This window comes from Nonomuraea sp. B208, from assembly GCF_057536035.1.
On sequence record NZ_BAAJOU010000021.1, the window covers coordinates 1,173,091 to 1,229,103 of the forward strand.

A 56,013-nucleotide genomic window follows, 5' to 3' on the forward strand; every position below is an offset into this window, starting at 1 on the left:
TGTCGGCGTCCTCGAAGCTCTCATGGGCCATCACGTGGCACCAGTGGCAGGCCGAGTAGCCGACGCTGATGAGCAGCGGCACGTCCCGCCGCCGGGCCTCCGCGAACGCCTCCTCGCCCCACGGCCACCAGTCGACCGGGTTGTCGGCGTGCTGGAGCAGATAGGGGCTGGTGGAGCCTGCCAAGTGGTTCATCACGACCTCCTCGGCCCACCCTAAACCGCGGGCCCGCCGACTCCGGTGACCGCCAGCGCCGTGGCCCCGGGCGGCGTAGGTTACGGAGGGTGGATGTGGATTTCGTCTGCGCGTTCGCCGACCGGCCGCCGGGCCGTCTGACGCGCAGGGACGTGGCCAGGGCGCTGCTCGCCGTGCCCTCGGGCGTGGCGCTGGTGGCGCTGCCCGACCTGCGGCGGGCGCTGCTCGCGGCCGGCAACCCGCTGTCACGGGCGTTCTGGGACTCCGCCAAGGCGACGCTCGGCTCGATCGAGGCGGGCGTCGCCACGGTCGGTGACGTCCAGCGCTGGCTGGAGTCCACGGGCACCGAGCCGATCCTGATGACGCCCGGCTACTTCGTCTGGCCCGAGGAGGACGAACGCGGGCCGGTGGCCGCCGAGATGCACCGGCGGCTGGTCGCCCACCTGGAGGAGCGGGTGGCGGCGGGCGCGATCGACCCCGACGCGCTGGCCGGTGGCGATCCCGAGGCACGGGCGGCGTACGAGGAACTGCAGGAGCGCTGGCTGGCCACGCCGCTGCCCGACGGCCGGACGCCCGAGCAGGCGGTCAACGACGAGCAGGACGAGGAGCTGTTCGCCGCCTGGGACGAGGAGGAGGCGTTCGCGCTGGCGGAGCTGCGCCGCATACTCGGCGACCTGCCGCGCCGGCCCGAGCCGCCCGCCGCCGAGCTGGACGCGGCCGGGGCGCGCCTGCGCGAGCTGCTGGCCGAGCCCGGCTATCCGGCGAACGTGCTGCGCGCCTGCGCGGGGCTCGACGACCGGCCGATGCCCCGCGACGACCGCGAGCTGTGGCTGACGGTGGCGGCGGGCGTCGCGGGCCCGATCGCGGACCTGCCGGAGAGCGGGGACGAGCTGGTGGAGTTCGCCGACCTCGAGCGGCGGCTCAGCGAGGAGGACCTCACCCTCGCCAACCTGTGCGCCATCCAGCACGCCGACTGGCTGGCGGCCGTGACGGCGCTGGCCAGGCTGGGGCCGGGGGTGCTCGCCTCGCCGGAGCGGATCGCCCGCCTCATCGCCGAGTCGGAGGACATCGAGAGCGAGGAGCAGGACGAGGAGGAGCTGGAGGCGACCGAGGGCTTCTTCGCGTCCGTGGTGCCGCTGTGGGCGTGCCTCGGCATCGTGGACGCCGGCGGCGTGCTCACGCCGCTCGGCTGGTGGGGGCTGCCGGAGGCCCTGGAACGGGCCTGGACGCCCGCCGAGTGATCGGCTCAGTCCTTGGCGTCCACGAGGCTCGCGAACTCCGGGTGGCGCTCGATGTACTTGGCGACGTAGGGGCACAGCGGCACGACCCGCAGCCCGGTGTCGGCGCTGACGCGCAGGGCGTGGTCGACCAGCCGGCCGGCCAGGCCCTGGCCTTCGTACAACGGGGAGACCTCGGTGTGCGTGAAGACGACCTTGGTGGGCAGCAGGCGGTAGTCGGCGAACCCGGCGACCTTGCCGTCCACCAGGATCTCGAAACGGCTCTCCGACGAGTTGTCGACGATCTCGATCGGCATCTACTCGGCCTTCTTGTCGTCCGTGTCGCGCACGTCGCCCGCCCGCGGCACCTCGATCTTCGCCATCTGCCTGTTCATGGACTTGATCAGGAAGTAGAGGGCGAAGCCGATGAGGGCCACGACGACGAAGCCGAGCAGACCCGGACTCACATCACCTGCTGCTAGATAGGTCACACTTCCAGTATGCCGCCGCGACCTCGTGGTCCGGCCCCCGGCAGCCCCAGCGGCAGACTCAGTGGCAGGCGGGCGAGACGTCGTCGGCGTGGATGCCGGCGAACAGGTCGTCCTCCGGCAGCTCGGTGTCGACCAGCGAGCGCGCCAGGTGGTAGTCCTCGGTCGGCCAGATCTCCTGCTGCAGCTCGCGCGGGCAGCCGAACCAGAAGCCCTCGGGGTCGACCTGCGTGGCGTGGGCCAGCAGCGCCTCGTCGCGGATGTCGAAGTAGTCGCCGCACGGCACCCGGGTGGTGACCGGCCACTTGGCGGGGCGGTCCTCCCAGCGGGAGATCCAGTCGGAGTAGGGGGAGCCGAGCCCGCGCGAGGTCATGGCCTCGTGCAGCGCCTCGAAGCGCTCCTTGGTGAAGCCCATCTGGTAGTAGAGCTTGAGCGGCTGCCACGGGTCGCCGGTGCCCGGGTAGCGGTCGGGGTCGCCGGCCGCCTCGAACGCCTCGACCGACACGCGGTTGGTCATGATGTGGTCGGGGTGCGGGTAGCCGCCGTCGTCGTCGTACGTGAGGATCACGTGCGGCCGGAAGTCGCGCACCGCGGCCACCAGCGGGCGGGAGGCGTCCTCCAGCTTCTGCACGGCGAAGCAGCCGTCGGGCAGCTGCTCCTCCTCGCTCTCCGGCAGGCCGGAGTCGACGAAGCCCATGAAGCGCTGCTGCACGCCCAGGATCTCGCGGGCGCGCTCCATCTCGGCCCTGCGCACCTCGGCGATGTTGGCCACGATCTCGGGGCGGTCCATCTTGGGGTTGAGCACGGACCCGCGTTCACCGCCCGTCAGGGTGCACACCAGGACTTCCACACCTTCGCGCACATAGCGCGCCATCGTCGCGGCGCCCTTGCTCGACTCGTCATCGGGGTGGGCGTGGACGGCCATCAGCCTCAGCGGTGCACTCACGGGCTCGATGTCTCCTCAGTCGGACCGGTCACTTAGTTTGTCTGCAGGCGGTCGTGAGGGTCAGGTCGTGTACCGGGACCCCCGCGGGCGACAATTGTCTCGGATAACGCTCAGGGAGTGCAGGGAGATTCCACCATGGTCACCAGAGATGTCGGGAACGGACCCGTTCTCGGCACCCCCGACGAGCTGCCCGACGGCCCGAGGCGCCGGGGCAGGCTGGTCGTCCACGTCGTCATCGGCGTCCTGGTGGCCATCATCGCGGGCGGGTGGGGCTACGTGATGTGGTCCATGACCGCGGGCGGGTCGGAGGCGCCGGCGCAGGTGATCATGTTCGACGTGGTCGGCCCGACGCAGGCCGAGATCACCTTCCAGGTGTACAAACCGGATGACAGGGCGGCCGTCTGCCGGATCAGGGCGCTGGACGTCAACCACGGGGAAGTCGGCAGCAAGGAAGTAAGAATCCCGGCTGGTGAGGGTAGTAAGCAGCTCAAGGAAAGCCTGGACACCAGTGCCCGGGCGACTTCCGTCCACGTCCAGTACTGCAATCTCGTATAGTGAGACATTTGGGGAAGCGAACCGACGGTTGACTTGTTAGCCTTTCGCAATTCAACCGTTGGAAACCTCAAGTGATCTCAGGGCCCCCTAGGCAAGCAAGGAGAACCCGTGGCCGACTCTCGCGATGAGAACGTCACATGGCTGACGCAGGAGGCGTACGACCGCCTGAAGGCGGAGTACGAATATCTCTCCGGCCCCGGGCGCGTCGACATCGCCAAGAAGATCGAGGCCGCCCGTGAGGAGGGCGACCTGCGCGAGAACGGCGGCTACCACGCCGCCAAGGACGAGCAGGGCAAGATGGAGGCCCGGATCTTCCACCTCCGTCAGATCCTCGACAACGCCCAGGTGGGCGAGGCCCCCAAGGCCGAAGGCGTGGTCGGGCCCGGCATGACGGTGACCATCCGGTTCGTCGGTGACGACGACGAGGTCACCTTCCTGCTCGCCTCGCGCGAGGAGAGCGGTGCGCCGATCGACGTCTATTCGCCGAAGTCCCCCCTCGGAGCGGCGATCAACGGCAAGAAGATCGGTGAGAAGGCGACGTACTCCATGCCCAACGGGCGCCAGAACACCGTCGAGATCCTGGAGGCAGTGCCGTACGTCGGCAACTGACGCCGGAGGAGACGAACCGCCGGGCCCCCGCTGGTCCGGCGGCTTTCGTGCATGGACCCGTCATGCACCCCCACGCCCCGCAAGGGCATCCCATGTACGGCCATCCCGGGCAGGGGCCAGGGCATCCCGGGCAGGGGCCGGGGGGGATCCGGCAGGATCTCACCTTTCTCGTCCAGTCCCGTAAGCGCCGCGATCCGGTCAAGCTGGTGCCGTTCATCGTGGTGGCGCTGGTCGCGGTGCTGACGGCCGACGTGCTGCTGCTGGCCCAGCCGCCGCAGGGCGAGCCGGACGGCCCCGTGGCCGCCCACCCCACTCCCCGGCAGACGCTGCTGGCCGAGCGCCGGCCGCAGAAGCAGACGCCGGTCCGCACCGTCCGGCCGGTGGCGCCGCTGCGCAAGCTGCACAAGCCCAACCTGTTCGTGCTGACCCGCAAGCCGTTCACCGAGGCGCAGTTACGCAAGGTGAGCCGGCTGCGCGGGGTGCGGGCGCTGGAGCTGGCCGACGCCGCCTCGATCACGCTCGACGGCAAGCGGGTGCAGACCCTCGCGGTCGATCCGTCCACGTTCCGGGCCTACACCCCCAAGGTGACCGCCTCCTCCGACGCGCTCTGGCAGAACGTCGCGGCGGGCGACGTCGCGGTGTCGTTCGTGCTCGGCAACGACGGCGGGCTCTCGCTGCACCGGCAGGTGCGCGGGCCGGCCGGGACGATGCGCATCGGCGCGTACGCGACCACCGGCTTCGGCGCGGTCGACGCGGTGGTCTCCAAGGAGGTCGGCCGGACGCTCGGCCTGCCGCGCGACAACGCGCTCATCGTCAGCGCGCCCGCCGCCGACACCGCCGCCCTGCGGAGCAGGATCCTCAAGGCGCTGCCCAAGGGCACCCAGGTCGCCAGCGTCAACCCGGTGCTGTCGCAGCCGCAGCAGCAGACCGCGCGCAACTGGCCGGCGGGCTCGTTCATGACGGGCGAGCAGGTTCAGGTGGCGCTCAGGGCCGCGGCGTCCAAGCTGGGGCGGCCGTACGTGTGGGGCGCGGAGGGCCCGAACACCTTCGACTGCTCGGGGCTGGTGCAGTGGGCCTTCGCCCAGGCGGGCGTGCGGATGCCGCGCGTGACGCACCAGCAGTGGGTGACCGGGCCGCAGGTGCCGCTGTCGCAGGCGCAGCCGGGCGACCTCATCTTCTGGCGGTCCGACCCGACGAACCCCGACTACATCTCCCATGTGGCGATTTATTGGGGCAACGGGCAGATGATCCAGGCGCCGCGCACCGGCGACGTGGTCAAGATCTCGAAGGTCTACACCAGGAACCTCGCCGGCGTCGTACGGGTCAGCCCGGTCGCCGCCGCCCGCGTCCGCTGACCCCTCCCGAAGGGAACACCCTCCTTCCCCTGCGTGCCTGCGGCTTGTAAATGTGTAATGGTGATTACATGACTGCAGAAGACATGACGGCGGAGGTCCGGGGCTGGTTCACCGGGCGGCTCCCCGAAGGCTGGTTCACCGGCGCCCCCCAGATCGTCAGGGACCGCGAGGAGATCGCGGTCGTCGGCACGCTCCCCGACCCGTCCGAGGACACCCCCGAGGCCGAACGCGCGGCCCTGGTCGAGGGCCTGGCCCGCAGGTTCAGGGAGGAGACCAGGGAGCGGCGCATCGAGATCGCCCGCGAGGCCGAGCTGAGGTTCCGCCAGAAGGTCTCCTGGGGAGTCTCCTGCGGCGGGTTCACCGTGATGTTCACCACACTGTCCGTGCCGGTCATGACCCGGCTGCGCCAGTCGGAGCGACAGGTCCTCGACACGCTGGTGGCCGCCGGCGTGGCCCGCAGCCGCAGCGACGCGCTCGCCTGGTGCGTACGCCTGGTCGGCAGGAACGCCGACACCTGGCTCACCGATCTTCGCGACGCCCTTCAGCACGTCGACCGCGTTCGCGCCGCGGGCCCGGACGTCGATTCATGAAGCAGTCCAGGGGAAACGGCGCGACGAATGGACTAAACCACTGCGGAAATTGGTTTAGACCATCGCGATTGGACTGGACCACTCAATGTTAATTCTCTTTTAAATCCGCTGCGGTTGGGTAGGCTCCCCCAATCGCCAGGGCCTCTGCCTGCGACGACGGCCCCGCCAAACAGGTCTACGCCAATTGGCCTTCCGGCCGTTCCGTCGTTAATGATGACTGGGCCCTGAGAGAGTGGAGGAGCGCAGTCGTGTCCGTGACCGTGGAAGTGCCCACGCCGACGAGCAATCGCGAATTGGCCGCGTGGGTGAAAGAGATAGCAGTCCTTACCGAGCCCGATCGGATCGAGTGGTGCGACGGCTCCGAGGAGGAGTGGACCCGTCTCACCAACCTGCTCGTGGAGCAGGGCACGCTCGTCCGGCTCGCCGCCCGTCCCAACAGCTTCTACGCCAAGTCCGACCCCAGCGACGTCGCCAGGGTCGAGGACCGTACCTTCATCTGCTCGGAGCGCCCCGAGGACGCCGGGCCGACGAACAACTGGATCCCGCCCGCGGAGATGCGGCAGACCTTCGGCAAGCTCTTCAAGGGCTGCATGCGCGGCCGGACGATGTACGTCGTCCCGTTCTGCATGGGCCCGCTCGGCGGCGAGATCTCTCAGGTCGGCGTCGAGATCACGGACTCGCCGTATGTCGCCGTCTCCATGCGGATCATGACCCGCATGGGCGAGCGCGCGCTGCGCCTCATCGAGGAGCGCGGCGACTTCGTCAAGTGCGTCCACTCCGTGGGCGCGCCGCTGGAGCCCGGCCAGGCCGACGTGCCGTGGCCGTGCAGCTCCACCAAGTACATCAGCCACTTCCCCGAGACCCGCGAGATCTGGTCGTACGGCTCCGGCTACGGCGGCAACGCGCTGCTCGGCAAGAAGTGCTACGCGCTGCGCATCGCCAGCGTCATGGCCCGCGACGAGGGCTGGCTGGCCGAGCACATGCTCATACTCAAGCTCACTCCGCCCTCCGGCGAGACCCGCTACATCGCCGCCGCCTTCCCGAGCGCGTGCGGCAAGACCAACCTCGCCATGCTCCAGCCCACCATTCCCGGCTGGAAGGTCGAGACCGTCGGCGACGACATCGCCTGGATGCGCTTCGGCGAGGACGGCCGCCTGTACGCCATCAACCCGGAGGCCGGCTTCTTCGGCGTCGCCCCCGGCACCGGCCAGGTCACCAACGCCAACGCGGTCAAGACGCTCTGGGGCAACAGCATCTTCACCAACGTCGCCCTCACCGACGACGGCGACGTGTGGTGGGAGGGCCTGACCGACGAGCCGCCCGCGCACCTCACCGACTGGAAGGGCCGCGACTGGACGCCCGACAGCGACGAGCCGGCCGCCCACCCGAACGCCCGCTTCACCACGCCCGCCGCCCAGTGCCCGACCATCGCACCCGAGTGGCAGGACCCGAAGGGCGTGCCCATCTCCGCGATCCTGTTCGGCGGTCGCCGCGCCACCGCCGTGCCCCTGGTCACGGAGTCGCTGAGCTGGGAGCACGGCGTCTTCCTCGGAGCCAACGTCGCCTCCGAGAAGACCGCCGCGGCCGAGGGCAAGGTCGGCGAGCTGCGTCACGACCCGTTCGCCATGCTGCCGTTCTGCGGCTACAACATGGGCGACTACTTCGCCCACTGGCTGAGCATCGGCCGGCGCGAGGGCGCCGTGCTCCCGCGCATCTACTACGTCAACTGGTTCCGCAAGGACGCCGACGGCAACTTCATCTGGCCCGGCTACGGCGAGAACAGCCGCGTGCTCAAGTGGATCGTCGACCGCCTCAACGACGAGGCCGACGCCGTCTCCACGCCGATCGGCCTGCTGCCCGCCGAGCTCGACACCGAGGGACTCGACCTCTCCGAGGACGACCTGCGCACGCTGCTCAGCGTGGACCGCGAGATCTGGCGCGAGGAGGCGGCGCTCATCCCCGCGCACTTCGAGAAGTTCGGCGACCACCTGCCGAAGGAGCTGTGGAAGGAGTACAACGCCCTGCTCGACCGGCTCGGGTAGCGCCCTTGTCCGGTGCGGCGGCGCCGTCGTACGTTGATGGCGCCGCCGCACCGATCACAGGGGGGCAACGTGGGCTACGTCCTGCTCGTCGCCGCTGTCGGCATGCTGATCACGGTCCGGGCGCTCGGCGCCTGGGTCGAGGCCGAGATCCGGCGGGTCGCCGGGGCCGAGCCCGGCGGCCGCGGGCATCCTCTGGAGCCGTACGAGCTGGCCTACCTGACGGGCGGGCCACGCAGAGCCGTGAACACGGCGCTGGCCGTCCTCGCGACGGCCGGCGCCGTCCGCGTGTCCAGAGGCTCACAGGTCACCGCCGTGGCCGGCGCCGCGCCCTCGCCGGTGCCGATCGAGCAGGCCGTGCTCGACGCGCTCGCGTACAGGCCGGGCGGTCACCACGCCGCCGAGCTGCGGTGGGAGCTGGCGGCGCATCCCGCGCTGGCCGCGCTCGCCGCCGGGCTGGAGGCGCGCGGGCTCCTCGTGCCGCCGGAGGCGTTCAAGGAGGCGCGGCGGCGCAGGAAGCGGCTGGTGGCCGTCACCTGGGCGGCGGCGGTCTTCGTGGTGGCGTTGGGCGTGCTGGACGCCACGGACGCGCTCGGCCCCGACGCCGTCTTCCTCCCCACGTTCCTCGTGGGACTGGCCGCTCCCGTGATCGGGCTCGTGGACTGCGTCAGGCACGGCAGGCGGCTCAGGAACGTCGTCACCCGTGAAGGGCGCGAGGTGCTGCTCTCGGCGCGGGAGCACCATCCGAGGGGCGTACGCGACCAGGGGCCGGCGGCGGCGGCCGTGGGGGTGCTGGTGGCGCTCTACGGGCTGGGGGAGGCGGGGGATCCGGCGTTGTCCAAGGAGCTGATGGCCGGCCATCCCGGCGGTGACGTGGCCGGGTCCTGCGGGGCGTACGGCGGCGGGGACGGCGTGACGTACGGCGATTCAGGCGGCGATTCCGGCGGCGCGTTCGGCGGCTCCGAGTTCGGCTCCTCCGGTGGTGGCGACGGGGGCGGGTCGAGCTGCGGCGGCGGTGGATGCGGCGGCGGTGGAGGGTGCGGCGGTGGCGGCGGCTGAGCTGGGCGTGGGGATCGGCTGGCGGGCCGAGCTGGATCTCACCATCGAGCGCATGGAGGGCGTCGGCTTCGTCGAGGCGATCGCCGAGAACATCCGGCCGGGCGCGCTGCCGGAGTCGCTGCGCCTGCTCCGGGCCAGGGGAGTGCCGGTGATCCCGCACGGCGTGTCGCTCGGCGTCGGCGGGGCCGAGCCGCCCTCCGCCGGGCGGCTCGCGCACCTGGCCGCGTGCGCCGAGGCGCTGGACGCGCCGCTGGTCAGCGAGCATCTGGCGTTCGTACGCGGCGACGGCGTGGAGGCGGGGCACCTGCTGCCGATCCCGCGCACCCGGGAGTCGCTGCGCGTCGTCACCGACAACGTACGACGGGCGCAGGACGCCCTGCCCGTCCCGCTGGCGCTGGAGAACGTGGCCGCGATCTTCGGCTGGCCTGAGGACGAGCTGACCGAGGGGCAGTTCCTCGCCGAGCTGGTGGAGCGGACCGGGGTGCGGCTGCTCGTCGACGTGGCCAACCTCCACACCAACCAGGTCAACCTGGGCCTGCCGGCGGTGGCCGCGCTCGACGCCCTGCCGCTGGAGCACCTGGCGTACGTGCACGTCGCCGGCGGCCACGAGCACCAGGGCGTCTGGCACGACACCCACACCACGGCCGCGCCGGAGCAGGTGCTGGACCTGCTCACCGAGCTATGCGCCCGTACCCGCCCGCCCGGGGTGCTGCTGGAGTGGGACGACCACTTCCCGAGCGACACCGTGCTGGCCGGCGAGCTGGACAGGATCCGGGCCGCGATGGCCGCAGGGGAGTCCGGGTGACGGACCAGGCCGCGCCCGAGGACGAGGACCTGGCGGCGGCGCGGGGACGGCTGGCGGAGGCGCAGGGGCGGGTGGTGCGGGCGCTGGTCGCGGGCGGCGAGGCTCCCGACGGCTTCGACCCGGCCCGCCTGCGCGCCCAGGCCGAGAGCCTGCTCGCCAAGCGGCGCTCCGTCGTGGCGCGCCTGCGCCCCGACGCGGCCGTGGCCATAGGGCCCGGCCTCGCCGCCGAGTTCGCCGCGTACGCGCGGGCCCGCGAGGAGCCGCCCCCGAACTACCGCGCCGACGCCGACGACTTCGCCGCCTGGCTGCGCGAGCGCGGCCGGCTGCCGGACCCGCCCCGCCGCCGGGCCCCTTGGTGGCGGCGGCTGTTGCCGTAGCATGCGCTTGGGAGGCGGCATGCGCGTGGTCAACATGGGCCAGTGGCCCCTGGACGAGCGGGACGAGCGGCTCCACGAGCCCGGCGGCGAGCAGCTGTGGAACGAGTCCTACTACTTCGACTTCGTGGCGGACGACGGCGAGCTGGGCGGCTACGTGCGGCTCGGCCTCTACCCCAACTGGAAGCGCGCCTGGTACTGGGCCTGCCTGGTCACCCCCGACGGCCTGGCCGCATCCGTGATCGATCACGACGCGCCGCTGCCCGAGGACCCGGGCCTGACCGTGCGCGGCGCGGGCTACGAGGCGTCCCAGCGGATCACCGACCCGTTCCGCGCGGCTGCGGTCCGGCTGGCCTCCGACGCGCTCTCGCTGGACCTGGAGTGGCGCACGGAGGGCGGCGCGTACGGCTACGCCATCACCCCGCGCTACGAGGTCCCCTGCGAGGTGACCGGCACGATCGACGGCCGGCCCTTCCACGGCCACGGCGAACGCGACCACAGCTGGGGCGTGCGCGACTGGTGGACGATCTCCTGGATGTGGAGCAGCGGCCGGCTGACGGACGGCACGTACGTGCACGGCATGCGCGCCAACGTGGGCCTCGACCTGCCCTGGCCGGCGTTCACCGTGCCGCCGGGCGGCGAGCCCGCGCACGCGGCGGGCTTCACGGCGGCGACCTCCTTCGACGGCGACCGCCCCGCCGAGACGGTGCTGCGGCTGCCGGGGCTGGCGGTGACCGCGCGGCCGGTCGCGTTCGCGCCAGTGACGCTGACCTCGCCCGAGGGGGAGACGGCGGTGTTCCCCCGCGCGATGTGCCGCTTCGAGGCCGAGGACGGGCGCGTCGGCCACGGCTGGACGGAGTGGCACCAGCCGCCGCTGTGGCGCTCGCACCTCTGGGTTTAGTGGTCACCCGCCGGGAAACGCAGGGGTGCATGGGGGGACTGCGCTGTGTCGACGGATCTTATTTGCGGGTCACGCCCGTGGCGTGCCGTGACAGCGTCGGCACCCCGTACGAGGTCACCCTTGAGCTGCACCGCGACGGCGCCCCGTATGGCAGCGTGGGCGAGCGCTGCGGCTGGCTGCTGAGCCGGCTGGCGCACGGCGTGGACGAGGCCCGCAGGGGCCGCGACGCGGACCGGCGGTGGGCCGATCCCGACGACAGGTTCCCCGGCGGCGAGCCGGACGGCGAGCTGTTCTCCTTCCGCTACCGCAGCAGGTCAGGACCGGCGGGCGGCGAGCTGAGCTGCCGTCTGCGCACGATCCCGCTGTGGGAGGGCAGCCGCTGGCGGGTGACGCGGCGGGCGTACGTCGAGGCGTGGGGCGCCGCCGGAGTCGGCATGCGGGCGGTGCTGACGTCGGCGGAGCTGTCGTCGTTCGTCCGGGGTCTCCTGGAGGAGGCCGAGGGATGTCTGGAAGGCAGAGATATGGCAAGGAATGCCGGAGAAGGAGCGGGCACAGATGATTCGCGGTGATAATTGCCTGTTGGGTCATTGACCGAGGGCAACCGCTGGGGAGGACACTCCGTGGGCCTGCGCGACCTGGTCTACCGGCTGTACGAACGCCGGCTGGAGGCCAAGCTGTCCAAGGACGGCATCCCCCGGCACGTCGGGGTCATCATCGACGGCAACCGCCGCTGGGCGCGCTCCATGGGGATCAGTGACGTCTCCACGGGTCACCGCAAGGGCGCCGACAAGATCTCCGAGCTGCTCTGCTGGTGCCGCGAGACCGGCGTCGAGGTCGTCACCGTCTGGATGCTCTCCAACGACAACCTCAACCGGCCGAGGGAGGAGCTGGAGCCGCTTCTCCGCATCATCGAGGACGTGACGCGGGAGCTGGTGGACCAGGGCTGGCGGATCATCCCCGTCGGCGCGCTGGACCTGCTGCCGGACCGAACGGCGAATGTCCTCAAAAACGCGAAAGAAGCGTCATCACACCGTCCGGGCCTGATTGTGAACGTTGCAGTTGGGTATGGAGGAAGACGTGAGATTGCCGATGCGGTGCGCTCACTGCTCCAGGAGCAAGCGAGCAAGGGAGCGAGCATCGAGGACCTCGTCGAGGTGCTCGATGTGGAGCACATCGCGGAGCATCTCTACACTCGCGGCCAACCCGATCCGGATCTCCTCATCCGGACCTCGGGCGAGCAGCGCCTGTCGGGCTTCATGCTCTGGCAGAGCGCTCACTCCGAGTTCTACTTCCACGAGGCCTACTGGCCCGACTTCCGCAGGGTTGACTTCCTGCGGGCGCTGCGCGATTACGCTGCGAGACATCGACGTTACGGTTCTTGACACGACATTCGGGTATCGAGGACGTAACGTTGAAAGTGTCCGACCACAGGTCGAACACTCCGGAGAGGTCCCGCCTTTGCACCACGATCCGCCGAGGGGGGCCGGAACCCGGCGCCGACGGCGTCTCGCGGTCGGGGAACGCGGGTCCGGTCCGATTCCCGCCTCGTCTGCAGGGCGCCCGCACGTGGGGCGCCCGGGGGAGAACGTGTGGCAGTGTCCTCGAGCAACCCTACGACCCAGCCGGCCAAGCGCACCTATGTGCTCGACACCTCGGTGCTGCTGGCCGACCCGGCGGCCCTGACCCGCTTCGCCGAGCACGACGTGGTCCTGCCGATCGTCGTGATCACCGAGCTGGAAGGCAAGCGGCATCACCCAGAGCTCGGCTATTTCGCGAGGCAGGCCCTGCGCTACCTCGACGATCTGCGGATCAGGCACGGCAGGCTCGACGAGCCCATGCCGACGCCGACTGGGGACGGCACACTCAGGGTTGAGCTCAATCACAGCGACCCGTCCATCTTGCCGGTCGGATTCCGCCTCGGCGACAACGACACGCGCATCCTCACGGTGGCCCGTCACCTGGCCGCCGAGGGCTGCGACGTCGTGCTGGTCTCCAAGGACCTGCCCATGCGGGTCAAGGCGGCCTCGATCGGCCTGACCGCGGAGGAATACCGCGCCGAGCTGGTGCACGAGTCGGGCTGGACCGGGATGGCCGAGATCCAGGTCACCGCCGAGGACGTCGAGACGCTCTTCGAGCACGGCACGGCCGAGGTGGAGGAGGCCAGGGAGCTGCCGACCCACACCGGGCTGCGGCTGCTGTCGGCCAAGGGCTCGGCGCTCGGCCGGGTGCTGCCCGACAAGTCCGTACGCCTGGTGCGCGGCGACCGCGAGGTGTTCGGCCTGCACGGCCGCTCCGCCGAGCAGCGCATCGCGCTCGACCTGCTGATGGACCCGGAGATCGGCATCATCTCGCTGGGCGGCCGGGCCGGCACAGGAAAGTCGGCGCTGGCGCTGTGCGCGGGCCTGGAGGCCGTGCTGGAGCGCCGCCAGCACCGCAAGGTGGTCGTCTTCCGTCCGCTCTACGCGGTCGGCGGCCAGGAGCTCGGCTACCTGCCGGGCACCGAGGGCGAGAAGATGGGCCCGTGGGCGCAGGCGGTCTACGACACGCTGGGCGCGGTCACCACGCCCGAGGTGATCGACGAGGTGCTGGACCGGGGCATGCTGGAGGTGCTTCCGCTCACGCACATCCGCGGCCGGTCGCTGCACGACGCGTTCGTCATCGTGGACGAGGCCCAGTCGCTGGAGCGCGGGGTGCTGCTCACGGTGCTGAGCCGGATCGGCGCCAACTCCCGCGTGGTGCTCACCCACGACATCGCCCAGCGCGACAATCTGCGGGTCGGGCGGCACGACGGCGTGGTGGCGGTGGTGGAGAAGCTCAAGGGGCATCCGCTGTTCGCCCACGTCACGCTGACCCGCTCCGAGCGCTCGCCGATCGCCGCGCTGGTCACCGAGATGCTGGAGGACATCACGATGTAGCGCTGCGGAGATCGCCGCAGGTGTACCGCCCCTCGTCCTTCGGGGGGCGGTTCTCGTTGTCACGGACGATCTTGACCTGCTCGTACGCCGCGTCCTGCTGCGCCGTGCAGACGATCTGCGCCTTGCCGAGGTCGCTCAGCGCGCCCGCGCCCCTGATGTAGACGGTCAGCGTCAGCGTGCGCGGGAGCTGCATCTCGTCGCGCTGCACGGGGTTGAGCGAGTCCTTGGTCCGCAGGTACGTGAACCCGCGCAGCGCCGTCTCCCTGTCGCCGAGCGGCTGCCCGGACGCCGCGAACAGCGCGCCGAGCAGGCTCTCCACCGTGTCGTCCCCGACGTCGGCGGGTTCCAGCGTGAGCTTGCCGTCCCTGATGAGGAAGATCGTCTTGGACGGCGGCGGGATGCTGATGGTGGGCGCGTTGCCGCGTTCCTGCACGTCGGTGGGCGAGATGCCGCAGGCGGCCGGCAGGACGCAGGCGAGCAGCGCGAGGACGGCCCTGGCTCTCATGTGTGGGGCAGCCAGACGGTGAAGAGGGTGCCGGGCTCCTGGGCGCGTACCGAGATGGTGCCGCCGTGCAGGTGCACGTTCGCGCGGGCGATGGCGAGGCCGAGGCCGCTGCCCTGGCTGCGCGCCCGGCCCGCGCCGGCCTTGAAGAAGCGGTCGAAGACGTGCGGCAGCGCCTCGCGCGGGATGCCCCTGCCGTGGTCGCGCACCCTGATCTCCAGCCCGTTCTCGGTGCTGCGGGCGCTGACCACCACCGGCGGGCCGCCGTGCTTGAGCGCGTTGCCGACGAGGTTGGCCACGATCACGTCGAACCTCCTCGGGTCGAGGTTGGCGGTCAGCCCCTGGGAGGCGTTCACCTTGACCTGCTCGGTCCAGCCGCGGGTCCCCAGGCAGTCGTCGATGGCGTCGGCCACGTTGACCGGCTCCAGGTTGAGCGTGGCGGTGCCGGCGTCGAAGCGGCTGATCTCGATGAGGTGCTCGACCAGCTCGCGCAGGCGCTCGATCTCCCCGAGCACCAGCCGGACGGCCTCCGCGGGCGCCTCGGGCAGCCGGTTGGCCTCCTCCGACAGCACGTCGGCCACGGCCGTCATGGCGGTCAGCGGCGTACGCAGCTCGTGCGAGACGTCGGCCACGAACCGGCGGGACATGGCCTCCAGCGAGCGCAGCTCGGACACGCTCAGCTCCAGCGCCGCGGCGGCGTCGTTGAACCTGGCGGTCAGCCCGGCCAGCTCGTCCTGGCCGTGGACCGGCAGGCGGGTGTCCAGCCGGCCCTCGCCGAGCGCCTGGGCGGCGGCGCTCAGCCGGCGCACCGGCAGCAGCACCTGGCGGGCCGAGAACAGCGCCACGACCAGGGCGATGAGCACGATCGCGATGCCGCCCTGGAACAGCCTGGCGCGCAGGGTGTCGAGCTGGCTGACGTCGGCCCGCATGGGGAAGAAGACGAACGCGCGCAGGCCGGTGGCCTCGGGCACGCCGTTGGTCGCGCGGTGGACCTCGGTGCCGACGATGAGCCACAGTTCGCCTCTGATCACCCGGCGCTGGGTGACGACGCTCTGCTTGGCGCGGCCGTAGAGCTCGTTGGGGACGTCGCGGAGGCTCATCGGGCCGGTGACGGAGACCAGGTCGCCGTACTCGACGACGACGCTCCTGCCGGGGGCGCTCATGGTCTGGGCCAGGCGATTCAGCTCCCTGCTGGTGGGCTCGGCCTCGCCCGGCCGCGGCCGGCCGACGGGGAAGTCGACCCCGTTCAGCTCCCGTACGACGAGGTCCATGGAGGTCCGCTCGGTCCTGGTCACCAGGGCGGTCTTGGCCAGCTCGAAGCCGATCGTGGCCACGAGCATGGACGCGGTGACGGCGACCAGCGTGAACGTGATGACGAGCCGGGCGCGCAGTCCGGTGGGAAGAGGGATCACTGAGGCATCACTGGGACATCACTGGTCACGGAGGGCTGAAGCGGTAGCCGAAGCCGCGCACGGTGTGGATGAACACCGGCTCGGCGGGCTTCGGCTCGATCTTGGCCCGGATGCGCTGCACGCAGGCGTCCACGAGGCGGGAGTCGGCGATGTGCGTGTGGTCCCAGACCGCCCGCAGCAGGTAGCGGCGGTTGAGCACCTGCCCGGGGTGGCGGACGAGCTCCAGCAGCAGCCGCAGCTCGGTGGGCGTCAGGTGGATCTCCTTGCCGGCCAGCGTGACCTTGAGCGCGCCCCGGTCGATGACGAGGTCGCCGAAGGTGATGCGGTCGGAGGCGGCGGACTCGGCGCGGCGCAGGATGGCCCTGATGCGCGCGTCCAGGACGCGGGGCTCGACCGGCTTGACCACGTAGTCGTCGGCGCCGGCCTCCAGGCCGACCACGATGTCCAGGTCGTCGCCGCGGGCCGTGAGCAGGATGACGGGGAGCTGGTCGAGCTTGCGCACCCGGCGGCAGACCTCGATGCCGTCGATGCCGGGGAGCATGACGTCGAGGATGGCGATCTCGGGGCGGCGGGCCCGGATGTGGTCGAGTGCCTCCTCGCCGGTCGCGTACGACGTCACCGAGTGCCCCTGACGGGTCAGCGCCAGCTCAAGTGCGGTGCGGACCGAGGGGTCGTCTTCGACGAGGAGAATGCCTGCCACGCGCACATTATCGTTCCATGTCCTGTATAGCCGGGTTGTGTCACCAAACTGTGACGTCCTGTTGAAGCCATCGGGAAGAAGGACAGAAACCCTGAAAGCGGCTTCCCTTCGGTCAACGGGGGCACGAAGGGGAGTCACCATAGTGTGACAAATCTCACAGTATCCCGAAATAGCACGCTAACGTGCTGGTTAGCCAAGGGAACATCAAGCGATTACCGCGTTTCGGTTGCGCGGCACCCCCCAGGACAGGGCAAGCTCATGGATCGTGAGCCCCGGTCCGCGTTTGAGTGAGCGCCCCCCGACAACCGATGTCCCCTCGGCACGCCGGTCGTCGCGCCGCGTCAAGCCCAAGGCCATCGTCATCACCGTCGTCTCGCTGGCGGTCGTCGGCGGTGGCGGCACCTTCGTCGCCATGCGCGCGATCGACAACGCGAGCAAGCCGGCCGCCCCCGTGTTCTCGATGGAGGACATGGGCAAGCTGGCCAGCGGCAACCTCTCGGCGCCCGACCCCGAGACCGACGCGCTCAAGGCCGCGGCCGAGCAGGCCTTCCGCGCCGAGCAGCTCAAGAAGAACCGCGACGGCGCCGCCGACCACAAGGAGGAGCTGTCCTGGGTGGTGCCCAAGCAGGCCCCCGGCGGCGACGGCTTCCCCGCCCAGAACTTCCCGCCCGGCACCAACCCCTCGCCCGGCAGCAACAAGGCCGTCGCCAAGGCCATGCTCGCCTCGTTCGGCTTCGGCGCCGACCAGTGGGGCTGCCTGGAGTCGCTCTGGACCAAGGAGAGCGGCTGGAACGAGCGGGCCATGAACCGCTACTCCGGCGCGTACGGCATCCCGCAGTCGCTGCCCGGCAGCAAGATGGCGAGCGCGGGCGCCGACTGGCAGACCAACGCCGCCACCCAGATCAAGTGGGGCCTCGGCTACATCAAGGGCCGTTACGGCACGCCCTGCGGCGCCTGGGGTCACTCGCAGCGCGTCGGTTGGTACTGAACCTCCCAGAGGGACACCCGGCCAGGTCAACTTTCCTTCTGCAATCGGCAAGCCACCGCGCCCTGACGGCGGGGCGGGGCACAGGCTGGCCGCATGGGTGTGAAGGTCAGTGTGATCGTCAATGTCCACAATCCGGGTGACACCGCGGACGCGTGCATCCGCTCCGCCTTGGAGCAGTCGATGCCCGCGGGCGACGTCGAGGTGCTGCTCGTGGACGACGGATCCACGGACGGCACCGCCGAGCGCCTGGACGCCATCGCCGCGACCCGCCCGAACGTCCGGGCGCTCCACCTGCCCTGCACCGGCTCGCCCGCACGGGGCCGCAACGTGGGGCTGGCCGCCGCCCGGGGCGAGTACGTCTTCTTCCTCGACCAGCGCGACCGCCTGGAACGCGACGCCCTCGCCCGCATGCACGAGCGGGCCGTGGACACCGGCGCGGACGTGCTGATCGGCCGCCTGGTGCGCGACTCGGGCCCGCCGATGATCGCCTTCAACCGCAGCACCGGCCGCGCCGACATCCTGCGCGACCGGCTGCTCAGCGTGCTCGGCCCGCAGCAGCTCTACCGCCGGGCCTTCCTGGAGGAGCACGACCTCGGCTTCTCCTTGACCGGCGGGCGGCTGGCCGAGCAGGCGTTCGTCATGCGGGCGTACGTGCGCGCCAAGGTGATCGCGGTGCTCGCCGAGCACGTCTGCTGCCACCTCGGCGAACGGCCCCGGCTGGAGGAGGAGCCGCACGCCATGGCGCAGGAGCTGCGGTCACTGCTCAACGACATCGACGCCTACGTCGGCGAGGGCCGCCAGCGCGACCGCATGTACGCCTACTGGTACCGCTACGCCGTCCTGCGGCCCCTGCTGACCAGCAGGTTCGCCGACTCCTCCGTGGACCGGGGCCGGCACTTCCGCCTCGTGCAGCAGCTCGTGAAGGAGCGCTTCCCCGAGAAGCTGGACCGCCACCTGCCCGTCCAGCTCCGGGCGGTGGCCGCGTTCGTCAGGACGGGCCGCCTGGACCAGATCGTGCTGCTGTCCACCTCGACCCGCCGCGGCGGCCTGCTCTCGGAGCTGACGGAGGTGCGCTGGGACGCCCACGTCCTGGTGCTCGGGCTCACCGTCGAGGTCAAGGACGGCGACGGCCGGCCCGACCGCTACCGCGTGGACGGCCCCCGCCTGCACTGGGTGCCGCCGCGCGCCATCGACCCCAAACTGCTGCACCCCACCGTCACCAACGTGAGCGACGCCGTCGAGCGGGCCCGCATCGAGGTCTACGTACGCCACGCCGAGACCGGCGACATCTACTTCCTGCCGCTCGCCCAGCGCGTCGAGGTGGTCCAGGAGGGCCGCCGCAGGGCCCGCGTGCAGATCAAGGCCGAGGCGAGGATCGACGTGAGCAGCGCCGCGTTCGGCGAGCCGCTGCTGCCCGGCCAGTGGGAGCTGCACGTGCGCATGTACGGCGGCGCCAACCAGGCGAGAAGCCGGGTGCGCAGGGGAGAGGGCCCGCTCAACTGCCTCGGCGTGCTCGCCCAGCGGCCCCGCATGCGCCTCGTCGTGCCCTGCTGGACCGACCAGGGGGAGCTGGGGCTCGCCGTCGAGCCGCGCTCGTTCGCCGAGTCGATCGCGCTGGTGTCACCGGGGGCCGAGGTCAAGCAGCTCGACGGGCACGCCTACGTGGTGCTGCCGGTGCCGTACGTGCCGCCGAGCGGTGGCCCGCCGCTGGAGCTGGTGCTGCACAGCACCGGCCACGGCCGCGAGCGCGAGGTGAGCGCCCCCGCCCTCGCCGAGGCCGGACTGCCCGGCAAGATCGCCGGGCAGCTCGTGGCCAAGCTGCCGGTGCGGCGCATGTGGCCGGCACCCGACCACCTCTGCCGCGGCGACTGGATGGCGTCGCTGCGCTCGGCCGAGGAGGAGATCGGGCTGCGCTTCGCGCTCAGCGTACGGCGGGGACGGGTCCAGGTGCGCCCGGCCGCCGCCGTGGACCCGAGCCGGCCCTCACCGCTCGGCAGGGACACCCCGCTGCACCGGCTCGGCCGGCGCCTGCCCGGCGTCCGGCACGTGGTGCGCCTGGCGCGCGCGGGCCGGCACCGCTATCTCACCTGACCCACCCCTCCAGCTCCTCGAACGCGCTCCTGAAGACGGGCAGCAGCGGCTTGAGCCGGTCGGGGTAGAGATCCACCAGGCTGTCCAGATGGTTGCCGCCCTCGACCCGGTGATAGCGGAACGGCCGGTGCGGCCCGACCATCCGGGCGTAGACGTCGGAGCTGCGGGAGATCGGCAGCAGCGTGTCGAGCGTCCCGTGGACCGTGATGAGCGGCTTGGTGATCCGGCCGGTCAGCGCGATCTTGGCGACGGCCCCGTACGGCTTGCGCGCGTCGTAATCGTAGTCCGCGGGCGCGCCCTGGTAGGACGGGTCCAGCTCCTTCTGGTAGAGCTCCTGGGTGAGCTCCCAGTAGTACTGCCGGTGGAACGGCCACAGGAACTCCGACCCGGCCGCGAACCCGGCCGCCCGCACCCCGGCCTCGTCCGGGTACGCCTTCAGCGCCGGAGGCAGGACGTTCAGCAGGTTGTCGCCCTTGAGCCGCCAGAGCGTGCCCTCCCAGTCCACGCCGCCGTCGTAGAGGTGGCCGCGGTTCTCCAGCTGCCAGCGGACGAGGTAGCCGCCGTTGGAGATGCCGGCCGCGAACGTACGGGCCGGCTGCCGGCCGTACCGCTGGCGGACCACGGCCTTGGCGGCCACCGCGAGCTGGGTGACGCGGTGGTTCCACTCGGCGATGGCGTCGCCGGGGGCGCGCCCGTCCTCGTGGAAGGCCGTGCCGACGTTGCCCTTGTCGGTGGCGGCGAAGGCGTAGCCCTTGGACAGCACCCAGTCGGAGATCGTGTAGTCGTTGGCGTACTGCTCCCGGTTGCCCGGGGTGCCGCTGACGACCAGGCCGCCGTTCCAGCGGTCGGGCAGCCTGATCACGAACTGGGCGTCGTGGTTCCAGCCGTGCGTGGCGTTGCCGGTGGAGGTGTCGGGGAAGTATCCGTCGATCTGCGTGCCCGGCACGCCGGTCGGGTTGACCGTGGCGGCCGAGTGCAGCCCGGCCCAGTCGGCCGGGTCGGTGTGGCCGCTGGCCACGGTGCCGGCGGTGGTGAGGTCGGCCAGGCGGGCGACCACCTGCTTCTCCGCTCCCGGCACCGTGATCTGCTGCGGGTGCTGCTGCTGTACGGGCGTCAGCAGGCTCGCGACGAGGGTGAGGGCGACCAGCATCACGCCTCGCCCAGGTGGGCGGCCAGGAGCCGGCCGAACTCGGCGGGGTGCTCCAGGTGCGGGCTGTGGCCGCACTCGGCGATGACCGCCTCGCGGTAGGGGCCGTAGCGCTCCAGCACCGCCCGCGTCTGCGTCACCATCGGCTGGGCGGGCGTGCCGGGGGAGCCGGGCACGACGCCGAGCGCGCCGAGGTGGGCCAGGTCGAACAGGGACGTGTCGGAGACGATGACGTCGTCGGCGCCCCTGATCCAGAGGATGGGCGGCTTGGGGTCGATCTCCGGCAGGTCGTCCAGCCGGAAGTAGGTCGGGGACATGGTGTTGAGCACGCCGGTCTTGCCGGGGGCCACGTTCGGCCAGGCGTCGGAGGTGACCAGGTCACCCGGGTAGTGGGCCTCGCCCACGCGGGTGGTCAGCATGGCGCGGACGTAGAAGTCCTCGTCGGGGACCGGGTGCTTGACGTAGGAGGAGCGGAAGACGCTGCGCGGCGACGTGGGCGACTCGTCCGACAGGTCGCCGGACTGGAGTCGGGCCACGAAGTCGGGGTTCGCGCCGCCGGCGCCCGCGCCCGCGCCGTCGGGGTGCGTGATCCGGCCGTCCACGCCCTCGGTGCCGCCGAAGCCGTACGGCGAGACCGGGTTGACCAGCGTGACGCTCCGCACCACGCCGGGACGGTCGCGCAGGGCCTGCATCACGACGCCGCCGCCCATGCTCCAGCCGACCAGGTGGACCGGCGCCAGATCCATCGTCTCGACCAGGTCGAGCACGTCGTCGGAGTAGTCGCGCAGGCCGCGGGTGGCGTCCACCGGGGCCGGCTCGGTGTCGCCGAAGCCACGCAGGTCCACGGCGAGCGGGCGGTAGCGGCCGGGCAGCGCCGCCATCTGGTCACGCCAGAACGCGGCCGAGGAGACGTTGCCGTGGACGAACAGCACGGGCTCGCCGCCGTCCCTGCCCTCGACGGTCAGGACGTTCTGGGTGAGCCGGGGAGTGGTGACCTTCATCGTACGTGGGTCCTTTCGGCCAGGTCGCGGCCCTGGGTCTCCCGGGCGGCGTAGACCGCGCCCAGCGTGAGGACCGCGGCCAGCCCGAGGTAGAGAGAGATGGGAAGGCTACTGGAGTACGCGCGCAGCAGGGCCACCGCGATGATGGGCGCGAGCGCGCCCGCCACGATGGCCGAGAGCTGGGCGCCGATCGACACGCCGGTGTAGCGCATCCGGGTGCCGAACAGCTCGGAGAAGAAGGCCGCCTGGGGGCCGTACATCATGCCGTGGAACAGCAGGCCGACGATGACCGCGAGGGTGATCGCCAGGAAGTTGCCGGTGTCCACCAGCGGGAAGAACGCGAAGATCCACAGCCCGATGCCGGCCGCTCCGGCCAGGTAGATCGGGCGGCGGCCGACCCGGTCCGACAGCGCGCCCCACATCGGGATCGTCACGAAGTGCACCGCCGAGGCGACGAGCACCGCGCTCAGCACGGTCGAGTTCTCGACGCCGGCGGTCTTGGCGTAGGTGATGACGAAGACGGTGAGCAGGTAGAAGGAGATGTTCTCGGCCAGGCGGGCGCCGATGGCGACGAGCACGTCCTTCCAGTGGTGGCGCAGCACGCCCACGATGGGCGCCCGTTCCTCCGGCGCCGACTTCTGGAAGACGGGCGACTCGGTGATCGACAGCCGGATCCACAGGCCGATCAGCACGAGCACCCCCGACAGCAGGAACGGCACCCGCCACCCCCACGCCAGGAACGTCTCCTCCGACTGCCAGGCGGCCAGCGCCGCCAGCACGCCGGTGGCCAGCAGGTTGCCGCCCGGCGCGCCGGCCTGCGGCCAGGAGGCCCAGAAGCCGCGGCGGGCGTCGTCGCCGTGCTCGGAGACGATGAGCACCGCGCCGCCCCACTCGCCGCCGAGCGCGAAGCCCTGCACCAGGCGGAGGCCGGTCAGCACCAGCGCGGCGGCCGGGCCGAGGGTCTCGTACGTCGGCAGGCAGCCGATGAGGAACGTCGCCGCCCCCATCATCAGCAGGCTGACGACCAGCAGGGTCTTGCGGCCCACCCGGTCGCCGAAGTGTCCGAAGACCAGGCCGCCGAGCGGCCGGGCGACGAACCCGACGGCGTAGGTGAGGAACGACAGCAGCGTGCCGGTCAGCGGATCGGACTCGGGGAAGAAGAGCTTGTTGAAGACGAGGGCGGCGGCGGAGCCGTAGAGGAAGAAGTCGTACCACTCGATGGTCGTGCCGATCAGGCTGGCGGCGACGATCTTCTTGATGGAAGTGGCCATGCCGGTCACGGTAGGGAGTGACCGGCGTCACTCATATGGAGTCAGGGCCCACACTCTGGCCGGTGGATGTGTGGCCGAGCCGGTGCAGGCGGAGGGCGAGCTGGAGTTCGAGCGCCCGCTCGGGCTCCTGCCAGCCGTCGCCGAGCAGCCGGCCGACCCGGTCGAGCCGCTGTGTCACCGTGTTGACGTGGATGTGCAGGGCCTCGGCCGTACGCGACGGCGAGCAGCCCGTGCCGAAGTAGGCGGCCAGCGTGTCGGCCAGCGCGGTGCCGCGCCGGGCGTCGTAGCCGATCACCGCGCCCAGCACCCGGTCCACGAAGCCGCGCACGTCGCGGCCGTCGCCGACGAGCAGCCCGACGAAGCCCAGCTCGGCCGCGCTCGCGCCGTCACCGGCCCGGCCGAGCGCGATCAGCGCCTCGGCGCACCGCCGCGCCTCCTGGTAGGCGGTCGCGTAGGGGGCGGCCTCCTCCGGCGGCGCGAGAGCCGCGAGGGCCGCGCCGGCCGTCGCGGGCGCGCCCAGGGACGCGCTCAGCTCGGCGGCCACCCGCGTGGCCAGCGCTCCCGGCCGCTCGCCCGGCAGCAGCAGCACGACCTCGTCGCCCCGCCCCGCCGCGAGCCCGTGCCTGATGGCCGCCTGCGAGGACGCCCAGAACGCCGCCCGCTCCCGCTGCCCGCCGTGCTTGACCACCACGACGACGTGCGGCGCCCCCAGGTCCACGCCGAGCCGTCTGGCCCGGTCGGCGAGGCCGGGGGAGTCCGGCCGGGCGATCAGGTCGTCCAGCAGCTCGCCGCGTACCCGGCCCTCCGCCTCGGCCACGCTCCGCCGGAACAGCAGCAGCAGCGCGCACACCAGCGCCGCCCGCTCCAGGATGCGCTCGTCGGCGTCGTCGCTGCGCAGCACGAGCGTGCACAGCGGCTCGCCGCCGACGTCCACGGACGCCACCAGCAGCTCGCCGCGCCGCACCGTGCGGCCGAGCGCCCGCGACGCCTGCGCGGCCTCGAACACCCCCGCGTCCAGCTCGCCCACGTCGCCGGTGAGCGGCCGCCCCAGGTCGTCGAGGACCGCGAGCCTCCCGCCCAGCACCTCCGTGACCACGGCCGCGACGTCCTCGATGCCGCCGCCGCGCAGCACCAGCGAGGTCATCCGGTCGTGGGCCAGCGCCGCCCGCTCCACCGCCTCGCCGCGCGCCCGCGCGGTGCGGTGGGCCCGCGACAGCTCCTCCAGCGCGTTCCTGGTCTCCTGGAGCAGCCGCGCGTTGTCGATCGCCACCGCCGCGTGCGCCGCGAGGCTCGCCAGCAGCGCCACCTCCTCCTGGTGGAACGGCCGCGCGCTGCGGTTGGCCGCCATCAGAACGCCGATCACCCGCTGCCCCAGCCGCAGCGGCACGCCGAGGATCGCGACCAGGCCCTCCTCCTTGACGGCCTCGTCGATGTGGCCCTCGTGGCGGAAGCGCGGGTCGGCGAAGTAGTCGGCGGTCGCGTACGGCGTCGCCGTCTGCGCCACCAGCCCGCCGAGTCCCGCGCCCATCGCCAGGCGCAGCGCACGGAACTTGGCCGAGATCGACCCGTCGGTGACCCGCATGTACGTGTCGCCCCGCTCGGGGTCGTGCAGGGTCATGTACGCGATGTCGGTCGCGAGGAGCTGCCTGGCCCGATGGACGATCGCCTCCAGGACGGCGTCCAGGTCGCGCAGGGCGGCGAGGTCGCCGGCGGTGTCGTACAGGGCCGACAGCTCGGCCTCGCGCCGGGCCCGCCGCCTGAGCAGCGCGCGCACCCGCAGCGCCTCGATCTTGGCCTGCTCCAGCTCCTCGATCTCGGCCGCGTCCGCCCCCCGGGCCCGCGCCTCGACGATCGGCCCCTCGAACTCCACCGCCGACGCCTCGCGGGCCAGCAGCTCCAGATAGCGGCGGGACATCAGTGGGCGGTCCACCCCCCGTCCATGGGAAGGGAGACGCCGGTGATGAAGGAGCCGTTGGGGCCGCACAGGTAGGCGACCAGCTCGGCCACCTCCTCCGGCTCGATCAGGCGCTTGACGGCCGCGGGCGCCAGCATGATCGTCTCCACCACCTCCTCGGGCGCGATCCCGTGCACCCGTGCCTGGTCGGCGATCTGCGCCTCCACCAGCGGCGTGCGCACGTACGCCGGGCACACGCAGGTCGAGGTCACCCCGTGGGCCGCCCCCTCCAGGGCCACGACCTTGGAGAAGCCCTCCATCGCGTGCTTGGCCGTGGTGTACGCCGACTTGTACGGCGAGGCCCGCAGCCCGTGCACGGACGAGATGTTGACGAACCTGCCCCAGCCGCGCTCGTACATGCCGGGCAGCACCCGCCGCGCGATGAGGAACGGCGCCTCCACCATGACCCGCAGCATGGCCGAGAAGACCTCGGGCGGGAACTCCTCGATCGGCGCCACGTGCTGGAACCCGGCGTTGTTCACCACGATGTCGACCGGCTCGTCCGGCAGCGCCGCGACGAACCCGGGATCGGCCAGATCGGCCACCACGGCCACGCCGCCCACCTCGGCGGCCACCTTCTCGGCGGGCTCGGCCCGCAGGTCCGCGACCAGCACCCGGGCGCCGGCGGCGGCCAGCCGCCGGGCGCAGGCCGCCCCGATGCCGCTGCCCGCCCCCGTCACCAGCGCGGTCCGCCCAGTCAGCTCCTTCGCCATACTCCGCACCCTAGGCGCTCCCCGCACCGGCCAGCATGGGGGCTGACGACATAGATGCGCGCTGCGCTATGTGGATCACCCCGTCTGATATGTTGGGCCGCGTGATCGCGTCTGCGCAGCAGTGGTGGCCCGCCTCCTAGGCGGACCTCCGAGCGCACACGCACCGGCCGCCTCGACGAGGCGGCCACCGGCATCATGCACGCGCCCCCGTCGAGCACTTCACGAAAGGGGCGCTTTCCCGTGACCAGCACCGCAGCCAACGTCGCACCCGGCACCACTCCCGCCTCCGCCAAAGAGGTCACGAAGATCTGGGCCGAGCTGCTGTCCCTGCTCCTCGACGGGGTGTCGCTCACCTCGCGCCAGGCCGCCTGGGCGATGGAGCAGATCATGTCGGGCCAGGCCACGGACGCGCAGATCGCCGCGTTCGCGGTCGCGCTGCGGGCCAAGGGCGAGAGCGTCGAAGAGGTCTCCGGGCTGGCCGACGGCATGCTGACCCGGTCGGCGGCGATCCGCGTCTCCGGTGATCCCGTCGATCTCGTCGGCACCGGCGGCGACCGGGCCAACACCGTCAACGTCTCCACCATGGCCGCCATCGTGGCCGCCGCCGCGGGCGTCAAGGTCGTCAAGCACGGCGGCAGGGCCGCGAGCTCCAAGTCCGGCGCCGCCGACGTGCTGGAGGAGCTGGGCGTGGTCATCGACCTGCCGCCCGCCGCCGTCGTGCACGTCGCCGAGGAGCTCGGCATCACCTTCTGCTTCGCGCCCGTGTTCAACCCGGCGCTGAAGCGCACCTCCGGGCCCCGCCGCGAGCTGGGCGTGCCCACGGTGTTCAACTTCCTGGGCCCGCTCACCAACCCCGCGCTGCCGCCGGCGCAGGCGGTCGGGGTCTACCACCAGCGGATGGCGCCCGTCATCGCCGGCGTGCTGGCCGAGCGGGGCGGCTCCGCGCTCGTCTTCCGCGGCCACGACGGGCTCGACGAGCTCACCACCTGCGGTCCCTCGACCATCTGGGTGGTCCGGCTCGGCACGGTCACCCGCACCGCCTTCGACCCCGCCGAGCTCGGCATCGCCCGCGCCCGTCCCGACGACCTGCGGGGCGGCGACGCCCGGCACAACGCCGCCGTCGCCCGCGCCGTCCTCGCGGGCGAGCGCGGCCCGGTGCGCGACATCGTCCTGCTGAACGCCGCCGCCGCCGTGGTGGCCGCCGAGGGCGCGCCGCGCGCGAACGAGCTCGTGCCCGCACTCGCCGGCGCCTACAAGCGGGCCGCCGACGCCGTGGACTCCGGCGCCGCGCTCTCCCTGCTCACCCGCTGGGGCCACGCGACCCGTACGGCCTAATCCGGCCGGGTCATCGACAGCACGTCGAGCGCGGCGTCGAGCTGCTCCTCGGTCAGGGTGCCGTCGGCCACGTGGCCGCGCTCGACGACCACCTCGCGGATGGTCTTGCGCTCCGCGAGGGCCTGCTTGGCGATCTTCGCGGCCTCCTCGTAGCCGACGTACCTGTTGAGCGGGGTGACGATCGACGGGGACGACTCGGCGTACTCGCGCAGGCGCTCTTCGTTCGCCGTGATGCCGGTGACGCAGCGGTCGGCGAGCAGGCGGGAGACGTTCGCCAGCAGCCGGATCGACTCCAGGACGTTGCGGGCGATCACCGGGAGCTGCACGTTCAGCTCGAAGCTCCCGGACGCCCCGGCGAACGTGATCGCCGCGTCGTTGCCGATCACCTGGGCCGCGACCATGGCCGTGGCCTCGGGGATCACCGGGTTGACCTTGCCCGGCATGATGGACGAGCCGGGCTGCAGGTCGGGCAGGTTGATCTCGCCCAGCCCCGCGCGGGGGCCCGAGCCCATCCAGCGCAGATCGTTGGCGATCTTGTTGAGGGACACCGCCACCACCTTGAGCTGCCCGGACAGCTCCACGATGGAGTCCTGCGCGCTCTGCGCCTCGAAGTGGTCCGCCGCCTCGGTGAACGGGATGCCGGTCGCCTCGCGCAGCTTGGCGATGGCCGCCTTCGCGAACCCCGGCGGCGTGTTGATGCCCGTGCCCACGGCGGTGCCGCCCAGGGGCAGCTCCAGCACGCGGTCCATCGCGGCGGTCACCCGTACGACGCCGTGCTCGACCTGGGTGGCGTAACCGCCGAACTCCTGGCCCAGCGTCACCGGCGTGGCGTCCATCAGGTGGGTGCGCCCCGACTTCACCACGCCCGCGAACTCGGCCTCCTTCGCCCGCAGCGCCTCTGCCAGGTGACGCAGCGACGGGATCAGGTGGAAGGTCACCTCGGTGGCCGCCGCCACGTGGATCGAGGTCGGGAAGACGTCGTTGGACGACTGGGAGGCGTTCACATGGTCGTTCGGATGGACCGGGCGGCCCAGCCGCTCCTCGGCCAGGGTGGCGATCACCTCGTTGGCGTTCATGTTGGACGAGGTGCCGGAGCCGGTCTGGAAGACGTCGATCGGGAAGTGGTCGTCGTGCTCGTTGTCGGCCACGTCGGCCGCCGCCTGCGCGATCGCCTCGGCCAGGTCCTCGTCGATCACGCCCAGCTCGCCGTTGACCTCGGCGGCCACCGCCTTGACCAGGCCCAGCGCGGCGATGTGGGACGGCTCAAGAGGCCGCCCCGACACCGGGAAGTTCTCCACCGCCCGCTGGGTCTGCGCACGCCACCTGGCCCCCGACGGCACGCGGACCTCGCCCATGGAGTCATGTTCGATACGGAACTCGCTCATGACTCCCAGTCTTACCCGCGAGGGCCGGGGTCAGCTGCTGAAGAGGGCCACGATGAGGACGGCGATGACGACGGCGGCCGCGGCGGCCACCGCCATGAGCACGAGCATCCCGTTGCGGTTGCCCGTCGGCTTCTGCTCCGCGGGGCCGGCGATGGAGAACAGGTCCGTGCCGAGGCCCTGGCCCTCGAAGGGGACCTGCGGACCGCCCTGCTGGGGGCCGAAGTGCGGGGGCTGCTGCTGCGGGGGAGCCGGGTTGGGGGCGGTGTCGGGCTGCCTGCCCGCCGGGGGGTTGGCCGGGGGATAGACCTGCTGGCCGGGGGAGCCGATCGGCGACTGGATGCGCATCGTGTTGATCGAGCCCTCGTCGGCCGGCTGCTGGGGCGGCGGCGTGGGGAACGGGCCCTTGGGACGGGCCACGCTGACCGTGCGGTCGGGGTCGAAGCCCTCGCCGGCGGAGTCGAAGGCGTTGCCCGGCCCCTGGCCGCCCGCGCCCGGCGGCCGTTGCGGGCCGGTCGGGGGTCCTGTCCGGGGCCCTTGCGGGGGAGCGCCTTGGGGACGGCCCTGCTGGTGGCTCTGTGGACTCTGGGGCGGGCCCTGCGGGTGGCCCTGGGAGGCGTTCTGCGGCACCGTGGGCGCTTTGGGGCCGGGGACCGATCCCGCCGGGCCGCGCGAGCCGGGGGGCGTCGCGGCAGGGCTCTGAGGACCGGAGAACGGCTGCGGCCGCGGCTCCTGGCCTCGCACCCCCGGCTCCTGTCCCCGTGCGGCCGGCGCCTGCGGCCGCGCGCCGGGCGGCCGTGCGCCGGGCGCCTGCGGCTGCCCGGCGGGCCCCGGCGGGGGGTTCTTGGCGAACGGGTCGGGCAACGCGACCTCCTGAGCCATCAGAGCCTCGGCCGTGATCACCGGCATCTCGCTCGTGGGGGTGTCGGCGACCATGCGGAGCAGGGTCTCCGCCTTGGCGGCGTTGAGCCGCTGCCGGTAGTCCTTGTTGAGCAGGCCGTTCAGCACGGGACGCAGCTGCCCCGCCTGCGTGGGCGGGTCGGCGCTCTCGGTGAGCAGCGCCGCCAGCGTCTCGGCGATCGTGGAGCGCTCGTAGGCCGGCCGCCCCTCGACCGCGAAGTAGAGCGTGGCCCCGAGCGACCAGATGTCGGACTCGGGCCCGGTGTACTCGCCCCTGGCACGTTCCGGGGCGGTGTAGCCCGGAGAGCCGATCACCATGCCCGTCTTGGTGAGCCGCGAGTCGCCCTCGGCCTTGGCGATGCCGAAGTCGGTCAGCACCACCCGGCCGTTCTCGGTGATGAGCACGTTGCCCGGCTTGACGTCGCGGTGCGTGATGCCCTGGCTGTGCGCGGCCCGCAGCGCGCCGAGCAGGTCGACGCCGATCTCGGCCACCAGGCGCGGGGGCAGCGGCCCCTCCTCGTCGATGACCTGCTCCAGCGAGCGGCCCTCGACGAGCTCCATGATGATCCAGGGACTGCCGTCGTCGATCAGGACGTCGTGGATCGAGGCCACGGCGGGATGGTTGATGCGCGAGGCGAGACGGCCTTCGCGGACCATGCGTTCGCGCAGCTCGGTCCGCTGTTCTTCGGTGAGCCCCGGGTCATGGCGGATCTCCTTGACCGCCACCTCGCGCCCGAGCGCGCGGTCGCGCGCGCGCCACACCGTGCCCATGGTGCCCCGGCCCAGCGGGGCGATGAGCTCGTAACGCTCCGCGAGCAGGCGTGTCTGCTGTTCCGGCATACGAAGAAGATATCGATTCTCGCTTGGGAAGTGCTTTACCCTCGCTTGCGAAGTTCTCTTGGCCAGAACCGCCGAGGAAGGCACAACTTTATCACCGTGGCTTTCAGACGGGCATAAGCAGAGGGAGTTTCGCCCTGCTCCACACGCTTGCGGTGAACGCCCTCGCCGGGCCGGCGTTCCTGCCTGGGGACGCTCACCGGGGCGGAGTTCGTGACGTCGGCCCGGTGCATCCCCCGGTGGGTGGGCCGGCGGGCGAAGGCGGGCGGCGCGATGCCCTGCCCCGACCGTCCCTGCGCGGACCGTCCCTGGGCGGCGCGCGGCGGCCGGCGCGGGGCCAGCGGCTCCTCGGCCGAGCCGCCGGCCGCGACCCTGGCCAGCATGAGCGAGGCGCGCACCGAGTCGAGCCGGGTGTGTGGATCGATCCTGAGCAGGGCGTCGAGCACCGGCGCGAGCGGGCCCGCCTTGGTCATCGGGATCGGCTCGCCGCTCGTCAGCGCGGCCAGCGCCGCCGCGGCCGTACGGCGACCGTGCAGGCCGCGGCCCTCGACCGCGGTGTAGAGCGTCGCGCCGAGCGACCACAGGTCGGCGGCCGGGCTGGCCTTCGAGCCCAGCACCCGCTCTGGAGCGATGTAACCCGCGGACCCGAGAACGATGCCCGCCTGGGTGATGGAGACGTCACCTTCGAGCGCGGCCAGCCCGAAGTCGGTCAGCACCGCGCGGTCCTCGGTGACGAGCACGTTGCTGGGCTTCACGTCGCGGTGCAGGATGCCCTTGGCGTGCACGGCGCGCAGCGCGCCGAGGATCTGCCGGCCGATCTCGGCGGCCCGGCGCGGCTCCAGCGGGCCCTCCTCCTGGATGAGCTGCTCCAGCGACTTGGCGCGCAGCAGCTCCATGACGATCCAGGGCCGGTCGTCCTCGGTGACGACGTCAAAGACCGTGATGACGGACGGGTGCGCCACCATCGCGGTGGCCCGGCCCTCGCGCTCGGTGCGCGCGCACAGCTCGGCGCGCAGCTCCTCGTCGAGCACGGAGGGCAGCCGCACCTCCTTGACCGCGACGTAGCGGTTGAGCAGCTCGTCGTGCGCCCGCCAGACGGTGCCCATGCCGCCGCGACCGACCGGCTCCACAAGCCGATAGCGCGCGGCGAGAAGGTAACCGGAGGGCGCACGCATGGCAGGCAGCTTACCTATTTGTGTAAACCGACCAGTAGAGGCGCGGCCGATAAATTGTTGCGAACTTAAGTCAACCTGCCTGACTCGTCACGTCAGCAGACCTGTGCCGGGCCTCTGTCCGAAGGTAGTACGAGTGTCCCCCTGGCGTCGAGGCCGCGCGGCCACGGTCTGTGTCGGTCGGCACACTCATATGCCCAGAAAACGGGCATGATGCATGGAGGGGACGTTCAGCTCAACCGTGGACCGGCTACCAGGGGAAACAGGGGTCGGTCAGCGAGTTGTAAGGGTGCCGTAAGGGGGCGGGCGCATGGTAAAGCCGAGAACAGCGGGCCGTCGCCGGGTCGAACCAGAGCGACGAGTCCGTACCGCACCGCCGACCGGCACGCGAAGGACGTGATGACAATGCGCCAGATCCAGATCCGTCGCCGGCCGAGGAAGCCGAGCGCCCCGGCGCTCGACCTTCGCACGCCGTCCGGCCGCCGGCTCCCGTTCTGATCCAGCACCTACGACTCATGACCACCCACGACACCATCGTCGGAGCGCAATCAGAGAGGTGCGCGATGTGCAGTCATTATCCGGTCTGTCCCAGTGCCGACGCGTCTGACCGTGAGGCGTCGCACGTCATCTCGGCCCACCCCGACCAGGGATGGAGCCTGCTCTGCAACGGCGTCGTCCTGTTCGACGACACCGGTCTGCTGCTGCCCGACGGCACCGTGGTGCCGCCGCACCGGGAGCCCATGCGACTCGCCGCCTGACGGCGGTGCCGAGCGGCGAGAACCCCCCACCCGGCACCCCCGCCGCGTTCCTCAGCGCGTTCCTCAGCGGCGGCCGATCGTCAGCACGGGACCCGTGCGGTCCGTGAAGAAGTCGTCGCCCTTGTCGTCCACGACGATGAAGGCCGGGAAGTCCACCACCTCGATCTTCCACACCGCCTCCATGCCCAGCTCCGGATACTCCAGGACCTCCACCTTCTTGATGCAGTCCTGGGCCAGCCGGGCCGCGGGGCCGCCGATGGAGCCCAGGTAGAAGCCGCCGTACTTCTGGCAGGCCTCGGTGACCTGCTTCGACCTGTTGCCCTTGGCCAGCATCACCATCGAGCCGCCGGCCGCCTGGAAGCGCTCGACGTAGGAGTCCATCCGGCCCGCCGTCGTCGGGCCGAACGAGCCGGAGGCGTACCCCTCGGGCGTCTTCGCCGGGCCCGCGTAGTAGACCGCGTGGTCCTTCAGGTACTGCGGCATCTCGCCGCCCTCGTCCAGCAGCTCGGCGATCTTGGCGTGCGCGATGTCGCGGGCCACGACGAGCGGGCCGGTCAGCGACAGCCGGGTCTTGACCGGATATTTCGTCAGCTCGGCGAGGATCTCGGGCATCGGGCGGTTGAGGTCGATCCGTACGACGTCGTCCGACAGGTGCTCGTCAGTCGTCTCCGGCAGGAACCGCGCCGGGTCGGTCTCCAGCTGCTCCAGGAACACGCCCTCCGGCGTGATCTTGGCGAGGGCCTGGCGGTCGGCCGAGCACGACACCGCGATGGCCACCGGGCAGGACGCGCCGTGCCGCGGCAGGCGGATGACGCGGACGTCGTGGCAGAAGTACTTGCCGCCGAACTGCGCGCCGATGCCCAGCTTCTGCGTCAGCTCGAAGACCTTCGCCTCCATCTCCAGGTCGCGGAAGCCGTGCCCGGAGGGCGAGCCCTCGGTCGGGATGGAGTCGAGGTAGCGGGCGCTGGCGTACTTGGCGGTCTTCAGGGCGTACTCGGCGGAGGTGCCGCCGACCACGATCGCCAGGTGGTACGGAGGACACGCCGCGGTGCCGAGCGAGCGGATCTTCTCCTCCAGGAAGGCCATCATGCGCTTCTCGTTGAGCACGGCCTTGGTCTCCTGGTAGAGGAACGACTTGTTCGCCGAGCCGCCGCCCTTGGCCATGAACAGCAGCTTGTACTCGTCGGGGTGGCCGTGCGGGTCCTCGGCGTACAGCTCGATCTGGGCCGGCAGGTTGGAGCCGGTGTTCTTCTCCTCCCACATGGTCAGCGGGGCCATCTGGGAGTAGCGCAGGTTGAGCCGGGTGTAGGCGTCGTACACGCCGTGCGCGATGTGCTCGGCGTCGCGGCCGTCGGTCAGGACGTGCCGGCCGCGCTTGCCCATGACGATGGCGGTGCCGGTGTCCTGGCACATCGGCAGGACGCCGCCGGCCGAGATGGAGGCGTTCTTCAGCAGGTCGAGCGCCACGAAGCGGTCGTTGCCGCTGGACTCGGGGTCTTCGACGATCTTCCTGAGCTGGGCGAGGTGGGAGGCCCGCAGATAGTGGGAGATGTCGTGCACGGCCGTCTCGGTGAGCAGCCGCAGGGCCTCCGGCTCGACTTCGAGGAACGTCCGCCCGGCCGCCTCGACCTTCCGCACCCCCTCCGTCGTGATCAGCCGATATTCGGTGTCATCGGCTCCCAGCGGCAGCAGGTCGGTGTAGTCGAACTCGCCCATGTCCATCCTTTCGTCCGCCCTGTAGATTACGCGCCTCCTCCGGCGGCCCGTACGGGCTCCCTGGCGGGAGCGGGGGCGGTGAGCCCGACGAGGATGCCGGCGATCACCAGCGCGGCGCCCATGAGGTCGTACGCGGTGGGCATGGCGACGCCGAGCACCGCGCCCGTCACGATCGCCCCCACGGGGATGAGCCCGGCGAACAGCCCCGCCGTCCCGGGGCCGAGCCGGGGGAGCGCGCTGTACCAGAGGAAGAACGCGAGCACCGTGATGACGACCGACATGTAGGCGAAGCCCAGGGCCTCCGGCACCGTCGGCATCCGGAACATCGCCGTGCCCTCGGCCACCAGTCCGACGGCGAGCAGCATCGGGACGGCCAGCGCCGTCGAGTACGCCGACACCCGGATCGCCCCCAGCTTGGGCAGCAGCGGGATGGCCAGCAGGGAGAAGGCGACCTCGCCGACCAGGGCGCCGAGCGACCAGAGGAGGCCGGGCAGGTTGCCGCTGCCGAGCCCGGTGGCGAGGGTGGCGCCGGACACCACGACCGCCGCGGCGGCCAGCAGCCGTGGCGAGGGACGGCCCCCGGCCAGGGCCAGCCACAGCGGCACGGTGCCGAGCACGGTGCCGACCAGGGCGGGGCCCGCGGCGCGGGTGGCCTCGATGACGCACACGTTGAACAGGACCAGGCCGAGCAGGGTGAGCAGGCCGAGGTACAGCGTCTCGCGTCCGGTCAGGCGGACGAACCGCAGGCCGAGGGGGCGGGTGATGAGGAGCAGGATGGCGGCCGCGACGAGGTACCGGACCGCCTGGCCGCCGTACAGCGGGTACGCGGCGACGAGGCCGGAGACGCCGGCCAGCGTGCCGACCAGGAACATGGCGGACGAGGCGCCGGGGATGCCGTGTTTCATGCGATGGATGCTAGAAAGACATTGGTTCTCGGAAACAGTCCAATGCCTTGCCGGAAGACAGGACCAATGTGGCCGACCTGCATATCCAGATAAATCGGGAAAATGGTGGAATAGCGGGGCAAATTGCCGCCGAGTTGCGGGACGCCATCCGGGGCGGGCGGCTCGCGCCCGGCACCCGGCTGCCCGCCACCCGCGACCTCGCCGCCGACCTCCAGGTGTCCAGAGGGGTGGTGGTGGAGGCGTACGAGCAGCTCGTCGCCGAGGGGTTCCTGGTGTCGCGGGTCGGCGCGGGCACCCGCGTCACCCCGCGAACCCCCACCGCCCCCGACCCCACCCCGCCCCCCACACCCCAGCCCGCCCCGGCCCCCAAGCCTCGATCCGCTCCGCCCCACAACCTCCGGCCCGCCTCGCCCCCCAAGCCCCAGCCCGCCCTGGCCCGGGACGCCCCGCCCGCCGCCGCCCCGCGCGACCCGGGCGCGGGCGTCACCGCCTCCCGCCGGAGTTACTACGGGCATCGCCCCACCTCGCCCGACCTCGCCCAGTTCCCCCGACAGGGCTGGCTCGCCGCCGTACGCCACGTCCTGACCACCGTGCCGTCCGACGCCCTCGACTACGGCGACCCCGGCGGCGTGCCCGAGCTGCGCGAGGAGCTGGCCGGCTACCTGCGCCGGGTCCGGGCCGCCGACGTGCGCCCGGAGAACCTGGTCATCGTCGGCGGCGTCGCCCAGGGCCTCAGCCTGGTGGTGCACGTCCTGAGCCGGGAGCGCGAGCTGCGTCTCGCCGTGGAGGACCCGACGAGCCTCGGCCAGGTCCCGCTGCTGCGCCGCGCGGGCGCCCGGCTCGTGCCGGTGCCGGTGGACGAGGAGGGCCTGGACGTGCGGCGGCTGACGGGCGAGGCGGCCCTGGTCACCCCCGCGCACCAGTTCCCGACCGGCGTGGTCCTGTCCCCGTCGCGCCGCGCCGCGCTCGTGGAGTGGGCGCACGCGGGCGACCGGTTCGTCCTGGAGGACGACTACGACGCCGAGTTCCGTTTCGACCGCGACCCCGTCGGCTGCCTCCAGGGTTTCGCCCCGGACAGGGTGGTCCTGTCCGGCAGCGTGAGCAAGGCGCTGGCCCCCGGGCTGCGGCTCGGCTGGGTGGCCGCGCCGCCCGAGCTGGCCGAGGCGGTCCGGCGGGCGCGCGGCGAGCTGGACCTCGGCTCCCCGGTCGTCGACCAGTACGCGCTCGCGCACTTCCTGCGCACCGGCGGCTACGACCGGCATCTGCGGCGCATGCGCAGGGAGTACCGCCGCCGCAGGGACGCCCTGGTCGCGGCGCTGTCCGAGGAGCTGCCCCAGGTGCGGGTCAAGGGCATCGAGGCGGGGCTGCACGTGTACCTGGAGCTCCCGGACGGCTGGACCGAGCAGGAAGTGGTGCGCGCGGCCCGCGAGCTCGGGCTGTCGGCCGAGGCGGTGGGGCCGATGCGGGAGTTCGCGGGCCCGCCCGCCGTGGTGGTGGGGTTCGCCCGGCTGCCCGCGCACCAGGCGGCGGAGGTCGCCCACGGATTGAAGGTCCGAATGTCAGGACAAAAAATTGACCGAGGCGGACACCTCGCCTAGAAAGAAAGCACGTCGTGTCTCTGGAGCCGTCATGCGTGTGGGACTGCTGGGCCTCGGCCGGATCGGCGCCTTCCACGCCGCCACCCTGGCCGCGCATCCGCTGGTGGACGAGCTGATCGTCGCCGACCCCGTGCGCAGCACGCCGCACGGCGAGCCGGGCGACCCGTTCGACGTGGACGCCGTCGTCATCGCCACCCCCACCAGCACCCACGCCGAGCTGATCCTCAGGGCCTGCGCGCGGGGCATCCCGGTCTTCTGCGAGAAGCCTGCGGCCGGCACGGTGGCCGAGACGCTGAAGGTGCTGGAGGCGGCCGAGGGGCATCGGGTGCAGATCGGCTTCCAGCGCAGGTTCGACCCCGGGTACGCGGCGGCGCGGGCGGCGCTGCGCGCGGGGGAGCTGGGCGAGCTGCACCGCGTCCACCTGGTGACGGCCGATCCCGCGCCGCCGCCGGCGTCGTACCTGCCGCTGTCCGGCGGGATCTTCCGCGACTGCCACGTGCACGACTTCGACGCGCTGCGCTGGGTGACCGGCCGCGAGGTGGTCTCGGTGTTCGCGTCCGGGGCCAACCGGGGGGCCGCGTTCTTCGCCGAGGCCGGTGACGTCGACACCAGCACGGCGCTGCTCACGCTGGACGACGGCACGCTCGCCACCCTCCAGGGCTCCCGCTACAACGGCGCCGGCTACGACGTGCGCATGGAGCTGGCCGGCACCCGCCGTACGCAGGCGGTCGGCCTCGGCCCGCGCGCGCCGCTCCGCACCGTCGAGGGCCTGCCGGAGCCCGACGAGCCCTGGCCGGACTTCGTCACCCGGTTCGAGCACGCCTACCGCAGCGAGATCGACGCCTTCCTGACCGGCGCCCCGAACCCCTGCACCATCCTGGACGCCCTCTCCGCCCTGTACGTCGCCGAGGCCGCCGACCTGTCGCTGCGCGAGAGGCGTCCCGTCGAGCTGGCCGAGGTCACCCGCCCCGGCCTGTGATCACGCGGCGGCCGGGGTCCTGGGCTGGAAGGCGGGCGCCAGCAGGAAGATCGCGGCCGCCAGCACCAGCGGCGCCGCGTACGCCACCCGGTAGTTCGCCGCCTCCGCGATGCCGCCGATCATGGCCGCGCCGAGGATGAAGCCGATGTAGTTGAACAGGTTGACCCGGGCGATGGCCACGCCGGTGCCCGCCGGGTCGAGCTTGCCGGCCGCCGAGAACGACTGCGGCCCGACGACCGCGAGCCCCACCCCGGTCAGGCCGAACGCGACGATGCCGAGCACCTGGTTCTGCGCGAGCACCACGCCGAGGAAGCCGGCCGTGGCGATCACCGCGCCGATGCGGACGATGGCGGCGGGCCCCCAGCGGCGGGCCGCCACGTCGCCGCCGAGCCGGACGGCCAGCGTCGTGGCCTGGTAGGCGGCGTACGCCAGCGGGATGACGCTCGCGCTCGCGTGCAGTTCGTTCTTCATCAGGACGGTGTTGAAGTTGGAGACCGAGGCGTCGCCGATGTAGAGGAAGGCCATGGCCAGGCAGAGCGGGATGAGCGGCCGCCACGGGAGCGAGCCGCCGAGCGGCGAGACCTCGCTCTCCGGCTGCTCCTCCTCCTTCGTGCACAGGCGGGGCCCGACGTAGAGCGAGCCGGCCACGACGACGACCATGGGGATCGCCATGATCCAGTGCAGCGGCAGCCCGGAGGCGGCCGACGCCCACAGCGCCCCGGCCAGGCTGAGCACGCTCCACACGCAGTGGAACCCGTTGAGCACCTGGACGCCGTAGCGGCGTTCGACCGCGACGCCCTGCATGTTCATGCCCGCGTCCACGGCGCCGACCGACACCCCGAACACCAGCAGCACCGGTATCAGCAGCGGCACGTTCGGCGCGAGCCCGGCGAGGACCACGGCGACGGCGACCGCCGGTTGGGCGACGCGCAGCAGGGGTCTGCTGCCGTGCCGGGCGGCGTACGTGCCGGCCGCCATGCTGCCGACGCCCGCGAACACCGGCACGATGAGCAGCAGCAGCGTCAGCGTGCCGTCGTCGATGCCATGCTTGGTCTGCAGGTTCGCGACCTGGACCAGCAGCGAGGCGAACGACAGCCCTTGGAGGGCGAAGACGGCGGACGTGGCCACACGGGCCTGGCGGTCGCGCGGGGACGGCACGGCGGCCTCCTGATATTGATTGGGGGGAGATCAAACGTGAGGCGGAGTCAGGTTAGCCGCACGCCAGGGGGTCACGCCAGAAGCAGATCAGCAGCGGATAGGGTGCCGACGTGAGACGGGGCTACCCGGCGGGAGAGGCGCGCAAGGAGCGCATCCTGGCCGCCGCGTTGCTGGAGTTCGCCGAGCACGGCTACCGGGGCGCGTCGCTGGCGCGCGTGGCCGAGCGCGTCGAGCTGTCCCAGGCCGGCCTGCTCCACCACTTCACCAGCAAGGAACGCCTGCTCCTCGCGGTGCTCGACTACCGCGACGAGCTCGACGTACGCCGCTTCGACGTCGAGGCCGCCGGCGGGATCGACGCGCTGCGCGCCCTGGCGGACGTGGTCGCCAACAACGCCAGGGTGCCCGGCCTGGTGCAACTGTTCTCGGTGATCAGCGGCGAGGCCGTGACCCCCGGCCATCCCGGCCACGAGTGGGCCAGGCGGCGCTACCGCCGGCTGCGCGCGCAGGTCGCGGCGGCGCTGCGCAGGGGCGTCGAACGCGGCGAGTTCCGTCCGGGCATCGACGCCGAGGCGCACGCCGACCGCCTGATCGCGATGATGGACGGCCTCCAGACGCAGTGGCTCATCGACCCCGACCAGGTGGACATGACCGCCGTGTTCAGGGGTTACGTGGACGACCTCATCGCGCTGCTGCGCCCTGCGGGCTCCGGCTGAGAGGGGGCGGCGTCGAGCTTCCCGGCCGCCGCCCACACGCCGAGGGCGAGCAGCGCGGCCACCTCGGTGACCGCCAGCCCCCGCTCCACGAGCCCGAGCGGCATCACCCGGTACCACGGCAGCCCGTCCTGCGCCCCGATGAAGATCATCGTCCCGATGCCCGCGACCCACAGCACCGAGCAGACGCCGAGCCAGAAGGCGACCGGCGTGGCCCGCGACCGCTCCCGCCGCCACGCCCGCGAACGGGGCCTGGCGATCACCACGGCCGCCAGCGGCAGGCACAGGAACGCCACGAAGCTGCCCACCCGGTGGATGCTGCCGCTCATGCTCGGCCCCACCGACCAGTCGTGCTTCTCGAACCAGGCCGTCAGGAACAGCCCCACGCTCCAGCCCATCAGCGCGATCGTGCCGACGATCCCGGCCAGCCGCCTGCGGGCCAGCGACACGGCGATGGCCGCGGAACCGGCCGCCAGCAGGCCCACGCCGAGGCCGAAGACCCCGCCGCCGGGACCGAGGCCGTGCTCGCTGATGGTCCGCCTGATCGGGTTGATCTCGTCCAGACTGGTCAGCTCCAGACCGAGGATCAGCACCACGCCCGCCCCGGCCGCGCCCAGTCCCCATCGTGCCGGTCGATGCACGCCCACCTCCGTCTGCCTTTGCCGAGATCAACGGAGCGAAATGCGTGATGATTCCGGCGTATGGCGCCGAGCGAAACCTCCCGGCGGGGGATATCGTCGGAGATGTGAACGAACGCGCGGGATCCTGGTTGCCGAAGCTGCAGGAAGTCGGTGAGCGGCTGGCCGAGGAGTTCGTCTCCGCGCGGCGCCCGCCCGCCGCGGCCGGTCTGCCGGCGCCGTCCGAGCTGCGGGCCTCCGACGCCGACCGCGAACGCATCGCGCAGGTGCTCCAGGACGCCCACGCCGACGGCCGGATCACGCTGGAGGAGCTGGAGGAACGCCTCGGCGTGCTCTACTCGGCGCGCACGCTGGGCGACCTCGCCGGGCTCACCGCCGACCTGCTGCCCGCCGACCAGCAGCCGCTCAACCTGGACGGCCGGCCGGTCTCGGCCATCTTCAAGCAGGAACGGCGGGGCGGGCGCTGGGTGGTGCCCGCCGAGCTCACGGTGACGGCCATGTTCGGCACCACCAAGCTGGACCTGCGCGACGCCATCCTGCAGAACAGCAGGGTGGTCATCAACGCCACGCTGGTCTTCGGCGGGCTAGAGATCCAGGTGCCCGAGGATCTCGAGGTCATCAGGGTCGCCAAGGGCAAGACCGTCCGGCTCAACAAGCAGCCCACCGAGCCCGGCGCGCCCGTGGTCGAGGTCCGCACGACGAACTTCGCAGGCGAGGTCAAGGTCAAGGAACCACCCCGCCGCAAACGCCGCCGCTGACCCTCGGTTCTCAGCCGGCCGTGTCGAAGTTGATGGCGCTGTAGGCCCGCAGCTTCCAGAGCTGGTGCTCGCTCTCGATCTTGCGGATGGTCCCCGACCGCCCGCGCATCACCAGCGACTGCGTGATCGCCGCGCCGGCGCGGAACCGTACGCCCTGCATGAGCTCGCCCTGGGTGATGCCGGTCGCGGCGAAGAACACGTCGTCGGAGCGGACCAGGTCGTTGGTGGTGAGCACCTGCCCGAGGTCGTGCCCGGCGTCGATGGCCCGCTGCCGCTCGGCGTCGTCCCGCGGCCACAGCTTGCCCTGGATCACGCCCCCCAGGCACTTGAGCGCGCACGCCGCCACGATGCCCTCCGGCGTGCCGCCGATGCCGAGCATCAGGTCGATGCCGGTGCCGGTGCGCGCCGCCATGATGGCGCCCGCCACGTCGCCGTCGGTGATGAACTTGATCCGCGCCCCGGTCTCCCTGATCTCCTTGACCAGCCGCTCGTGCCGGGGCCGGTCGAGCACGACCACCGTCACGTCGGAGGGCGAGCAGTGCTTGGCCCGCGCCACGGCCTGGATGTTGGCCGACACGGGGGCGTCGATGTCCACGACGTCGGCCGCCTCGGGGCCGGTGACCAGCTTCTCCATGTAGAACACGGCCGACGGGTCGTACATCGAGCCGCGCTCGCTCACCGCGATCACCGACACCGCGTCGGGCATGCCGAGTGCCGTCAGCCGGGTGCCGTCGATCGGGTCCACGGCCACGTCGCAGTCGGGGCCGCTGCCGTCGCCGACGTGCTCGCCGTTGAACAGCATGGGCGCATGGTCCTTTTCGCCCTCGCCGATGACCACCACGCCGTTCATGGAGACGGTGTTGATGAGCTGGCGCATCGCGTTCACGGCCGCGCCGTCGGCGCCGTTCTTGTCACCTCTGCCGACCCAGCGGGCGGCGGCCATGGCGGCGGCCTCGGTGACGCGGACCAGCTCCAGCGCCAGGTTGCGATCAGGGGCGTGCTCGCTGGTGGCGAGCGGCGCCGGGACCGACTCGGACATCATTGGCCTCCTCGAAGACGACTCACTCGATGGTAGATGCCGTACTTTTCCCGGCTTGAGGCGGATGATGTACCGCCTTCGGTTCTCGGCCCGGTCGTACGCGGTCGGTAAGCTGCGAGCTGCGCCTGCGGGGCGGAGAACGGATTTTGCGCCATTCACGTGCGCGGCAGGGATCTCGCCTTCACCATGGAGCAGGGCGTCGCGCCGTGGAGGAGAGCGTATGAGCGAAGTGGAACCCGTCGTGACCCAGCCGCGCACGTCGGAGCGGGGGGCCGCGACGCGCAGCGCGCTGCTCACGGCGGCCAGGGAGATCTTCGTCTCCAAGGGCTTCGCCGAAGCCGGCGTGACCGACGTGGTGTCCCGGGCGGAGGCCAGCGTCGGCAGTCTCTACCACCACTTCTCCGGCAAGGCCGACCTCTACCTCACGCTCTTCGAGGAGTGGCAGGCCCGCCAGTCGCAGCGCACGAAGCAGGCGGCCAGGGAGGCCCGCGCCGCCGGCGAGAGCGACCGCATGCGGGTGTTCGTCAGCGCCGCCCGCGCCTACCTCGACGGCTGCCTGGAGGAGCGCGAGCTGGCCGCGCTGTTCCTGCGCGGCGACGGCCCGCCCGGCTTCGAGGTGGTCATGCGCGATCGGCTGCGCAAGTGGGCGCAGCTCAACGCGGCCCTGTTCGAGGACGAGTCCGCGCTGGTCGTGGTGATCACGGGCGCGCTGGCGGCGGCGGTCTCGGAGGTCGTACGCACCGGCGACCGGGCGCTCGCCGAGGAGGTCCTCGCGATCATCGGGCAGATCCGCCCGGCCGCTTCGGCGACCGCCTCCTCCAGCGGGTAACCTCGGCGAATGTGCGACGGTTCACGGACGGCTTCTACGGCTACGCGGTAGCGCTCTTCATCTGCCTGGCGGGTGCGGCGGCATTCGTGCTGATCGCGCCGCAGGGCCGGGACGAGCACATCCCGCGGCGCGACTACTCCATCACCGTCGCCAACTTCTCCCACGACGTCCCCTACCAGGTGTGGGCGCCGCGCCAGGACCCCGCCGACTGGGTGCCCAACAGCAACCGCATCGCCAAGGGCCAGAACGGCGCCCAGGTCCTCTACCTCGGCTACGCGACCGCCAAGCGCGAGCACGCGATGTTCGCCCAGAGCGACGAGAAGCCCGCGGCCGAGTTCGCCAACCGCATGGCCAACTCCGACAAGGCCGTCGGCACGCAGGAGATCGACGGGCAGACCTGGGAGCGGCGTTTCCGCGAGGACAAGAACCAGCGCACGCTGGTGCGCGCCCTGCCCGACGTGACGCTCGTGGTCACCGGCACGGCCGACTGGCCGGAGCTGGCCGAGCTGGCGGGCCTGCTCCAGCAGCGGCCCAAGACGTCCTAGCCCGTCGGGGGCCCGTCCCGGCTCGTCTAGGGTGGTTCCCGTGGCAGCAGCAGACGAGAAGACGCCCTCATACGAGCAGGCCCGCGAGGAGCTGACCGAGGTCGTACGACGCTTGGAGACCGGCGGGCTCACCCTGGAGCAGTCGATCGAGCTCTGGGAGCGCGGCGAGCGGCTGGCGGCCGTCTGCGAGGAGTGGCTCCAAGGGGCCCGGGTCAAGCTCGCCGCCGCCATGGCGCGGCGCGCCGAGCCCGGCCACGGCGACGACACGCCCTTCTAGACGCTCCCCGGGTTCTAGGCGCTCTCGGGGTTCAGTGCCAGCACCGGGATGCGGCGGCTGGTCTTGCGCTCGTAGTCGGCGAAGCCCGGGGCCACGGCGACCATGCGGGCGTAGAGCTCGTCGCGCTCCTCGCCCTCCACAGGCACGGCCTTGGCCTGGAACGTCTCCGTGCCGACCTCGACGGTGGCGACCGGGTGGGCCCGCAGGTTGTGGTACCAGGCCGGGTGGTTGTCGGCGCCGGCGTTCGAGGCGATGATCACATAGCGCTCGCCGTCCGGCAGGTACATCACCGGCGTCGTGACCTGCCTGCCGCTCCGGGCGCCGGTGGTGGTGAGCAGCAGCAGCGGCGAGCCCTCGAACATGCCGCCGACCCGCCCCTCGTTGGCGCGGAACTCGTCGATGATCTGCTGGTTGAAGTCGTTGGCCATCCTCGGCTCCTTTTAATCGGAGAGTTCTCCGGTTGGGAAGACTAACCGGAGAACTCTCCGGTTACAACCTGTATGCTGCGGGCCATGCGCGCTCGCCCCTCCCTGCCCGTACTCGGGCAGCCCCAACCCGAACGGGCCGACGCCGCGCGCAACCGGCAGAAGATCATCGACGCGACGGCCCGGATCATCGCCGAACGCGGCGCCGCCGGCCTCTCGCTCGACGAGGTGGCCAAGATGGCGGGCGTCGGCGTCGGCACCGTCTACCGGCGCTTCGGCGACCGCAGCGGGCTCGTCTTCGCGCTCATGGACGAGCGGGAGCGGCGCTTCCAGACGGAGTTCTTCTCCGGGCCGCCGCCGCTCGGGCCGGGCGCGCCCGCGGAGGAGCGGATCGCGGCGTTCCTCGACGCGCTGGTCGATCGGGTCCTCGCGCAGCAGGAGCTGTTCCTGCTGCTGGAGAAGGGCGGCAAGCCCTGGTACGGCGGGCCCTACCGGGTGCACCACATCCACCTGGCCACGCTCGTCGGCCAGGCCAGGCCGGACGCGGACGCCGCCTACCTCGCCGACGCGCTGCTCGCGCCGGTCAACGCCGGGCTGATCGCGTACCAGCGGGAGGAGCGGGGGATGAGCCTCGGGCAGATCAAGGCGGGCCTCGCCGCGCTCGCCGAGGCGGCCCTGCGCGCCTGAGCGCTCACCCCTCGGTGCGCACCGACAGGCGGTCGTCGGACAGGCGGACCGTCAGGGACGAGCCGGGCGGGACGTCCCTCGCCAGGCGGACCACCTCGCCCGACGGATGCTGCACGATGGCGTAGCCACGCTCCAGGGTCGCCGCGGGCGACAGCGCGACCAGGCGGGCCCGCAGGTGCACCAGATCGTCGCCGGCGCGATCCAGCGAGCCGGTCAGCGAGCGCCTGGCCCGCTCCCGCAGCGCCTCCACCTGCTCGGCGCGGCGTTCCAGCTCGCGCACCGGATCGGCGAGCGCGGGCCGCGAACGCGCCGACGTCAGCCACGACATCTCCCGGTCGAGCCAGCCCATCACCACCCGGCGGCCCCGGTCGCGGAGCTGCCGGACCAGCGCGAGCTGCTCGCCCACGTCGGGCACGACCTTCTTGGCGGCGTCGGTGGGCGTCGACGCGCGTACGTCGGCCACCAGGTCGAGCAGCGGACTGTCCTGCTCGTGACCGATCGCGCTCACCACCGGGGTGCGGCACGCGGCCACCGCGCGGACCAGCGTCTCGTCGGAGAACGGCAGCAGGTCCTCCAGCGAGCCGCCGCCCCTGGCGACCACGATGACCTCGATCTCGGCGTCCGCGTCCAGCTTGCGCAGCGCCTCGGTGACCTCGCCCACCGCGTACGGGCCCTGGACGGCCACCTCTTCGACCTTGAAACGCACGGCGGGCCAGCGCCGGCGGGCGTTCTCCAGCACGTCGCGCTCGGCCGCCGACTCACGGCCGCAGATCAGGCCGATCGTGCCGGGCAGGAACGGCAGCCGCCGCTTCCTGTCGGCGTTGAACAGCCCCTCGGCCGCCAGGAGCTGCCTCAGCCGCTCCAGCCGTACCAGCAGCTCGCCCACGCCGACCGGGCGGATCTCCAGCGCCGTGAAGGCGAACGTGCCCTTGTTGACCCAGAAGTCGGGCTTCACCTGCAGCACCACCCGGGCCCCGTCGGCCGGCCGGGGCACGGCCGCCTCGTAGACGCCCCGGGGAGCGGTGACCCTGGCGGAGACGTTGGCGACCGGGTCGCGCAGGGTCAGGAACACCGTGCCGCCGCGCGTGCTCAGATCGGTGATCTGGCCCTCGACCCACACCGTGCCGAGTCTGCCGATCCAGCCGCCCACCATTTGCAGGACCGTGCGGATCGGCAGTGGGGACTCCGGTGTGGTCTTCGAGGTCATGGCGGAAGACTACGGGCTCGGTGCGGTCTACTCGCCGGCCTGCAGCTTGATGAGGCGGTTCTCGTACATGCGCACCACTTCGGGGCGGTCCTGGGTGGCGCGCTCGTAGGCGAGGAAGTCGCCGATCTGGGCCGGGGTCTTGCCGCGCATGCGGGCGCGCAGGGACGCGACGGTCAGCTCGCCGTAGCCGGGAAGCGGCTCCACGAGCCCGGCCGCGGGCACCCCGACGACCGGCTCCTCAGCGCCGGCCTCGGGCTCGGCCACGGTGTTGGCCACGGTGGTGGCCACAGTGTTGGCCGCGGTGTTGGCCACGGGCTCGGCCGGGGCGACGGACACCGGCTCGACCTTGGCCGCGGGCTCAGGCGCGACGGCAGGCTCAGGGGCGGCGACGGGCTCAGAGGCGGCGGTGGGCTCAGGGGCGGCGACGGGCTCGGGCGCGGCGACCGGCTCGACCTTGGCCGCGGGCTCAGGTGCGACGGCAGGCTCAGGAGCGGAGACCGGCTCGACCTTGGCGGCGGGCTCAGGCGCGGGGGCCGGCTCGACGGGCTTGTCCTCAGCCTTCGGCTCGGTCGTCGGCTCGGTCGTGGGCTCGGTCGTCGGCTCAGCCTTCGGCTCGGTCTTCGGCTCGGCCTTCGCCTTGGGCTCGGCGGCGGGCTCGGGCTGCGCGGCCGGCTTGGACGGCGCGAAGATGACCGGCTCCGGCTTGGCCGTGGCGGTGCCGTTCGTCTCACCGGGGGCGGGACGCGGCGCGAAGATGACCGGCTCCTTGCGCGCCGGCTTGTCCTCCTCGCTCACGGCCGGCGCCGCGGCGATCTGCTCGGCGGCGGAGGGACGCGACTCGTCCGTCTCCTCGCGCTCCGCCTTGCCGCCGATGCCCTTGATCGAGTTCTTCACCCGGTCGACGACCAGCAGCGCCTGTCCGGCGGCGCTGAGCGTGTTCTGGATGACGAGCAGCGGAAGGTCTTTGGCCTTCTCCTTGAGCTCGTCCTTGTTGGTGACGGTTTTAGCGATGTTGCGTATCACGTCGCTGAGGGACATGACGTCTCCCTGGGAGGTCAGTATTGGACGGCCAGTCTGGCAAGCCGCGGGCTAGCACGCACGGGGCGGGCCAGATGGTCGCTCCACGTAGCATAAGAAGTATGGAGCCCCAGACCCCCTCTTCCCGCCGAGTCCTCGTAGCCAAGCCACGGGGCTACTGCGCCGGAGTCGATCGAGCCGTGGTCGCGGTCGAGAAGGCGCTGGAGCAGTACGGCGCCCCGATCTACGTCCGCAAGCAGATCGTTCACAACACGCACGTGGTCAAAACGCTCGAGGCCAGGGGCGCCATCTTCGTCGAGGAGACCGAGGAGGTGCCCGAGGGCTCGATCGTGGTGTTCTCGGCCCACGGCGTGTCGCCCGCGGTGCACGAGGAGGCCAGGGACCGCAACCTGCGTACCATCGACGCCACCTGCCCGCTGGTCACCAAGGTGCACAACGAGGCCAAGCGGTTCGCCGGCCAGGACTACGAGATCCTGCTGATCGGGCACGAGGGCCACGAGGAGGTCGAGGGCACCTCGGGCGAGGCGCCGCAGCACATCCAGCTCGTCGACGGCCTCGACGCCGTCGACCAGGTCGAGGTGAAGGACCCGAGCCGGCTGGTGTGGCTGTCGCAGACCACGCTCTCGGTCGACGAGACCACCGAGACCGTGACCCGGCTCAAGCAGCGCTTCCCCAACCTGCTCGACCCGCCGAGCGACGACATCTGCTACGCCACCCAGAACCGCCAGATCGCGGTCAAGGAGATCGCCGCCGAGGCGCAGCTCGTCATCGTGGTCGGCTCCGAGAACTCCTCCAACTCCAAGCGCCTGGTCGAGGTGGCGAAGGACTACGGCGCCGACGCCTCCTATCTCGTCGACAACGCCGACTTCATCCGCGACGAGTGGCTGGAGGGCGTCACCACGGTCGGCGTCACGAGCGGCGCGTCGGTGCCCGAGGAGCTGGTCGAGGAGGTGCTGGCGCGTCTCGCCAAGCACGGGTTCGGTGACGTCACCGAGGTCGAGCCGGTGCAGGAGAGCATGCGCTTCGCCCTGCCCCACGAGCTGCGCAAGGACCTTCGCGCCCGAGCCTGAGCCTGAATCCGGGTCGCCGGAGCGGCGGGGGAGCGGTCAGTCCTCGCCGCGCGGCGTCCCGTAGACCTTGGGCTCGAAGTAGCCCTCGGGCTCGGGCACGAACGTCGGCTGCCGCGGGCGCGGCGCCTCCGCGTCCGCCTTCAGCTCCGCCCGCAGGTCGCGTACGTTGTCCCACAGGCCGCGCCGCAGCGCCACGCCGAGCACGACGGCCGAGCCGGCGAACAGCCACGGCGCGCCGCGGGTCAGCGACGTGTAGAGGCCGAGCGCCAGCGACTGCACGATCGACACCGAGCCGAGCGCCCGCCCGAGCTCGACGAAGAGCGTCGCGCAGAAGAACACCAGCGGGGGCGCGACCACCAGCGACAGCAGCTCGCGCCGGTTGACCAGCAGCACGCCCAGCAGGCTCGACACCAGGAAGGCCGCGCCGACGACCTGCTGGACGCCGAGCAGCGCCGCCAGCACGTAGCCGGCCAGGGTGGCGACCAGGGCGAGCGCGATGGCGCCCCGAGCGGTCAGCCTGACGGCGGGCTTTCTGCCCTTCTCCACCACCGGTCCACCCCCGTTCACTACGTCCCGTTGGCCAACTTACCGTTGGAGTGGGAGAACAGTGACGGGGTTTCCAGCAGTTCGGGGGATGCGAGGGGCCTCGGCAGGCCGTCGAGCATCTCCGGAGGGTCCAGGTCGCCGTCCACGACGCCCAGCTCGTTGAGTTTGCGCGCGGTGACCAGCACGCGGCTTTCGAGCGATCCGACCGACTTGTTGTACGCCTCCACCGCCCGGCTCAGCGCCCGGCCCAGCGAGTCGACGTTCCTGCCGAGGGACGACAGCCGCTCGTACAGCTCCTTGCCCAGCTCGAACACCGCCCGCGCGTTCTCGCTCAGCGCGGCCTGCTGCCAGGCGTAGTGGGCGGTGCGCAGCATCGTGATCAGCGTGGTCGGCGTGGCGATGTGCACCCGGCGCGCCATCGCGTACTCCAGCAGGCCGGGGTCGCGTTCGAGCGCGGGGGCGAGGAACGCCTCGCCGGGGATGAACAGCACCACGAACTCCGGCGACGGGTTGAACGCCTGCCAGTAGGACTTGGCGGCCAGCCGGTCGATGTGCTCGCGCACGTGCCGGGCGTGGGCGTCGAGCCGGACCGTGGCGAGCGACTCGTCGGACGCCTCCGCGGCCTCCAGATAGGCCGCCAGCGAGACCTTGGAGTCGACCACGATGTTCTTGCCGCCGGCCAGCCGTACGACCATGTCGGGGCGCATGGAGCCCTCGGCGACCTGCTCGTCGAAGTCGCAGTGGCGCTGCATGCCGGCGATCTCGGCGACCCGGCGCAGCTGGAGCTCGCCCCAGCGGCCCCGGGCCTCCGGCCGTTGCAGGGCGCGCACCAGGGCGGTGGTCTGGGAGCGGAGCTGCTCGCTGCTCTCGCGGACGAACTCCATCTGCTTGGCCAGCTCGGCCCGCGCCGCGCGCTGGCCGGACTCGGTGTCGCGGAGCTGGGTCTCGACCCGCGCCAGGGCGTCCTTCAGCGGCTCGACCAGGTGCTCGACGGCCTGCCTGCGCTGCTCCAGGTCGCCCGCGGCCTCGGCCCTGGTGGCGGCGAGCCTGGTCTCCGCGAGCTCCAGGAAACGGAGGTTGTTGACGTCGAGCGCTCGGGTGGACAGGGCCTGGAACCGCTCGGCGAGCTGCTCCTCGACGTAGACGAGCTTGTCGGCGGACGCCTTGGCGCGGGCGTCGGCCTCGGCCACCCGGACCGCCGCGCGGGTCCTCGCCACGAGGAAGCCGACGAGCAGCCCGACGGCCAGACCGATGACAAGCGCGACGACGTCCACTCGACCGATGATTGCAGGACTCCGCGCCCGGTTCCGCCCGACACGCTACGGGCGAACCGCCCAGGCGCGGCGGCAAGTAAACTCGCTGTCCGTGAGTCTCTCCATCGGCATCGTCGGCCTGCCCAACGTCGGTAAGTCCACGCTGTTCAACGCGCTGACCAAGACCGGCAACGCGCTCGCGGCCAACTACCCGTTCGCCACGATCGAGCCCAACGTGGGCATCGTGGGCGTGCCGGACGACCGCCTGCCCGTGCTGGCCGAGATCTTCGGCTCGGCGCGCATCCTGCCCGCCAAGGTCGAGTTCGTCGACATCGCGGGCCTGGTCAAGGGAGCCTCGGAGGGACAGGGGCGGGGCAACCAGTTCCTCGCCAACATCCGTGACACCGACGCGATCTGCCAGGTGATCCGGGTCTTCGGCGACCCCGACGTCACCCACGTCGACGGCGAGATCTCCCCCAAGCGGGACATCGAGACGATCAACACCGAGCTGATCATGGCCGATCTGCAGACGGTCGAGAAGGCCGTACCGCGCCTGCAGAAGGAGGCGCGCAACAACAAGGACAAGAAGGCCGCGCTGGAGGCCGCCGAGGCCGCGCTGGCCGTCCTGGAGACCGGCAAGACCATCTTTGAGAGCGGCCTCGACCGCGAGGAGCTGCGCGAGCTCCACCTGCTGACGGCCAAGCCGTTCCTCTACGTGTTCAACCTCGACGCCGACGAGCTCACCGACACCGCGCTCAGGGAGCAGCTCTCGACGCTGGTCGCCCCCGCCGAGGCCGTCTTCCTCGACGCCAAGATCGAGTCCGAGCTGGTCGAGCTCGACGAGGAGGAGGCGCTGGAGCTGCTGCAGTCGGTCGGCCAGGAGGAGTCGGGCCTGCGCCAGCTCGCCCGGGTCGGCTTCGAGACGCTCGGCCTGCAGACCTACCTCACGGCGGGCCCCAAGGAGACCAGGGCCTGGACCATCCGCAAGGGCGCCACGGCCCCCGAGGCGGCCGGCGTGATCCACACCGACTTCCAGCGGGGCTTCATCAAGGCCGAGGTGGTCTCGTTCGACGACCTGGTGGAGGCCGGCTCGATCGCCAACGCCCGCTCGGCGGGCAAGGCGCGCGTCGAGGGCAAGGACTACGTGATGCGCGACGGCGACGTGGTGGAGTTCCGCTTCAACGTCTGACGGCCGCGCCCGGCGCGTCTTTCGTCGGCCTTGCGTGACGCTTCGCTACGCTGTGTTGCCGACACTGTCATGGTGACGTGCCGAACGTGTTTAAGTGTCAACCACTTTGGGCCCCCGCGCGTCGAATCGTCACGGCGTTCACGCTGACTCGGGAGGCCCCTCATGATCCGTCGCATCATCCGGAAACGACGCCCCGCTCCGACGCTCGCGGGGATCAGCCTGGAGGAGGAGCTGGCCCTGATCAGGGTCGAGCTCATGTACGGCCTGCGCGTCAACAGGGAGGCTTACCTGCGCAGGAAGGTGGACGAGCGCAACGAGATGGTCAGCCGCATGCGCGAGCGCGACGCCGCGGAGATGCTGGCCGACCTGCGCGGCTCGCTGGAGCGGTCGGTCCGCCCGACGGTCGTCGATCTCCAGGGCAGGGCCGGGACCGTCCAGGGCGGGGCCGCCGACGCCCAGAGCCGCACCGGCGTCGTCGATCTCCAGAGCCGGCGCAGGGGGCGTTCGATGCAGGATCCCGAGCCCGCCTGAACGCGGCTCCGACATCCGCGGCCCATACCGAATGCGCAGGTCGTGAGAGGTTCATGCCTGTTCTGGACAGGAATCCGTGGCCGTCGCGCTAGGCGGTTTTAGGCGTTTGTCCTGGTCGTAAGCCGTTTCTGCCGGGAACTGATGGGAATCGGTACTGACGCCTGTCGCAGAGCCCCGGTTTGCCGTGAGGGCGGTCGTGCCTGCAGCATGGGCGTGGCTTTCCTGGAAGAATGGCGGAGACCGGATAGGGTGACTACTTCACCGCGGATGATGGGGATCGGCAACGGACGACACCGCGCCAGCCGGGGGGATCGGCGCGAGCGGAGGCGTGATGGCTCGTAGGTCTACCGTCCAGCACGATCCTCGGATCGCTGACGGGCGCGGGCTTTCCGCAACCCTGGACCCGGCCGACTACGACGTGCCGCCGCCCCGCCGGCCGCGGCGCGGTGGCTGGTCCGGCGGCGGCGGGCGATGGCTCGTCTGGGTGGGCCGCATCATTCTCTGGGCGCTTATCGTGGTTATCGTGGTGAATGGGATTCGTGCACCATTTGAGCGATTTACCCAGCAAGAGGGCACAACGTCCAATGCGGATGCCCCGGCGGCCGAGACGGGTTTCCCCACGCAGCGGGGGATGGCGTTCGCTGCCCAGTTCGCAGGGGTCTATCTCAATTTCAGCCCTGACGACGCGGACAGCAGGTCGCGCAAACTCGCGGCGTTCCTGCCCGACGCCTCCGACCCCCAGATGGGCTGGGACGGTTTCGGCAAGCTGGCCGCCGTCGCGATCCAGGCGTACGACATCGAGGTCGGCGACGACCAGAACGCCGTGGTCAGCGTGGCCTTCCAGTCCGGCCCGCGGCGCATGATGCTGTCGGTGCCGATCTACTACTCGGGCGACGAGGGCGGCAGGCGCTTCGTGGTGTCCGGGCGGCCGGCGATCCTGCCCGCGCCCGGCCCGGCCGAGCTGCCCCAGATCGCGCCCCCGGAGACCGACGACGCGGCGGCCGCCGAGCTGAAGCCGCAGCTGGAGGGCTTCTTCAAGGACTACGCGTCCGGCGAGACCGCCGGGCTGCAGCGCTACGTCGCCGCCGGCAAGAGCCTGCCCAGCTTCGGCGGCGCGTTCACCTTCGCCGAGCTCAAGAAGGTCGTGGTGCCTGTGGGGGGTGCCACAAGAGAGATTCAGGCGGTGGTCGTGTGGGTCGTGCCGAACGGCGACGCCCCGCCCACCCCGAACGCCACCGACCCCGCGGCGGTGGGCGCGCGTTTGGAGCAGGCCTACCGGCTCACCGTCGAGAAGCAGGGCGACAAGTGGTTCGTCGCCGACATCCGCGGCGCCGGGCGGGTCGTTGACTAAAGGCCCGTCCGCGCCGCAGAACGGTACCCCCCGGGAGGACGAGAAGTGACCTTGAAGACCATAGTGCTCTCCTTGCTGCAAATGACGCCGGCGCCCACGTCGACCGGCATCGACACCGGAGGGCTCGCCGACTTCCTACGGGCGTTCTTCGCCCCGTTGTTCCTGGTGGTGGTGTCGGTGGTCGCGCTGTTCTTCCTCTTCACCCGGGAGATCACCCGGTTCGTGCAGTTCTTGATCTTGGCGGTGGCCATCGGGGTGATCTTCTACGTGCCCAACATCATTGAGGTGACGGCAAAGGCGATCGCCGGCGCACTGGGCATCAAGTAAAGGGTTGAGACCGTCCGGCGGCGGTCATACGCGAGCGGGTGAGGGAGGAGGACCGGGTGGACCTGCCCACGTACACGAACATCTGGCGCATCGAGAAGCGGCTCTACAAGCTGTACGACCTACGCCTGCCGATGCCGCTCCCCATCGTCTGGATCGGCGTCTTCGTCGGGGTGTTCGTCCCGTGGTCCCTCCTGCTGATCCTGGTGGGCGTGCCGGTCGCGATGCCGTGGCACGTGCTGTTCCTGGTGCCGCCGGGCATCGTGACGTGGCTGTCGACCCGTCCCGTCATCGAGGGCAAGCGGCTCACCGAGCTGCTGGAGTCCCAGATGCGCTACCTGGGCGAGCCGAAGGCCTGGTACCGCCTCGCGCCCGGGGCCGAGCCGGAGACGGTGACCTTCTCCGCCCGCGTGTGGCGCACCGCGCCGGTCCGGGTCAAGGCCCGGCGTCCCGCCAAGGCACGGCAGGCGCAGCGGCGGGCAGAGGAGCAGCGGGCGGCGGGTCCGCGGCAGGTCCGGCCGGCGGTCGCCGCCGCTGCCGCCGCGGCCGGGCAGGCTCCGGTCGCCGAGCCGACGACCGGGCGTACGGGCTGGGGCTCCCGCCGCGGCACGGCTCCCGCGCTGCGGGGGCGGGCGCGACAGGGCACCGCCGAGGCACTTCCCGCCGGACGCGAGCGCCCGCTGGCCCTTCCGCCCGGCACCGACCCGAACGGCGCGGACCGGCCCACCGAGACCGGTCGCGAACGGGTCCGGCAGGAGGACGGCGCGAAGGCCGTCCGTGGGCGGGCGCGGGCGCGGCAGGAGGCCGGCGCAGAGGCCGTCCGTGGGCGGGCGTCGCAGGAGGACGGCGCGGAGGCCGTTCGTGGGCCGGCTCGGCAGGAGGACGGCGCGCGCCGCAAGGGCGGCAAGCGGCGGATCTTCGGCCGGGACGACGCGGTCCAGGAGGCCGCCAGCCAGCAGACCGCCCTCCGCGAGGCGGCACTGCGCGAGGCGGCCCTCCGCGAGGCCACTCTTCGCGAGGCCACCCACGGAGCTGGTGAGGAGCCGGTGACCCGCCTGGCGACCCCGTCACGGCCCGCGCAGGAGCCCACCGCTTCCGAGCATGGCCGGGATGAGGCATCGGCCCCTGAGCAGGGCGAGTCGGCGGCCGGCGAGCGCACGGCATCCCCTCGCGAGCGTGACGAGACGCAGGCTCAGGACCAGGTTGAGGCGCGGGTTCATGGTGAGGTCGCCGAGGCCGAGAGCAGCGAAGCCCGTGGTGACGGCGAGCCGGAGGGGCGGGACGTCCGTGGCGGGACGGTCGTGCCCATCCGCTCGGGGGGTCAAGGTCGTAAGTCCGCCGCCGCCAAGCCGATCGACACCGAGGCGCTGCGGCGACTGAGAAGGCTCGCGGCGAGCGCCGACGCCCCGTCGGACGCCGCTGCTCGCTCGGATGCCCGTACGGATGCGGGTGACCGGGTCGGCAGCGAGCGGCACGAGGACGAGGTCGCCCGCGACCAGCACCGGAAGGGCCAGCCGCCGAGGCTGGGCCCGGCCCTGGTGCTCCCGGGCCCGCACCGCGCCTGGCCGCCGCTCGACCCCAACGCCAAGCCCCTGCCCCGCCCCCCGGCCCCGCGCCCCGAGCAGCCGACCGGAGACGCGGCCACTGGCGGGCAGGCGGGCAGCGGCGAGGACACGCCGGCGATCCAGTCCAGCGCTCCCGGCGCGGGCGGCACGGCCGTCCCCGACGAGGTCACGGCCACCGGCACCGAGGACAGTCACGGCGCGGCGACTGGCGGGGCGGCGGCGAGCGGCGTCTCGGCGGACGCCACGTCAGCGAGCGCCCCCGCCGCCAGCACCCCCAAGGACAGCAGCTTCACTGCAAGCGGCGACGCTGTGAGCAGCGACGCCCGGCGCGGCGATGCGGTGAGTGGCGATGCTGCGAGTGGCGATGCTGCGAGCGGCGGATCCGAGCGGCGGGTGGCTTCCGGGAACACCGGCAGCGTCGAGGCCACCGAGGCCACTGGCAGTGCCGAAGCCACCGAGGACGCCGGCAGCGCTGCGCCTGCCCAGGGCAGCGAGCTTGCCCACAGCGCCAAGCCCACCCAGAGGGCCGAGTTCGCTGGCAGCGCCGGCTCCGGCCGGAGCACCGAGGCCGCCGGCAGCGCTCCGCCTGCCCAGGACAGTCAGCTCGCCGACAGCACCAAGCCCACCCAGAGCGTCGAGCTCGCTGGCAGCGCCGACGCTGTCCGGAGCACCGGGGCCAACGAGCCTGAGCCCAACGGCATCGGGGGCACCGAGGGAGCCAAGCCTGAGGCCGCCGGGGCTGAGCCCGCCGCAACCACTGGCGGTGCCGAAGACACCGGTGACGCTGAGGAAAGCGGAGAGCGGGGGCGGCGGGGTGGAGGGTGGCCGCGGTTGGCGCCTGTGGCCCCGGAGGCGCCCGCGCCGGCGACACACCGCGTGTCGGAGCGGCCGGACGGGCCCGCCTCAACGACGTACCGCGTCCCGGAGCGGCCGGATGCGCCTGCCCCTGCGGCGCGGCGCGCCCCCGAGCGGCCGGATGCGCCTGCCCCCGCGACGCGCCGTGCTCCGGAGCGGCCGGATGCGCCTGCCCCCGCGACGCGCCGTGCTCCGGAGCGGCCGGATGCGCCCGCCCCTGCGGCGTACCGTGCCCCTGAGCGGCCCGTCGCCCCGCTCAGGGGGCGGCCCGGCGTGCCCGCGGACGGGCGGCCGGGTGAGATCGTGGCGCCTGTGCCTGGGCCGCGGCCCGGGGAGGGCAGGGTGCGGCGGGTCGAGTCCGTGGTCGGACGGGACTCCGGCGGGTGGCGGCGGATCGCGCAGGTCGTGGTCGGCGGCTCCTCGGTGCGCACCGACGGCTCCGAGATCGACGAGGCCCGCGCCAGGGCCGTGTTCAGCGGCAGCCGCAGGATCCTGGTCCTCGGCTGCACGGGCGGCGCCGGCCAGAGCACCACGGCCCTCATGCTGGGCCACACCTTCGCCCAATACCGTGACGACAGGATCGTCGCCGTGGACGCCAACACCGGCGGCGA

At 72.0% G+C, this 56,013-nt stretch carries 56 protein-coding genes (2 of these 56 cut by a window edge); 31 read left to right on the plus strand and 25 right to left on the minus strand.

From position 1 onward, the window contains the following. Positions 1 to 193 carry the start of a thioredoxin domain-containing protein gene (locus AC27IY_RS22560; protein WP_423477063.1) on the minus strand. 1,808 nt of this gene lie to the left of the window's left edge, so only the first 193 of its 2,001 coding nucleotides appear in the window; the start codon lies at positions 191 to 193; the stop codon falls past the left edge of the window. Between the two features lie 89 nt (positions 194 to 282). On the opposite strand from AC27IY_RS22560, the gene AC27IY_RS22565 reads away from it, so the two are divergent. Continuing rightward, positions 283 to 1,434, plus strand: coding sequence for a hypothetical protein (locus tag AC27IY_RS22565; RefSeq protein ID WP_423477064.1), 1,152 nt, complete (start codon positions 283 to 285; stop codon positions 1,432 to 1,434). Between the two features lie 5 nt (positions 1,435 to 1,439). On the opposite strand, the gene AC27IY_RS22570 is transcribed toward AC27IY_RS22565, so the two are convergent. The 3 genes from AC27IY_RS22570 to mca all read right to left on the minus strand — a co-directional run bounded on the left by AC27IY_RS22570 (position 1,440) and on the right by mca (position 2,844). Then, entirely contained in the window at positions 1,440 to 1,727 is a 288-nt protein-coding gene (locus AC27IY_RS22570) for a GNAT family N-acetyltransferase (protein WP_487179089.1), read from the minus strand. Next, positions 1,728 to 1,877, minus strand: a complete 150-nt coding sequence (locus AC27IY_RS22575) for a hypothetical protein (RefSeq protein WP_344210844.1) — start codon at positions 1,875 to 1,877, stop codon at positions 1,728 to 1,730. Between the two features lie 82 nt (positions 1,878 to 1,959). After that, on the minus strand, positions 1,960 to 2,844 hold the full coding sequence (gene mca, locus AC27IY_RS22580; protein WP_344210842.1) for a mycothiol conjugate amidase Mca: 885 nt from the start codon (positions 2,842 to 2,844) through the stop codon (positions 1,960 to 1,962). Positions 2,845 to 2,979: 135 nt separating this feature from the next. Between mca and AC27IY_RS22585 the strand changes: the two genes are divergently transcribed. From AC27IY_RS22585 to phoH2, 12 genes are all read left to right on the plus strand, one after another. Continuing rightward, positions 2,980 to 3,399, plus strand: coding sequence for a DUF4307 domain-containing protein (locus AC27IY_RS22585; RefSeq protein ID WP_423477066.1), 420 nt, complete (start codon positions 2,980 to 2,982; stop codon positions 3,397 to 3,399). A gap of 108 nt (positions 3,400 to 3,507) precedes the next feature. Continuing rightward, positions 3,508 to 4,008, plus strand: a complete 501-nt coding sequence (greA, locus tag AC27IY_RS22590) for a transcription elongation factor GreA (RefSeq protein WP_020545145.1) — start codon at positions 3,508 to 3,510, stop codon at positions 4,006 to 4,008. Positions 4,009 to 4,070: 62 nt separating this feature from the next. Then, positions 4,071 to 5,363, plus strand: coding sequence for a C40 family peptidase (locus tag AC27IY_RS22595; RefSeq protein ID WP_487179090.1), 1,293 nt, complete (start codon positions 4,071 to 4,073; stop codon positions 5,361 to 5,363). 68 nt (positions 5,364 to 5,431) lie between these two features. Further along, positions 5,432 to 5,953 (plus strand): hypothetical protein, encoded by a 522-nt coding sequence (locus tag AC27IY_RS22600; RefSeq protein ID WP_487179091.1) that lies wholly within the window; start codon positions 5,432 to 5,434, stop codon positions 5,951 to 5,953. A 248-nt stretch (positions 5,954 to 6,201) separates the two neighbouring features. Further along, the gene (locus tag AC27IY_RS22605) at positions 6,202 to 7,995 is read left to right on the plus strand and encodes a phosphoenolpyruvate carboxykinase (GTP) (protein ID WP_371249886.1); all 1,794 of its coding nucleotides are present in this window, start codon (positions 6,202 to 6,204) and stop codon (positions 7,993 to 7,995) included. A gap of 69 nt (positions 7,996 to 8,064) precedes the next feature. After that, entirely contained in the window at positions 8,065 to 9,051 is a 987-nt protein-coding gene (locus AC27IY_RS22610) for a TIGR04222 domain-containing membrane protein (RefSeq protein ID WP_487179092.1), read from the plus strand. Beyond that, positions 9,038 to 9,856, plus strand: coding sequence for an MbnB/TglH/ChrH family RiPP precursor modification enzyme (locus AC27IY_RS22615; RefSeq protein WP_487179093.1), 819 nt, complete (start codon positions 9,038 to 9,040; stop codon positions 9,854 to 9,856). Before AC27IY_RS22610 ends, AC27IY_RS22615 begins: the two co-directional genes overlap by 14 nt. Then, complete coding sequence (locus tag AC27IY_RS22620; protein ID WP_487179094.1) at positions 9,853 to 10,233, plus strand: SCO6045 C-terminal-like domain-containing protein; 381 nt, start codon at positions 9,853 to 9,855, stop codon at positions 10,231 to 10,233. The genes AC27IY_RS22615 and AC27IY_RS22620 overlap by 4 nt, the downstream gene beginning before the upstream one ends. 19 nt (positions 10,234 to 10,252) lie before the next feature. After that, positions 10,253 to 11,131, plus strand: a complete 879-nt coding sequence (locus tag AC27IY_RS22625) for a DUF7064 domain-containing protein (RefSeq protein ID WP_487179095.1) — start codon at positions 10,253 to 10,255, stop codon at positions 11,129 to 11,131. Between the two features lie 62 nt (positions 11,132 to 11,193). Beyond that, positions 11,194 to 11,700, plus strand: a complete 507-nt coding sequence (locus tag AC27IY_RS22630) for a hypothetical protein (RefSeq protein WP_344210826.1) — start codon at positions 11,194 to 11,196, stop codon at positions 11,698 to 11,700. Positions 11,701 to 11,751: 51 nt separating this feature from the next. Beyond that, positions 11,752 to 12,513, plus strand: coding sequence for an isoprenyl transferase (locus AC27IY_RS22635; protein WP_344210824.1), 762 nt, complete (start codon positions 11,752 to 11,754; stop codon positions 12,511 to 12,513). A 207-nt stretch (positions 12,514 to 12,720) separates the two neighbouring features. Continuing rightward, positions 12,721 to 14,046, plus strand: a complete 1,326-nt coding sequence (phoH2, locus tag AC27IY_RS22640; protein WP_344210822.1) for an RNA 5'-3' helicase PhoH2 — start codon at positions 12,721 to 12,723, stop codon at positions 14,044 to 14,046. Here the strand turns inward: phoH2 and AC27IY_RS22645 are convergent. The 3 genes from AC27IY_RS22645 to AC27IY_RS22655 are packed head-to-tail and all read right to left on the minus strand — an operon-like array spanning position 14,036 to position 16,660. Next, entirely contained in the window at positions 14,036 to 14,551 is a 516-nt protein-coding gene (locus AC27IY_RS22645; protein WP_364454885.1) for a hypothetical protein, read from the minus strand. The genes phoH2 and AC27IY_RS22645 overlap by 11 nt on opposite strands. Continuing rightward, positions 14,548 to 15,960, minus strand: coding sequence for an ATP-binding protein (locus AC27IY_RS22650; protein WP_423452473.1), 1,413 nt, complete (start codon positions 15,958 to 15,960; stop codon positions 14,548 to 14,550). Before AC27IY_RS22650 ends, AC27IY_RS22645 begins: the two co-directional genes overlap by 4 nt. Positions 15,961 to 15,985: 25 nt before the next feature. Continuing rightward, positions 15,986 to 16,660, minus strand: coding sequence for a response regulator transcription factor (locus tag AC27IY_RS22655; RefSeq protein WP_026214755.1), 675 nt, complete (start codon positions 16,658 to 16,660; stop codon positions 15,986 to 15,988). 283 nt (positions 16,661 to 16,943) lie between these two features. On the opposite strand from AC27IY_RS22655, the gene AC27IY_RS22660 reads away from it, so the two are divergent. After that, complete coding sequence (locus tag AC27IY_RS22660) at positions 16,944 to 17,648, plus strand: aggregation-promoting factor C-terminal-like domain-containing protein (RefSeq protein ID WP_344210814.1); 705 nt, start codon at positions 16,944 to 16,946, stop codon at positions 17,646 to 17,648. A 93-nt stretch (positions 17,649 to 17,741) separates the two neighbouring features. Continuing rightward, positions 17,742 to 19,739: a glycosyltransferase family 2 protein gene (locus AC27IY_RS22665; protein ID WP_487179096.1), complete on the plus strand. Its 1,998-nt coding sequence runs from the start codon at positions 17,742 to 17,744 to the stop codon at positions 19,737 to 19,739. On the opposite strand, the gene AC27IY_RS22670 is transcribed toward AC27IY_RS22665, so the two are convergent. Genes AC27IY_RS22670 through AC27IY_RS22690 form a run of 5 tightly spaced genes read right to left on the minus strand, consistent with a single transcriptional unit; the run spans position 19,732 to position 25,825 of the window. Then, positions 19,732 to 20,889 (minus strand): alpha/beta hydrolase family protein, encoded by a 1,158-nt coding sequence (locus tag AC27IY_RS22670; protein ID WP_423452475.1) that lies wholly within the window; start codon positions 20,887 to 20,889, stop codon positions 19,732 to 19,734. The two genes, AC27IY_RS22665 and AC27IY_RS22670, sit on opposite strands and share 8 nt — an antisense overlap. Continuing rightward, positions 20,889 to 21,887, minus strand: coding sequence for an alpha/beta fold hydrolase (locus AC27IY_RS22675; RefSeq protein WP_449951135.1), 999 nt, complete (start codon positions 21,885 to 21,887; stop codon positions 20,889 to 20,891). Before AC27IY_RS22675 ends, AC27IY_RS22670 begins: the two co-directional genes overlap by 1 nt. After that, positions 21,884 to 23,158 (minus strand): MFS transporter, encoded by a 1,275-nt coding sequence (locus tag AC27IY_RS22680; RefSeq protein ID WP_423477075.1) that lies wholly within the window; start codon positions 23,156 to 23,158, stop codon positions 21,884 to 21,886. The genes AC27IY_RS22675 and AC27IY_RS22680 overlap by 4 nt, the downstream gene beginning before the upstream one ends. Positions 23,159 to 23,189: 31 nt before the next feature. Continuing rightward, positions 23,190 to 25,088, minus strand: a complete 1,899-nt coding sequence (locus AC27IY_RS22685) for a helix-turn-helix domain-containing protein (RefSeq protein ID WP_371249893.1) — start codon at positions 25,086 to 25,088, stop codon at positions 23,190 to 23,192. Continuing rightward, positions 25,073 to 25,825 (minus strand): 3-hydroxybutyrate dehydrogenase, encoded by a 753-nt coding sequence (locus tag AC27IY_RS22690; RefSeq protein WP_344210802.1) that lies wholly within the window; start codon positions 25,823 to 25,825, stop codon positions 25,073 to 25,075. The genes AC27IY_RS22685 and AC27IY_RS22690 overlap by 16 nt, the downstream gene beginning before the upstream one ends. Before the next feature lie 240 nt (positions 25,826 to 26,065). Between AC27IY_RS22690 and trpD the strand changes: the two genes are divergently transcribed. Continuing rightward, positions 26,066 to 27,160, plus strand: a complete 1,095-nt coding sequence (trpD, locus tag AC27IY_RS22695) for an anthranilate phosphoribosyltransferase (protein WP_364454862.1) — start codon at positions 26,066 to 26,068, stop codon at positions 27,158 to 27,160. Here trpD and AC27IY_RS22700 read toward each other — a convergent pair. The 3 genes from AC27IY_RS22700 to AC27IY_RS22710 are packed head-to-tail and all read right to left on the minus strand — an operon-like array spanning position 27,157 to position 31,454. Further along, positions 27,157 to 28,545 (minus strand): class II fumarate hydratase, encoded by a 1,389-nt coding sequence (locus tag AC27IY_RS22700; protein ID WP_487179097.1) that lies wholly within the window; start codon positions 28,543 to 28,545, stop codon positions 27,157 to 27,159. The two genes, trpD and AC27IY_RS22700, sit on opposite strands and share 4 nt — an antisense overlap. A 30-nt stretch (positions 28,546 to 28,575) precedes the next feature. Then, positions 28,576 to 30,282: a serine/threonine-protein kinase gene (locus AC27IY_RS22705; RefSeq protein WP_423452480.1), complete on the minus strand. Its 1,707-nt coding sequence runs from the start codon at positions 30,280 to 30,282 to the stop codon at positions 28,576 to 28,578. Positions 30,283 to 30,317: 35 nt separating this feature from the next. Then, positions 30,318 to 31,454, minus strand: a complete 1,137-nt coding sequence (locus AC27IY_RS22710; protein ID WP_364454853.1) for a serine/threonine-protein kinase — start codon at positions 31,452 to 31,454, stop codon at positions 30,318 to 30,320. Positions 31,455 to 32,014: 560 nt separating this feature from the next. Between AC27IY_RS22710 and AC27IY_RS22715 the strand changes: the two genes are divergently transcribed. After that, positions 32,015 to 32,209, plus strand: coding sequence for a DUF5999 family protein (locus tag AC27IY_RS22715; protein WP_091087100.1), 195 nt, complete (start codon positions 32,015 to 32,017; stop codon positions 32,207 to 32,209). 63 nt (positions 32,210 to 32,272) lie between these two features. Here AC27IY_RS22715 and AC27IY_RS22720 read toward each other — a convergent pair whose 3' ends face one another. Both AC27IY_RS22720 and AC27IY_RS22725 read right to left on the minus strand, forming a co-directional pair. Next, positions 32,273 to 33,925 carry a fumarate hydratase gene (locus AC27IY_RS22720; RefSeq protein ID WP_344210790.1) on the minus strand — a complete coding sequence of 551 codons (1,653 nt, stop codon included), beginning with the start codon at positions 33,923 to 33,925 and terminating at the stop codon, positions 32,273 to 32,275. Between the two features lie 26 nt (positions 33,926 to 33,951). Next, a complete protein-coding gene (locus AC27IY_RS22725) occupies positions 33,952 to 34,830 on the minus strand; it encodes a DMT family transporter (RefSeq protein ID WP_487179098.1) in 879 nt (292 codons plus the stop codon). A gap of 68 nt (positions 34,831 to 34,898) precedes the next feature. Here AC27IY_RS22725 and pdxR point away from each other — a divergent pair, with 68 nt between their 5' ends. Further along, positions 34,899 to 36,428, plus strand: a complete 1,530-nt coding sequence (gene pdxR, locus AC27IY_RS22730; RefSeq protein ID WP_487179099.1) for a MocR-like pyridoxine biosynthesis transcription factor PdxR — start codon at positions 34,899 to 34,901, stop codon at positions 36,426 to 36,428. Positions 36,429 to 36,459: 31 nt separating this feature from the next. Continuing rightward, positions 36,460 to 37,407, plus strand: a complete 948-nt coding sequence (locus AC27IY_RS22735; protein WP_371252921.1) for a Gfo/Idh/MocA family protein — start codon at positions 36,460 to 36,462, stop codon at positions 37,405 to 37,407. Here AC27IY_RS22735 and AC27IY_RS22740 read toward each other — a convergent pair whose 3' ends face one another. Then, positions 37,408 to 38,565, minus strand: a complete 1,158-nt coding sequence (locus AC27IY_RS22740) for an MFS transporter (RefSeq protein ID WP_487179100.1) — start codon at positions 38,563 to 38,565, stop codon at positions 37,408 to 37,410. A gap of 110 nt (positions 38,566 to 38,675) precedes the next feature. Between AC27IY_RS22740 and AC27IY_RS22745 the strand changes: the two genes are divergently transcribed. Next, on the plus strand, positions 38,676 to 39,278 hold the full coding sequence (locus AC27IY_RS22745; protein ID WP_344210780.1) for a TetR/AcrR family transcriptional regulator: 603 nt from the start codon (positions 38,676 to 38,678) through the stop codon (positions 39,276 to 39,278). On the opposite strand, the gene AC27IY_RS22750 is transcribed toward AC27IY_RS22745, so the two are convergent. Continuing rightward, positions 39,230 to 39,916 carry a DUF998 domain-containing protein gene (locus AC27IY_RS22750; protein ID WP_487179101.1) on the minus strand — a complete coding sequence of 229 codons (687 nt, stop codon included), beginning with the start codon at positions 39,914 to 39,916 and terminating at the stop codon, positions 39,230 to 39,232. The two genes, AC27IY_RS22745 and AC27IY_RS22750, sit on opposite strands and share 49 nt — an antisense overlap. A 104-nt stretch (positions 39,917 to 40,020) precedes the next feature. On the opposite strand from AC27IY_RS22750, the gene AC27IY_RS22755 reads away from it, so the two are divergent. After that, positions 40,021 to 40,671 carry a DUF1707 SHOCT-like domain-containing protein gene (locus tag AC27IY_RS22755; protein ID WP_344210776.1) on the plus strand — a complete coding sequence of 217 codons (651 nt, stop codon included), beginning with the start codon at positions 40,021 to 40,023 and terminating at the stop codon, positions 40,669 to 40,671. Positions 40,672 to 40,681: 10 nt separating this feature from the next. Here the strand turns inward: AC27IY_RS22755 and glpX are convergent, their stop codons facing one another. Beyond that, entirely contained in the window at positions 40,682 to 41,710 is a 1,029-nt protein-coding gene (glpX, locus tag AC27IY_RS22760) for a class II fructose-bisphosphatase (protein WP_364455770.1), read from the minus strand. Between the two features lie 220 nt (positions 41,711 to 41,930). Between glpX and AC27IY_RS22765 the strand changes: the two genes are divergently transcribed. Genes AC27IY_RS22765 through AC27IY_RS22775 form a run of 3 tightly spaced genes read left to right on the plus strand, consistent with a single transcriptional unit; the run spans position 41,931 to position 43,361 of the window. Further along, positions 41,931 to 42,539 (plus strand): TetR/AcrR family transcriptional regulator, encoded by a 609-nt coding sequence (locus tag AC27IY_RS22765; protein WP_344210774.1) that lies wholly within the window; start codon positions 41,931 to 41,933, stop codon positions 42,537 to 42,539. A gap of 11 nt (positions 42,540 to 42,550) precedes the next feature. Next, complete coding sequence (locus AC27IY_RS22770; protein ID WP_423477084.1) at positions 42,551 to 43,084, plus strand: DUF4245 domain-containing protein; 534 nt, start codon at positions 42,551 to 42,553, stop codon at positions 43,082 to 43,084. A 40-nt stretch (positions 43,085 to 43,124) separates the two neighbouring features. Then, on the plus strand, positions 43,125 to 43,361 hold the full coding sequence (locus AC27IY_RS22775) for an exodeoxyribonuclease VII small subunit (protein WP_020545112.1): 237 nt from the start codon (positions 43,125 to 43,127) through the stop codon (positions 43,359 to 43,361). Positions 43,362 to 43,375: 14 nt separating this feature from the next. Here AC27IY_RS22775 and AC27IY_RS22780 read toward each other — a convergent pair whose 3' ends face one another. Beyond that, complete coding sequence (locus AC27IY_RS22780) at positions 43,376 to 43,789, minus strand: nitroreductase family deazaflavin-dependent oxidoreductase (RefSeq protein ID WP_487179102.1); 414 nt, start codon at positions 43,787 to 43,789, stop codon at positions 43,376 to 43,378. An 84-nt stretch (positions 43,790 to 43,873) separates the two neighbouring features. Between AC27IY_RS22780 and AC27IY_RS22785 the strand changes: the two genes are divergently transcribed. Continuing rightward, a complete protein-coding gene (locus AC27IY_RS22785) occupies positions 43,874 to 44,473 on the plus strand; it encodes a TetR/AcrR family transcriptional regulator (RefSeq protein ID WP_487179103.1) in 600 nt (199 codons plus the stop codon). Between the two features lie 4 nt (positions 44,474 to 44,477). Here AC27IY_RS22785 and xseA read toward each other — a convergent pair whose 3' ends face one another. Continuing rightward, the gene (xseA, locus tag AC27IY_RS22790) at positions 44,478 to 45,680 is read right to left on the minus strand and encodes an exodeoxyribonuclease VII large subunit (RefSeq protein ID WP_423452489.1); all 1,203 of its coding nucleotides are present in this window, start codon (positions 45,678 to 45,680) and stop codon (positions 44,478 to 44,480) included. 27 nt (positions 45,681 to 45,707) lie between these two features. Further along, entirely contained in the window at positions 45,708 to 46,718 is a 1,011-nt protein-coding gene (locus tag AC27IY_RS22795) for a hypothetical protein (protein ID WP_487179104.1), read from the minus strand. Positions 46,719 to 46,819: 101 nt separating this feature from the next. Between AC27IY_RS22795 and AC27IY_RS22800 the strand changes: the two genes are divergently transcribed. After that, complete coding sequence (locus tag AC27IY_RS22800) at positions 46,820 to 47,788, plus strand: 4-hydroxy-3-methylbut-2-enyl diphosphate reductase (RefSeq protein WP_423477089.1); 969 nt, start codon at positions 46,820 to 46,822, stop codon at positions 47,786 to 47,788. A 36-nt stretch (positions 47,789 to 47,824) separates the two neighbouring features. On the opposite strand, the gene AC27IY_RS22805 is transcribed toward AC27IY_RS22800, so the two are convergent. Both AC27IY_RS22805 and AC27IY_RS22810 read right to left on the minus strand, forming a co-directional pair. Further along, positions 47,825 to 48,334, minus strand: coding sequence for a DUF6542 domain-containing protein (locus AC27IY_RS22805; RefSeq protein ID WP_344210760.1), 510 nt, complete (start codon positions 48,332 to 48,334; stop codon positions 47,825 to 47,827). 20 nt (positions 48,335 to 48,354) lie between these two features. Next, positions 48,355 to 49,608 (minus strand): DNA recombination protein RmuC, encoded by a 1,254-nt coding sequence (locus AC27IY_RS22810; protein WP_371252927.1) that lies wholly within the window; start codon positions 49,606 to 49,608, stop codon positions 48,355 to 48,357. 91 nt (positions 49,609 to 49,699) lie between these two features. Between AC27IY_RS22810 and ychF the strand changes: the two genes are divergently transcribed. The 5 genes from ychF to AC27IY_RS22835 all read left to right on the plus strand — a co-directional run. After that, positions 49,700 to 50,776, plus strand: a complete 1,077-nt coding sequence (gene ychF / locus AC27IY_RS22815; RefSeq protein ID WP_344210758.1) for a redox-regulated ATPase YchF — start codon at positions 49,700 to 49,702, stop codon at positions 50,774 to 50,776. A gap of 162 nt (positions 50,777 to 50,938) precedes the next feature. Then, positions 50,939 to 51,307, plus strand: coding sequence for a hypothetical protein (locus AC27IY_RS22820; RefSeq protein WP_487179105.1), 369 nt, complete (start codon positions 50,939 to 50,941; stop codon positions 51,305 to 51,307). A 631-nt stretch (positions 51,308 to 51,938) separates the two neighbouring features. Further along, positions 51,939 to 52,658 carry a conjugal transfer protein gene (locus AC27IY_RS22825; protein WP_344210754.1) on the plus strand — a complete coding sequence of 240 codons (720 nt, stop codon included), beginning with the start codon at positions 51,939 to 51,941 and terminating at the stop codon, positions 52,656 to 52,658. Between the two features lie 81 nt (positions 52,659 to 52,739). Beyond that, complete coding sequence (locus AC27IY_RS22830) at positions 52,740 to 52,985, plus strand: hypothetical protein (RefSeq protein ID WP_240778098.1); 246 nt, start codon at positions 52,740 to 52,742, stop codon at positions 52,983 to 52,985. Positions 52,986 to 53,041: 56 nt separating this feature from the next. After that, positions 53,042 to 56,013: the 5' portion of a TcpE family conjugal transfer membrane protein gene (locus tag AC27IY_RS22835; RefSeq protein ID WP_487179106.1), read on the plus strand. The gene runs 721 nt beyond the window's last position; 2,972 of the gene's 3,693 nt are visible here — the first part of the coding sequence; the start codon lies at positions 53,042 to 53,044; its stop codon lies beyond the right edge, outside the window.

What these genes read in the sequence shown, in the direction of transcription:
- AC27IY_RS22570 (WP_487179089.1), bottom strand. Translation starts at nt 1,727, where the DNA reads ATGCCGATCGAGATCGTCGACAACTCGTCGGAGAGCCGTTTCGAGATC.
- AC27IY_RS22585 (WP_423477066.1), top strand. Translation starts at nt 2,980, where the DNA reads ATGGTCACCAGAGATGTCGGGAACGGACCCGTTCTCGGCACCCCCGAC.
- AC27IY_RS22595 (WP_487179090.1), top strand. Translation starts at nt 4,071, where the DNA reads ATGCACCCCCACGCCCCGCAAGGGCATCCCATGTACGGCCATCCCGGG.
- AC27IY_RS22600 (WP_487179091.1), top strand. Translation starts at nt 5,432, where the DNA reads ATGACTGCAGAAGACATGACGGCGGAGGTCCGGGGCTGGTTCACCGGG.
- AC27IY_RS22625 (WP_487179095.1), top strand. Translation starts at nt 10,253, where the DNA reads ATGCGCGTGGTCAACATGGGCCAGTGGCCCCTGGACGAGCGGGACGAG.
- AC27IY_RS22645 (WP_364454885.1), bottom strand. Translation starts at nt 14,551, where the DNA reads ATGAGAGCCAGGGCCGTCCTCGCGCTGCTCGCCTGCGTCCTGCCGGCC.
- AC27IY_RS22665 (WP_487179096.1), top strand. Translation starts at nt 17,742, where the DNA reads ATGGGTGTGAAGGTCAGTGTGATCGTCAATGTCCACAATCCGGGTGAC.
- AC27IY_RS22670 (WP_423452475.1), bottom strand. Translation starts at nt 20,889, where the DNA reads ATGCTGGTCGCCCTCACCCTCGTCGCGAGCCTGCTGACGCCCGTACAG.
- AC27IY_RS22675 (WP_449951135.1), bottom strand. Translation starts at nt 21,887, where the DNA reads ATGAAGGTCACCACTCCCCGGCTCACCCAGAACGTCCTGACCGTCGAG.
- AC27IY_RS22680 (WP_423477075.1), bottom strand. Translation starts at nt 23,158, where the DNA reads ATGGCCACTTCCATCAAGAAGATCGTCGCCGCCAGCCTGATCGGCACG.
- AC27IY_RS22690 (WP_344210802.1), bottom strand. Translation starts at nt 25,825, where the DNA reads ATGGCGAAGGAGCTGACTGGGCGGACCGCGCTGGTGACGGGGGCGGGC.
- AC27IY_RS22700 (WP_487179097.1), bottom strand. Translation starts at nt 28,545, where the DNA reads ATGAGCGAGTTCCGTATCGAACATGACTCCATGGGCGAGGTCCGCGTG.
- AC27IY_RS22705 (WP_423452480.1), bottom strand. Translation starts at nt 30,282, where the DNA reads ATGCCGGAACAGCAGACACGCCTGCTCGCGGAGCGTTACGAGCTCATC.
- AC27IY_RS22710 (WP_364454853.1), bottom strand. Translation starts at nt 31,454, where the DNA reads ATGCGTGCGCCCTCCGGTTACCTTCTCGCCGCGCGCTATCGGCTTGTG.
- AC27IY_RS22715 (WP_091087100.1), top strand. Translation starts at nt 32,015, where the DNA reads ATGTGCAGTCATTATCCGGTCTGTCCCAGTGCCGACGCGTCTGACCGT.
- AC27IY_RS22720 (WP_344210790.1), bottom strand. Translation starts at nt 33,925, where the DNA reads ATGGGCGAGTTCGACTACACCGACCTGCTGCCGCTGGGAGCCGATGAC.
- AC27IY_RS22725 (WP_487179098.1), bottom strand. Translation starts at nt 34,830, where the DNA reads ATGAAACACGGCATCCCCGGCGCCTCGTCCGCCATGTTCCTGGTCGGC.
- AC27IY_RS22735 (WP_371252921.1), top strand. Translation starts at nt 36,460, where the DNA reads ATGCGTGTGGGACTGCTGGGCCTCGGCCGGATCGGCGCCTTCCACGCC.
- glpX (WP_364455770.1), bottom strand. Translation starts at nt 41,710, where the DNA reads ATGTCCGAGTCGGTCCCGGCGCCGCTCGCCACCAGCGAGCACGCCCCT.
- AC27IY_RS22765 (WP_344210774.1), top strand. Translation starts at nt 41,931, where the DNA reads ATGAGCGAAGTGGAACCCGTCGTGACCCAGCCGCGCACGTCGGAGCGG.
- AC27IY_RS22780 (WP_487179102.1), bottom strand. Translation starts at nt 43,789, where the DNA reads ATGGCCAACGACTTCAACCAGCAGATCATCGACGAGTTCCGCGCCAAC.
- AC27IY_RS22785 (WP_487179103.1), top strand. Translation starts at nt 43,874, where the DNA reads ATGCGCGCTCGCCCCTCCCTGCCCGTACTCGGGCAGCCCCAACCCGAA.
- xseA (WP_423452489.1), bottom strand. Translation starts at nt 45,680, where the DNA reads ATGACCTCGAAGACCACACCGGAGTCCCCACTGCCGATCCGCACGGTC.
- AC27IY_RS22795 (WP_487179104.1), bottom strand. Translation starts at nt 46,718, where the DNA reads ATGTCCCTCAGCGACGTGATACGCAACATCGCTAAAACCGTCACCAAC.
- AC27IY_RS22800 (WP_423477089.1), top strand. Translation starts at nt 46,820, where the DNA reads ATGGAGCCCCAGACCCCCTCTTCCCGCCGAGTCCTCGTAGCCAAGCCA.
- AC27IY_RS22820 (WP_487179105.1), top strand. Translation starts at nt 50,939, where the DNA reads ATGATCCGTCGCATCATCCGGAAACGACGCCCCGCTCCGACGCTCGCG.
- AC27IY_RS22825 (WP_344210754.1), top strand. Translation starts at nt 51,939, where the DNA reads ATGGCGTTCGCTGCCCAGTTCGCAGGGGTCTATCTCAATTTCAGCCCT.
- AC27IY_RS22830 (WP_240778098.1), top strand. Translation starts at nt 52,740, where the DNA reads ATGACGCCGGCGCCCACGTCGACCGGCATCGACACCGGAGGGCTCGCC.